This is a genomic window from Amycolatopsis sp. TRM77291, assembly GCF_054166285.1.
The window spans coordinates 3,125,818-3,174,177 of record NZ_JBSZHF010000001.1; the positions used below are offsets into that span (position 1 = coordinate 3,125,818).

Consider the following 48,360-nt stretch of genomic DNA (forward strand, 5'->3'; position numbering starts at 1 on the left):
GCGTCACCTCCGGTGGCTCCGGCAACTGCACCTCCGGCGGCACCATCTACTTCCAGCCGATCTCGGAGATCCTGAGCGTCTACAACCTGCGTCTGACGGTCAGCGGCAACCCGCCGTCCAGCACCACCACGACGCCGACCACGCCCACCACCCCGACCAGCCCGACGACGTCGAACCCGCCGGGCGGCACCTGGGCGCCGTACACGTACTACGGCTCCGGCGCGACCGCCAGCTACGGCGGCAGCAACTACCGGGTCATCCAGCCGCACACCTCCATGCCCGGCTGGGAACCGCCGAACGTGCCCGCGCTTTGGGAACTCGCCTGACCTGGACCGCCCCCGGCGACCTCACCTCGCCGGGGGCGGCTCCTCCTCCTGACGACGGCGCCCTGACGGCGGATCTCGAATCCCTCGTCCCGCGCGCCCGCCGCGGTGACCCCGCGGCGACGACCGAGTTGATGAACATCGTCCAGCCGGTGGTCGCGGACTACTGCCGGAGCCGGATGGACGGAAGGGACGCGCGGGAGATCGCCGCGGACGACGTCGCGCAGGAAACCTGCCTCGCCGTGCTCACCGCACTGCCCACCGCGCGGACGTCCGGCGGTTCCTTCCTCACCGCCGTCCTGGGGATCGCCGCCCGGAAGGTCGCCGCTGCCTTCCGGAGGCGGGCCCGGGACCGGTCGGAACCCACCCCCGATCCGCCCGACCACGCGACGCCCGAACCCAACGAACCCGAATGGCGGGCCCTGGCGGCCGACGGTCACGACCGGTTGACGCGGCTGATGAGCACCCTGCCCGATCTCCAGCAGGAGATACTCCGGCTGCGGATCACGGTCGGCATGACGGCACCCGAGGCGGGCGCGGTGCTGCGGGTGAGCCCCGGCCTTGTCCGGGTCGCCCAGCATCGTGCCCTGCACAGGCTCCGCACGATCATCAGCGAGGACGACCTGTGATCAGCCCCCTCATCGGTCCCGGGGACGGCCACACCTGGCCGGCGGAAGTCGATGTCCGGCATCTGCGCCTGCTCGACGCGATCGCGTCGGCGGGCAGCATCGCGAACGCCGCGACCGCGCTCGGGCTCTCCCAGCCCGCGTTGAGCGCGCAGCTCCACCGGGTCGAGCGGGCGCTGGAACGCACGGTGTTCGAACGCGACCGGCACGGCGTGCGGCCCACCGCGCTGGGCGAGGTGCTGCTCGACCACGCGCGCCGGGTACTGGCCGCGGCGGACGACCTCGAACTCGCGATCCGCCGGTTTCGCGGCGCGCCTTCCGAGGGACTGCTCCGGATAGGCGCGCTTCCGACCATCTTCGCCGAAACGCTGAGCGGCGTGGTCGCCGCGGCGGCCCCCGGCCGTCCGGTCGAACAAGTGGCGGTCACGAGCCGGGCGGAGGTGTTCTCGGCCCTTCTCGACGGCACGGTGGAATTGGCGCTGTACGTGGACCATCCGGGGCAGGAGATCGTCCCGCCCGAGGGCGTCCACCTGCTTCCCGTCGGCACGGAGCCGGTCTTCGTCGTCGTGTCCCCGGACCATCCCGCCACCGGACTCGGCGAAGTTTCCCTCGCCGAGCTCGACGGCTCGATCTGGCTGGTGCCGGCGGGCGAGGACGACGAGTTCCACGACCACTTGACCGACCAGTGCGCCCGCGCCGGTCTCGGCACGATCACCGTTCGGAAGCTGGACCCCACGGCGTTGCGCCAGACCGTCCGGCACGAACCCCGCGCGGTGTCACCCGCCCGCTCCCTCGATTCCGGTTCCACGATCCCGGGCACGCTGGTGGCACTGCGGGGCGTGCCGCTGCGGACGCGTCATCTCCTGCTGTGGCGCGACGGTTCGCCCGTCGACGTCCCCACTGTCCGAAGTGGACTGACACACTCGATCACCGAGTCGGCCGTGATCCGGCATCGGCTTCCCGAGTGGGCGGCGGCCAACCCCGGCTGGCTCGGTACGTGATCGGGATTCAGCGCTGGATGCAGTCGAGGCCCAGCCCGAAGGCCGTGAGCACGTACTGACAGATGTGTGTCGCGTGCTCCTTGTCGGTCTCGAGGCACGCCACCGGTACGCCCAGCAGATCGACCGCGCAGGACGCGTAGAACTGGTTCGGGCTGCCGGGCACCGGGTCCGCCATGGCGGACGAGGCCGTGACGGCTCCCAAGAACGTGACCGCGGCCGCCAATGCGGCGATTCGAGTCTTCATCGTGTTCTCCCTTCCGTCGATGCCCCCGGGTTCCCCGGATCCGGCCGGTTCACGGGGTGATCACCGGAAAGTGTCACGGTGACGTACACCGATGACGTCGTCCGACGGGCGCCGCGGCCCCTTCGGCCGTCCTAGCGTGAATTCATGCCCGCACTTGGGAAAGCCGCTCTCGCCGCCGTTCTGCTCACCGCCGCCTGTAGTGCTCCCCCGCCCGCGCCGCCGGCGCCCGCTCCCCCTGCCGCCGCGGCGGCCGCCGGCTGGTCGCCCGCTCCCGTGGTGCCGCTGCCGTCCCAGCCACCGCCGTCGCTGATCGTGGACGAGCCGCTGCCCGACCAGCTCGCGATGGGCCTGGTCGTGCTGCGGTACCGGGCGGAAAACCTCCCGGATCGTCCCGGTGTACGGCCCGGCGGCCCTGGACGTCTCGCCCCGGATCGGCCACATCCACGTGACCGTCGACGACGCGGCGTGGCACTGGGCGGACGGCAGCGGGGAACCGCTGATCATCCAGTCGCTGCCCGCGGGACCGCACAAGGTGTGGATCGGTCTCGCCGACCCGACGCACAAGATCCTCGACCAGAAGACGGTGAACTTCGTCGTTCCCGCCCACGCCGGCCACCACTGAAAAGGCGCTTCCATGACACTGGATCAGTACTACCTGCTCGGCCGCTCCGGCCTGCGCGTCAGCCGGATCGCGCTCGGCACGATGAACTTCGGTACCGGCGGGTTTCACGCCGCATATGGGAAATCCGAGGACGAGGTCCGCCCGATCTTCCGCAAGTACCTGGAGGCGGGCGGGAACTTCATCGACACCGCGGACTTCTACACCGCGGGCGAAAGCGAGACCATCCTCGGCCGCCTCATCGCCGAGGCGAAGGTGCGCGACCGGGTCGTGCTCACCACCAAGTACACCAACAGCGTCGCCCCTGGCGACCCGAACGCGGGCGGCAACGGGCGCAAGCATCTGATCCGGGCGCTGGAAGGGTCGCTGCGACGGCTGGGCACCGACCACGTCGACCTCTTCCTGCTGCACACCTGGGACCGCGTCACCCCGGTGGAAGAGGTGATGCGCACGTTCGACGACCTGGTGCGCGCGGGAAAGATCCGCTACGCCGGGCTCTCCGACGTACCCGCCTGGTACGCCGCACGGGCGCAGAGCTTCGCCGAGGCGAACGCGCTCACCCCGGCCGTCAATCTCCAGCTGCCCTACTCGCTCGTGGAACGGGCGATCGAGACCGAACACGTGCCGATGGGGCGGCATCTCGGGCTCGGCATCACCGCGTGGAGCCCGCTGGCGGGCGGGTTCCTCACCGGCAAGTACCGCCAGACCGGCGAGACACCATCCGGTGAGGGCAGGCTGAGCGATCCGGGCAACCCCGGGAAGTCGTGGACCGACCGCGACTGGGCGCTGCTGAAGCCTCTGGAGAAGGTCGCGACCGAACTCGGCGTCACGATGGCGCAGGTCGCGATCAACTGGGTCGCGACCCAGCCGGGCGTCGCGGCCGCGATCGTCGGGGCGAGCAGCGCGGACCAGCTGGGCAAGAGCATGGCCGCGCTGGACTTCGAACTGCCCCCGGACCTGCGGGCGCTCCTCGACGAGGCGAGCGCCGTGCCGCCGGAGTCGGTGTACCGGATGTTCACGCCGGAGTACCAGAACTGGGTGATCTCGCCGGGGGTGAAGGTCGGGGACAAGCCGGTGGGGTATGCGCCTGTGGTGCGGAACTGGTGAGCTGACCGGTGGTGGTCGCGGTCTGTTGCCGTTTTGTGGCGACGGGCCGTGGGCGTTGCCGCGGAGGGCCTCACGCCCGCCGCTCGGCGTCGCCGTTTCGCGGCAACTGGGCACCAGCGACCATGTCGTGTCGCCGAGCGATCCCGCCGCCATCCGTCGCCGTTTCGCGGCAACGGGGCGTAGGCGTTGCGAACCGACCCTTTACCGTCGGCCGCTCGGCGTCGCCGATTCCCGGCGACAGGCCATCCGTCACCATGCACCATGGCCGACCGATCCGACCCCCAATCCGTCGCCGTTTCGCGGCAACGGGGCGTAGGCGTTGCCGCAGAGCGCCTGATGCCGCCGCCCTGCGTCGCCGTTTCGCGACAACTGGCCACCCGTCACCATTCCGCACGGCAAGTCCGATCCCGCCACCATCCGTCGCCGATTCACGGCAACGGGCCGTAGGCGTTGCGAACCGACCCTTACCGTCGGCCGCTCGGCGTCGCCGATTCCCGGCGACAGGCCACCCGTCACCATGCCGCAGGGCAGCCAGCTCCCACCGCCATCCGCGTGCCGTCGCCGATTCACGGCACCGGACCGTGGGCCGCCCGGACCGCCGCCATTTCGCGGCCACCATCGAAGTGGCCCGCGGCATCCAACTGCTGCGGCCGTAGCCGTTTCGCGGCGACGACCCACGGCTGACCCCGGCACAACCCTGATCCCATGCGTCGACAACCCCAGATCGTTGCCGTTTTCCGGGAACAGACCACGGACGTAGCGAAGCGACCTCCCCGTCACCGCTCGGCGGCGCCGATGACCATGCCGCAGGGCCGACCGGCCCACCGCCATCCGTGGCCGTCGCCGTTTTGCGGCAACAGACCGCAGGCGTTGCGAAGGCGACCTTCACCTCGCCGCCGCTGAACGTTGCCCTCTCGTCCTCCGCTGTGTTCGTCGCCGTTTCGCGGCAACGTCCCACGCTCGCCCTGCCTGCCAGAGACACACGGTATAGGCCGTTATACGGCTCCTGTCCGCGAGATCACCGGCAGCGCTCCAAGCCAGGATCACGCCGGCCCGAGGAACTCCCCGCCACCGCCGCGAACTCCTCCGGCCACACGATGTCCCGCCTCCTCGATGGTCACCAGGCGGCAGCCCCAGAATCAGTCCGCGCATCCGCTCCAGAGACTCCCGGGTGACACCCAAGGCGTGCAGCCGCGCCACGGGCACACCGGTCCGCGGACCGTGAGCATCAAGCCCGCAAGTGAGCCCGATCCGGCGCAACAGCGTGCTTCAGCGGCTGCCCCAGCACGAACCGCCGCAGCTCAGCCGCCACCAGCTCACCCATCCGAGCGCGTTCGGCGCCCAGCGCGCCCGCCAGGTGCGGGGTGAGCACCACGTTCGGCAACGTGTACAGCGGCGAGTCCGGTTCGGGCGGTTCGGGCCAGGTGACGTCGAGGATCGCCGTGAGATCGGGACGCTCGCGCAGCACCGGGACGACCGACGGCTCGTCGACCACGGCGCCCCGTGCGGTGTTGATCAGGGTCGCGCCGATGCCCATCCTGGCCACCAGCGTCCCGTCGACCAGCCCTTCGGTCTCCGGGAGCAGCGGCGCGTGCAGGCTGACCACGGGGCACGTGGCGAACAGTTCGTCCAGGCCAACCAGCCGCACGCCGAGACTTTCCGCAGTCGCCGGGTCGACGACGGGGTCGCTCGCGAGCACCTCGACGTCGAAACCGCGCAAATGCGACGCGACGAGAGCACCGATCTCACCGAGGCCGAGCAGCCCGACCCGGGACCGGTAGGCGCCCGCGACCCGCGGATCCGGCGGATAGGCCCGCCGCTCCCGGATCTCGCGGGAGATCCGGTGCACCTGCTTCAGTCCTAAGAGGACCTGGGCAAGGGTGAACTCGGCGACCGGGACGGCGTTCGCGGCCGCGGCCGACACGATCGGCAGCTCGCGCGCCCAGAACTCGGGCGTGGTCAGGGGCCGCACCGAGCCGGCGGCGACGAGTACAGCCCGAAGGTCCCGCGCGTGTCCCAAAAGGACGGAGTCCAGCACCGGGGCGCCCCAGCCGGAAAGCAGGATCTCGACGCCTTCCAGTGCCGCCGGGTCCTCCGCCAGCCGCTCACGGGTGAGCGGCTCACGCAGGTCCACCAGCGTTTCGATCTCCTTCAGCACCGCCTCGGGATAAACGTCGTCGCGTCGGCGTTCCTCCATCACGAGAAGTGCCGTCGGCCGGTGTCGCAGCTCGGTCATTCCTACCTCCGCAGCGACCATACATCGGATGCCTGACCCGGTCCACGCACGACGAGTCCCGCACATGGGCAAACTGGCCCGATTGAAATTCGTAATCATCGGACCATTGACCGGACCCCGGGAAAGCGCTTACCGTCCCCCTGCGAAGTAGACAGCGTGGTCCACAGTGAACAGGAGATGCGATGCGGAAATCGCGGTGGATCGGCGTGGGACTCACTGTCTCAGCGCTGGTCCTTTCGGGCTGCTCGGCAGGCCCCGCCGGAACGAACGTCGCGCAGGACACCAAGGCGCCCTTGGAACTGTGGACCCGGACGACCCCCGGCGGCGCCGGTGAGCAGGCCACCAAGCGGCTCGCCGAAGCCTTCGAGAAGGCCACGGGGTTCAAGGTGCAGGTCACCGCGATCTTCGACGACTTCGAGACGAAGCTGGCCCAGCGCGCCGCCCAGCGCGACCTGCCGGACATCGTGATGAACGACGTCACGCAGCTGGGCACGCTGAAGAGCCAGGGTCTGGTCCGCGAGGTCGAACCGGGCAAGATCAAGCACACCTCCGACCTCACCGAGCAGGCGCTCAAGTCGAACCAGACCGCGGACGGCAAGCTGTACGGCCTGCCCTACAGCGCGCAGGCCTCGGCGCTGCTCATCCGCAAGGACTGGCGGGAGAAGCTCGGCAAGGGCGTCCCGCAGAGCTGGGCCGAGCTGGCGGACCTCGCCAAGGCCTTCACCACCGGCGACCCCGACGGCAACGGCAAGGCCGACACCGCGGGCCTGAACGCGACGCTCTCGACCAAGCGGGGCTACGCCTCCTGGTACTTCTCGAACTTCCTCTGGGCCGCGGGCGGCGACTTCATCTCGGAGACCGGTGGCGGCAAGTACAAGCCGGCGATGAGCACACCCGAATCCGTGGCCGCGGTGCAGTGGTTCCGCGACCTCGGCTGCAAGGACAACGTCATCCAGCCCGGTTCGGTCACCATGCCGACCCCGGCGACCAACGAGACCTTCGAAGCGGGCAAGGCCGGGATGTACGTCGTCGGCCCGTACCTGCTGCCGCGATTCGACAAGTCGCTCGGCAAGGACAAGTACGAGGTCGTCCCGATGCCGAAGGGCGCCAAGAACGCCGACGTCCTCGCCGAGGGCCTGTCGATCTACATGATGGCCGGTTCGCCGAACCAGGCCGGGCAGGACGCCTTCGGCGACTTCGCGATCTCGGTCGAGGGCCAGAAGATCGGCATGGAGGGCGAATCGGCCTTCATCGTCCAGCTTCCGGTGAACAAGAACGTCGACATCACCCAGGTCCGCTCCGACCCGCGCTGGAAGACCTACGCCGAGATCTACACCAAGTCCGGCCACTACGCGCCGACCATCCCGAACTGGACGCCGGTCCGCCAGGACACCGCCGACACGATCAGCGCGCTCGTCGCCGACTGCAAGCTCGACCTCAAGGCGGAACTGTCCAAACTCGACACCAAGCTCACCGCGACCTTGCAGCAACAGGGGATCAGCGCCTCATGACCGTAGATCACGCCAAGCCGGCGGCCGTCGGCGCTGGCCGTCCCGCCGTCGAGCGGACGCCCGCGCCGAAGGTCCGCAGGCGCAGCGACCGCGACGGGAAGTGGTGGACGCCGTGGCTGTTCCTGGCCCCCGCCCTGATCCTGTTCGTGTACTTCAAGTTCATCCCGATGTTCACCGCGGTGACGATGTCCTTCCAGGACGTCCAGCCGTACCTGGGCAACACGTGGGTCGGCGGGCAGAACTACAGCACCGTCCTCGGTGACGAGGCGTTCCACTCCGCGATCTGGCACACCGTCGTGATCGCGGTCGGGCAGACCGCGGGGTCGATGATCATCGGCCTCGCGCTCGCCCTGCTGATGGAGGGCCAGAGCAAGCGGCTGAAGTTCCTGCGGTCGGCGGCGTTCCTGCCGGTGGTCGTGCCGATCGCGGTGGTCGCCGAACTCTGGCGGATCATGTACCACCCGACCGAGGACGGGATGCTGAACTCCATCCTCGGCCTGGTCGGGCTGGGCCCGTCCGGCTTCATCAACGATCCCGACAGCTCGATGATCTCGGTCATCGTCACCGGGATCTGGCGCGGTGCCCCGTACGACATGATGATCTTCCTCGCCGGTCTGGCGGGTATCGACCGCGGGCTCTACGAAGCGGCCACTGTCGACGGTGCGTCCCGCTGGCGCAAGATCCTCCACGTGACGCTGCCGGGCCTGCGGTCGGTGTTCTCGATCCTGTTCGTCCTCGCGGCGATCCGCGGCCTGCGGGTGTTCACCGAGGTGTTCCTGCTGACCAACGGCGGGCCGAACGGCTCGACGGAAGTCGCGATGACCCTGATCTACAAACTCGGCCTGGAACAGAACCGGCTGGGCGTCGGCGCGGCGGGCGCGGTCCTGCTGTTCCTCGCGACGCTCGTGCTGACCTTGTTCGTCCAGGTGCTCCGACGGAGGCGAGACGCATGACCGCGGCAAACGATTCCGCACTCGGCCTCGACGCCGTCAAGTCACCGGCGGGGAGGATCCTGAAGTTCGTCCTGTACGCCCTGCTGCTCCTGGTGTTCGCCGGGCCGCTGCTGGCACTGCTGGTCAGCGCGTTCAACGACGTCTCCGATCCGACGGCGCTGAGCGTCGTGCCGTCCAGCCCGACCCTGGACAACTTCGGCATCGCCTTCGACCTGGGTGTGGGGATGTACCTCCTCAACTCGTTCCTGGTGGTCGGCTTCGGCCTGCTGCTGCAGGTCGTCATCTCGGTGCTGGCCGGCTACGCGCTGGCGCGCAAGAAGTTCCGGTTCATGACCTTCGTGCTGGTCGCGATCCTGGCGACGCTGATGCTGCCCGAGGAGATCCTCGCGATCCCGCTGTCGCTGATCCTGTCGGATCTGCCGGTGGTGCACCTGAACCTGATCGGCAGCCTCGCCGGGATGATCGTGCCGCTGGGCGCGTGGGCCTTCTCGATCCTGGTGATGACCGAGTTCATGAAGGACGTCCCCCGCGAACTCGAAGAGGCCGCGCGGATCGACGGGGCGGGCGACCTGCGGATCTTCGCGCAGATCATCCTCCCGATGTGCAAGCCCGCGCTCGGCGTGATCGGCGTCTTCGGCTTCACGATGATCTGGGACCAGTACCTGCTGCCGTTGCTGGTGTCGACCGACGCTTCGACCTACACCCTGCCGCTGGCCCTGCGGACGCTGCGGATCGACACGAACGTCACGCCCGGCGTGATCATGGCCGCGTCGCTGCTGGCGCTGCTCCCGTCGGTCGCCGCGTTCCTGTTCTTCCAGCGTTCGTTCGTCCGCGGCCTCGCCTCGGGCGCGCTCAAGGGCTGACCCACCATCACAGCACCCTGCCGAGGTTCGATCGCGGTCGCCGGTTCACCAACGACAAGCAAGGAGCGATCCTGCAGTGAGTTCCACCGCCTGGTTCACCCACGACCGGCTCGGGATGTTCGTCCACTGGGGACTGTATTCCCTCGCCGCCCGGCACGAATGGGTGCAGAACCGCGAAAAGCTGACCGACGAGCAGTACCGCGTGTACTTCGACCACTTCGAGCCGGACAGGTACGACCCGCGTTCCTGGGCGCGCGCCGCGAAGGCCGCGGGCATGACCTACGTCGTGCTCACCACCAAGCACCACGACGGTTTCTGCCTGTGGGACAGCGACCTCACCGACTTCAAGGTGACGAACACGCCCTACGGCAAGGATCTGCTCGGCCCGTTCGTCGACGCCTGCCGCGAAGAGGGCTTGAAGGTCGGCTTCTATCACTCGCTGATCGACTGGCATCATCCCGCGTTCCCCGTCGACGGTACCCATCCCCGCCGTGACGACGCCGAGTACATCGCGGCCCACCAGTACGCCGACATCGCCGAGTACCAGCTCTATCTCCACGGTCAGGTGCGCGAACTGCTCACCCGCTTCGGCACGATCGACTACTTGTTCTTCGACTTCTCCTACAAGGGCCGCAAGGAATGGTGGGGCGGCAAGGGACCGGACGACTGGGACTCCCCCGGCCTGCTCGCGCTGGTCCGCGAACTCCAGCCCGGCATCCTGGTCAACGACCGCACCGGGATCCCCGGCGACTTCATCACCCCGGAGCAGTACCAGCCGTCCGGCCCGATGACCCGCGACGGCGTCCCGGTGGTGTGGGAGGCGTGCCAGACGCTGAACGGCAGCTGGGGTTACGACCGCGACAACCTCGACTACAAGAGCCCGGAACTGCTGATCCGGATGCTGGTCGACGGCGTGTCCAAGGACGGAAACCTGCTGCTCAACGTCGGGCCGAACGGCCGGGGCGAGATCGACCCGCGGGCGCTCGATGTGCTCGCCGAGATCGGCCGCTGGATGGACCGGCACGAACGCTCCATCCGCGGCTGTGGTCCCGCCGAGTTCACCGCGCCCGCAGACGGCCGCTACACCCAGCGCGGCGACCGGCTGTACCTGCACCTGTTCAGCTGGCCGATGAACCACGTCCACCTGCCGGGGCTCGCCGGGCGGGTGCGCTACGCCCAGCTGCTCGACGACGCCTCGGAAATCCGGCAGGTGCACACGGATCCCGGTCAGACCGCGCAGAACACCCAGATGGGCGGGCAGCCGGAAGGCACGCTCACCCTCAAGCTCCCCATCCGGAAACCGGACACCCCGGTCCCGGTGATCGAACTGTTCCTGAACGAACAAAGCCCCGCCGCCGAAACCCTCCCCACCGATTGAGCACGGAGGCATCATGGATCGCAGAAGGTTCCTCAGCGGCGCCACCCTCGGCGCCGCGCTGGTCACCGTCCCCTGGGTCACCGCGGGCACGGCGTCGGCCAAACCGCAGGGGCTGTGCGCGCTGAACGTCAGTTCGCTGTCCGAACTGCAGAACGCGATCAACAAGGCGGGCCCCGGTGCCGTCATCACCGTGAACAACGGCACGTACACCGTGCCCACGGGCAAGCCGATCAGCATCAAGGGCAGGCGCGGCACGAAGGACCAGCCGATCACCATCGTCGCCCAGTCCCGTGGCGGGGTGACGTTCAACGGCGAGCAGAGCTTCGTCTTCGACGACTCCACCGGCGTCACGATCAGCGGGTTCAAGTTCCGCCAGAGCACCACGCTGGAGATCCCGGCGAACTGCTCGCGGATCCGGCTGACCCGCAACGATCTCCAGTTCGCCGACCTCCCCGACCTGCACTGGGTGATGGTCCGCGCCGACAACAGCAAGATCGACCGCAACCACTTCCACCACAAGACGACACTCGGCGTCATGCTCTGCATCGAGGGTGCGGACGAAGACAAGATGGCCGCGGACGTCGAAGTCTTCCGGAACTACTTCTCCGACCACACCTTCCCCGGTGACAACGGCGGCGAACCGATCCGGCTCGGCGTCAGCCCGCGTGCGCTGAGCACCGCCGGCGCCAAGATCGAGTTCAACCTCTTCGAACGCGCGAACGGCGACCCGGAGGCGATCTCGGTCAAGTCGTCGGGCAACTTCATCCGCAACAACACCATCCGGAACAGCCTCGGCGGCATCGTGCTGCGTCACGGGAACAAGTCCGTCGTCGAATCCAACTTCATCCTCGGCGGCAAGGAGGGCATCCGGATCTACGGCAACGACCACAAGATCGTCAACAACTACGTCGCCGGGGTGTCCGGCACCGCGCTGGTCGTCGGCAGCGGCTCCGTCCGGGACCACTTCCCGGGTGAATCGAAGGAATCACGGCGCGGCAACGACGCGGCAGACCGCGTGCTCATCGCGCACAACACGCTGCTGAACAACGGCGGCACGCTTTCCGGCGAGACCAAACGGACGATCGAACCGCGCGACTGCACGATCTCCGACAACATCCTGGTCGGCAGCAACGGCGACCTGGTCACGATGAGCACCACGGGCAACTTCACCTGGTCCGGCAACATCCTGTGGGGTTCGGGCGGGAATGGCAACATCCCGGCGGGCACCTTCCGCCGGGTCGACCCGAAGCTCGTGCAGGGCACCGACGGGGTCTCGCGGCTCGCCGCGGGCAGCCCGGCGATCGACGCGGCGACCCTGTCGACCGCACCGGTCACCCTGGACCTCGACGGTCAGGCGCGTGGCAGCCTGCGTGACGTCGGCGCCGACGAGTACTCGACGGCCGCCATCGCCAACCGGCCGCTCACCACCGCGGACGTCGGCCCCGGCGCTCCGTAACCGGGCGGCCGGCATCAGAGCCGGGGGGGGGGCCGGGGGGGGGGCCCNCGAGTACTCGACGGCCGCCATCGCCAACCGGCCGCTCACCACCGCGGACGTCGGCCCCGGCGCTCCGTAACCGGGCGGCCGGCATCAGAGCCGGGCTCACGCCGGTGTCAGCCCACACCGGCGTGAGCCCACCGCACCACCGAGGAGGAACCATGGCGCAGCGCGCCGCGGGTTCGGCCACCCTGGCCGACGTCGCCCGCGAGGCCGGAGTGTCGCTCGCGACGGCGTCGAGGGCGCTCAACGGCGGGACCAGACAGGTCAGCGTGACCCTGCGCGAATCGGTGCTTCGGGCCGCGGAACGGCTCCAGTACACGGCGAACGTGCCCGCGCAGGCGATGGCGCGCGGCCGCGGCAACGTCGTCGGGCTGCTGGTGCACGACATCGTCGACCCGTACTTCTCGTCGATCGCGTCGGGCGTGATGCGCGTGGCGGCGCGGCACGGGCTTACGGTGACCATCGCGAGCACCGAAAACCATCCGGAGAAGGAACTCGAGTACGTCACCACGTTGCGGGGACAACGGGCACGAGCGGTCATCCTCGCCGGTTCGCGTAACGAAGACAGTGCCCTGCAACGGAATCTGACCAAGGAACTCAAGGCGTTCGAGGCCGCCCATGGTCAGGTCGTGGTGATCGGGCAACGAAAACTACCGTTCGACACCGTCATGCTGGAGAACCGGGCCGGAGCGGCGGATCTGGCGGAGAACCTCGCCGCGCTCGGGTATCGCGACTTCCTCGTCCTCGCCGGGCCGCCCGGCCTGCTGACGTCACGGGATCGCGTCCTCGGCTTCCGTGACGGACTCGCCCGGCACGGTGTCCCGCTGCCCGAGAACCACGTGCTGCGCGCGGAATTCACCCGCGACGGCGGCTACGCGGCGATGGTGCGGGCGATCGAGAGCGGCTTCCGCGGCTGCGTTTTCGCGGTCAACGACGTGATGGCCGTCGGCGCGATGGCCGCCTGCCGCGACCACGGCCTGCAGGTCCCCGCGCAGATCGCGATCGCCGGGTTCGACGACATTATTACGTTGCGGGACATCAGGCCTTCGCTGTCGACTGTGCGTGTGCCGATCGAGCGCATGGGCGAACAGGCCCTCGACTTCATCCTCGACGCCCGCGCGGCCGCTCCCCGGGTCAAGCCGATCACCGGGAAGGTCGTGCTGCGCGAAAGTACCCGACCGTTGGAGGGAAAATGATCCGCCCGGGACTGTGTTCGGTGACGCTGCGGCGGCTGGACGCCGACGAAGTCGCCCGCCGCGCCGAGAAGGCGGGCCTGCAGGTGATCGAGTGGGGTGCCGACGTCCATGTGCGCCCCGGTGACGACTGGGCGGCCGAGCGCGCGTTCGAGGCCATGGCACGGCACGGGCTGACGTGCGACTCCTACGGTTCCTACTTCCGCGCCACCCCGGTCGAGGCCGGGAAGTTCGGCGAGATCGCCGCCACCGCGGTCCGGCTCGGTGCCTCGCGGATCCGGGTGTGGGCGGGCAAAGCGGGCTCCGCGGACGTCGACCCCGACGAACGCGAGCAGGTCGTCGCCGGTCTCCGCGAGGCCGCCGACGTCGCGAACGAACACGGTCTGGAGGTCGCGCTGGAGTTCCACGGCGGGACGCTGACCGACACCGCGGAATCGACCGTCCGGCTGCTCGAAGAGGTCGGCCGCGACAATCTCGGCACCTACTGGCAGCCGCCGCAGGACCTGCCGGACGAGCAGGCGCTGGCGGGCCTGGAACTGGTGCTCGACCAGGTGCGCGCGGTGCACGTCTTCTCGTGGTGGCCCAGCAACGAACGGCATCCGCTGACCTTCCGGGCGGAACTGTGGACGAGGGTGTTCACCCTCCTCGCGAAGGCCGGGCGGCCGCTCGACGCGTTGCTGGAGTTCGTCCCTGGCAACGATCCGGACCTGCTCCCCGGCGAGGCCGACTCGCTGCGGAAGCTGATCGAGGCGGGCGCGTGAGGTTCACCGAAGCCGACAGGCTGCTGTTCGCCGGCGACTCCATCACCGACTCCAGCCGTGACCGCACCGACCCCGCGTCACTGGGCAAGGGCTACGTCCGGCAGATCGCGGATCTCCTCGGCGACGGGCCGGAAGTGGTCAACCGGGGGATCAACGGCAACCGGATCTACGACCTCGAAGCCCGGTGGGCCACCGACGTCCTCGCGGCGCGGCCCACGGTGCTGACGGTGAAGATCGGCATCAACGACACCTGGCGGACCTTCGATCGCGGCCTGTCCAGCCCGACCGGGAAGTTCCGGGCCGCCTACTCCCGGCTGCTGGCCGGTGCGCGGGAGCACCTCCCGGCCGAGTTGTACGTGATCACGCCGTTCCTGCTGCCGGTGGAGCCGGAACAGCAGGAATGGCTCGGTGATCTGGCGCCCCGCGTCGAAGCGGCGATCGACGTGGCGACCGAGTTCGGCGCGCGGCTGGTGCGCGCGGACCTGTTCATGCCGCGCGCGGCGGCCGAGCACGGGGCGGCGACGCTGGCCCCGGACGGCGTCCACCCCAGCCCGCTGGGTCATCGGCTGCTGGCCGAAGCCTGGCTCGCGGCCGCCGGTGCGCCGGTCGAGGAGGCCAAGCTCCCGTAGCGGATACAGTTGTCCGTGTGACCCGGAACGCCATCATCGCCGGTCGTTACCGGCTGGAGCACAAGGTCGGCCGGGGCGCGATGGGCGTGGTGTGGCAGGCGCGGGACGAGCGGCTCGACCGCACGGTCGCGGTCAAGCAGTTGCTGCCGGACAAGTCGCCGGGCGACGCGCCGTTCCGGTCGATCGTGCGCGCGATGCGGGAGGCCCGGGTCGCCGCGCGGCTCAAGCATCCGCACGCCGTCACCGTCTACGACGTCGTGGAACAGGACGGAACCCCGTACCTGATCATGGAGTTCCTGTCGTCGCGGCCGCTGACGGAGCTCCTCGCCGACGACGGCCCGCTCCCCGCGGGCCGCGTCGCGGAACTCGGCGCGCAGATCGCCTCCGCGCTGGCCGCCGCCCACGAGGACGGCATCCTGCACCGGGACGTAACACCCAACAACATCCTGATCACCGAAGACGGCCAGGCGAAGATCGCCGACTTCGGCCTGTCCCACGTCACGGGCGAAGGGACGATGACCGGCGACGGTCTCGTCGTGGGTACCCCGGCGTACCTCTCCCCCGAGGTCGCCGACGGTGAGGAACCCGGCTACCCGTCGGACGTGTTCTCGCTCGGCTCCACGCTCTACACCGTGCTGGAAGGCGCGCCGCCGTTCGGCACCGACGGCAACCAGATCGCGCTTCTCAAACGGGTCGCCCGCGGCGAGATCACGGCGCCGAGGTCCACCGGCCCGCTCACCGACGTCCTGCTGCGGCTACTCCGGCGGGATCCACTGGAACGGCCGGACATGGCAGAGGCGGAGCGGATGCTCGCCACCGTCGCCGACGGCCGCCCGGTGATCCTGTCCGGCACCAAACGGCTTCCCGCGCCCACCCGCCGTTCGCGGTTGCCGTTCGCCATCGCGGGCGGGGTGGTCGTGGTGGGCGGTGCGCTGGCGGGGGTCCTACTGTTCGACGGCGACCCGCCCGACGCCGCCGCCCCGGCGCCTGCGCCGCCGCCGTCGGCCACGAAACCGGTGTGCGAAGCGCGGTACGAGGTCGCCAACCGCTGGCCCGGCGGCTCCGAGATCCGCGTGTCCGTCCGGAACGCCAAGGACACCCGGCTCACCGGCTGGGAGGTCAGCTGGACGCTGCCGCCCGGCACCCGCATCGCCAACCTGTGGAACGGTTCCCTGGCACAGGACGGCGACCGCGTGCGAGTGTCCGAACTGGACTGGAACGCGGTGCTGCCCGCCGGCGGGACGACCACCTTCGGGTTCATCGCGACCACCGAGGACGACGGCGGGGCCGTGCCGGTCGCGGCGTGCCGGAGTTCTTAGCGAGCGGACGATTCGCGCGCGTTCAGCCGGACGGGGACTTCGATCCGGCGCGGCTCGCCGCCGGGCGCCTTCCCCTCGACGAGGTCCATCAACGCCGTGGCCGCGCGGCCGCCGACCTCTCGCGGATGTACGAACATCCCGGTCACCCTCGGCGAAACGAGCTGGAGCGAACCGCTGTCCACCGCACTGCAGATCCCGAGCTCGCCGGGTACCGCGAGCCGCCGGCGGCGGGCCTCGTGGAGGACACCGAGGGCGAGGTTCTCCGATGTCGTGAACACGGCGTCCGGGCACACCCGCCGGTCCAGCAGCCTGTCCAGCGCTTCTGCCGTGCCTTCGGTGGTCGGCGGCTCGTCGATCTCGACCACCACCGGCTCCAGACCCCGCGCTTCCATCCAGCCGGTGTACCCGGCGACCAGATCGGCCGCGTAGGAGCGGGCGGTGTCGGTGGTGATCATCGACGGCCGCTCATAACCGTTGTCCGCCAGGTGATCCAGCATCTGCCCGGCGGCCGCGACCAGGTCGTTGTCGACGACGACCGGCACCGGGCACGGCGCCGCCATCGGACGTCCGACGGTCACCAGCGGCCGGTCCTGGCACCAGCCGGTCGCGAAGAAGGGCTCGTCCCCGCGGGGATCCACCAGGATCGCACCATCGACGGCGAAGGCGTTCAACCGGTCCAGGTCGGCGTCCATCGGGGTCAGGAGCAGGGCGTACGAACGTTTCGAAGCGGCTTCGGCCGCGCCGTTGAGGACTTCGAGGAAGTAGTCCGAATTGGGCACGAGCGCGCAGGCACTGCTCGCGTCGACCGAGTTCGCGAGCTGGATCGCCAAGGTGCGGCTGCGCCGGGTGACCAGCTGCTGCGCGTGCACGCTGGCCTGGTATCCGAGTTCGGCCGCCGCCCTCGCGACGCGCTGCCGGGTCTCCTCCGAGATCCGGCCTTGGCCGCTGAGCACATGGGAAACGGTGGTGATCGAAACCCCCGCGGCGGCGGCGACGTCACGGATGGTCGGCGACACTCAAGCCTCCACGGGCGGTCCCCAAACGCGGTTCGGCCGGTCGGTGTCCAGCCGATAGTCGGTGACGTGGGCGTCGCCCAGCCTACGGCCGAGGTCCGCCGCGGCCTCCAGCGGCCGTGCGGGATCGCGTTCCACCTCGCCCCGGCTGTTGCCGACGCCGACCACGATCCCGGCGAGGTCCTGCCGCAGGTATCGGGTGAGTTCCTGGAACTGGGCCTCGAGGCCGAGCGTCGCGCCGCGGTAGCTCTCCTCGCACGAGATCAGCACCGCGGCGCGTTTGTGCATCAGCCCCGGCACGACCTCCGCGGTATGCGGGGAACTGCCGGAGGTGTAACAGAACAACCGGTCGAAGAAGGACTTCAGCCGTCCGGTCATGCCGTACCAGTGCAGTGGTGTCGCGTAGACGATCGCGTCCGCCGGGAGCACGTGGTCGAACAGCAGGCGCTCGTAGCCGTCGCCGATGCCGCAGGACCGGTCGCTCAGCCGGCAGTCACGACAGTCCCCGAGCGGCGACTCGACGAAATCGGAGAGGCGGACGAAGCCGACCGTGTGGCCCGCTTCCTCCGCCCCCTTGGCCAAAGCCTGCGCGAGCGCCCAGGAGTTGCCTTCACGACGCGGGCTCGAATCGAGCACCAAGATCTTCACGTGGTTCTCCCCGGAGAGGCTGCCAAAACGTTTTGGCAGTCTCTCCGGGGAGGGTTTCACCTGTCAAGCGACCTTGGCCGCCGCGGCGAGGAGCACCTCCGCGACGACGTCCGGCCGCGAGACCGAGACAGCGTGCGAAGCGTCGACCCTGGTGATCTCCGAACCGGCACGCTCGGCCATGAACGCCTGCGCCGCGGCGGGGATCGCGTGGTCCTGCTCGGCGATCAGCGCCCACGAGGGCAGGGTCTTCCACGCCGGCTCGCCGTCGAACGGCGTGCCGAGCGCGCGCTCGGCGACCGGACGCTGGGTGACCGCCATGACGTCCGCGGTCTCCACGGGGACGTCGGCCGCGAACACGTCCGAGAAGTTCTCGGGCTTGATCGACAGCTCGCCTTGCGCGGCCAGGACGTTCGTGGTGTCCGGGCCGAGTTTGCCGCCTTCGAACCGGCCGGACAGCTCGAACACGCTCTCCCCCGCTTCCGGCTGGAAGGCGGCGATGTAGACGAGCGCCTTGACGTTCGGCGCGGCGGTGGCCGCGCGGCTGATCACCACGCCGCCGTAGGAGTGCCCGGCCAGCACCACGGGGCCGTCCACGCCGTTGACGACGTCGGCGACGTAGTCCGCGTCGGACTCGATGCCACGCAGCGGGTTCGCAGCGGCCAGCACGCGATAGCCCTGCTCACGCAGCTTCGGGACGACGCCGTTCCAGCTGGACGAGTCGGCGAAAGCGCCGTGGACCAGGACGATGGTGGGCTTCTGGTTGCTCATGGTGGCTCCTTCGAGGTCAGGAAGAACGATCGGTCTTTCTGCCTGAACAATGCTCTCCCGGCCGACCTTCCGCAACGTGACGAAGGCGACCTGGTGGAATGACCGTTCTTTCTCTAAAGTTGAGAGATGCCGACTGTCGACCGGGAAGTCCACCCGAAGATCCGGCTGCTCGAGACAGCGTCACGGCTTTTCTACGCCGAGGGCATCCATGCCGTCGGCGTGGAGCGCCTGGTCTCCGAAGCGGCCGTGACCAGGGCGACGTTCTACCGCCACTACCCCACCAAGGACGACCTCGTCGCCGCCTACCTGAGCACCACGAGCGAGCGGATCCGCGCGGGTGTCGACGCGGCGACGCAAGGGAAACCCGCTCGCGAAGCCCTGCTCGCCGCAGTGGGCATCGTCGGCGACCGGACACTCGACGACGACTTCCGCGGCTGCCAGTTTCTCAACGCCGCGGCCGAATACCCCGATCCCGCACACCACGTGCGCCAGGTCATCGACGACCACCGGGACTGGTTCTTCGGCGTGCTCCGCGACTTGGCGCGCGACGCCGGTCACGCCGATCCCGAGCACGCCGCCCGCACTCTCGTCCTCCTCCGCGACGGCGCGCTGCACGGCGGCAACCTCGACGACGCCGAGACCGTGCGCGCCACCTTGCTCCGCGCCGTGGCCGACCTCGTCCCCTGAACTTCATCGCGTCTTCTCGACGGTCGTAACAAGTGCTACCTTCGCGGAAGGGGGCACGGCCGGACCGAGGAGCGGCGACGATGAGGCTTTCTCCCAGCGCGCACGTCGACCCGTTCTGCCGTGACCGGCTGCCGCCCGCCGACCAGTGGCCGGAGTTCGTGTTCGATCTGCCGGAACTCCGGTATCCGGACCGGCTCAACGCCGCGACCGCGCTGCTCGACGACACCGCCGAGCGGCTCGGTCACGACAGGCCGTGCCTGCTCTCCCCCGCCGAAACGTGGACCTACGGCGAAGTCCTGGCCCGCGCGAACCGCGTCGCCCATGTCCTGGCCACCGATTTCGGCGTGGTTCCCGGCGATCGCGTGCTTCTACGGGGCACCAACACGCCCTGGCTCGCGACGGCGTGGCTGGCCGTGCTCAAGTCGGGCGCGGTGGCCGTCACGACCATGCCGATGCTGCGGCGTGCCGAACTCGACAAGATCGCCGGCCGCGCGAAACCGGCGGTCGCGATCTGCGACGAACGCCTGCTGGACGAACTCCCGCCCGATCTCCCCGTGGTGTCCTACGGACCCGAACTCGCCGCCCGCGCGGAACGGTATCCGGCGACGTTCGCCGACGTCCCGACCGCGGCCGACGACGTCGCCCTGCTGGCCTTCACCTCCGGCACGACGGGCTCCCCGAAGGCGACGATGCACTTCCATCGCGACCTGCTCGCGATCGCCGACACGTTCTCCCGGCACGTCGTGCGCCCGACGTCCGACGACCTCTTCTGCGGTACGCCGCCCCTGGCCTTCACCTTCGGGCTCGGTGGCCTGCTGGTCTTCCCCCTGCGCGCGGGCGCGGCGACGCTACTCGTCGAACGCGCCACTCCGGCGGAACTCGCCACCATCGTCGCCGAAAAGAGCGTCACCGTCCTCTTCACCGCCCCGACCGCGTACCGGGCGATCCTGAACGCCGGCGACGGACGACTGCTCGCCGGAGTACGCCGGGCCGTCTCGGCGGGCGAGTCGCTTCCCGCCCCCGTGGCCGAGCAGTACCGGGAGACCGTCGGGCGGCCGCTCATCGACGGGCTCGGCAGCACCGAAATGCTGCACGTGTTCATCTCCGCCGCCGACGGCGACGCGCGTCCCGGCGCGACCGGCAAGGTCGTGCCCGGCTACCAGGCGGCCGTTCTCGATGTCGACGGTTCGCCCGTTCCCGACGGCACTCCAGGTTTCCTGGCGGTGCGCGGGCCGACCGGCTGCCGCTACCTCGAAGACCCGCGTCAGCGGGACTACGTCCGCGGTGGCTGGAACTTCACCGGCGACACCTACGTCCGCGACGCCGACGGCTATTTCAGGTTCGTCGCGCGCAGCGACGACATGATCATCTCGTCGGGGTACAACATCGCCGCCCCCGAGGTCGAGGAGGTCCTGCTCACCCATCCGGATGTCGACGAATGCGCCGTGATCGGCACACCGGATCCCGATCGCGGCTCGGTCGTGACGGCGTTCGTCGTCCCCCGGCCCGGTATCGAGCCGGACGCGGATCTGGTGCGGGCGCTGCAGGACCACGCCAAGGCGACCGCGGCGCCGTACAAGTATCCGCGGCGCGTGCGATTCATCGAGGCGTTGCCGCGTAATGCGAGCGGGAAGCTGCAGCGGTATCTGCTACGGGAGCTGTGAGATCTGTCCACATCGGACTTGTCACAAGTTGTCGTGAGACTGGAAAGAGGCGGTCGACAAGGTAACGAAGGGCCCTCCTTACCGCAGAGCCAGACAAGGAATCCTTCGCCCCCACCCCACTCACCTTGTCTCCACAGACGTTGCGAAACAGACTTCGCCACCCACCCCTTTCCTTGCATCCCAACAATTCCCGACGCCCAGGTAACCAGAATGTGAAACCGCTTCTGGAGCGCCTTTCATATTCGCACACGTGTTCGATTCCTGGTATTCTTGCGGGGTGTCCAACCAACGAATCCTCGAACCGCCGCAGGAGCTGTGGCGCGCCGGTGCGCGCGAGCTCGCGCACGGCGTGATCGAGCGGTTGTCGGTGGCACGGCAGGCTTTGGCGGAGGTCGGACAGTACCTCGCCGAGATCGAATCCCGTGGCCCGATGGAGTTGTTCGGGCACGGCTCCACGGCGGGCTGGTTCGCCGAAGCCGCACGCATCAGCCCGAATGAAGCCAGCGACACCGTGACGCGGGCGTTGGCGGTGAACGAGAGCCGAAACCTCGACGGCACCCCCGCCCCGGCGTTCGCGCCGATCGCCGGAGCCGCCGCGGCCGATGGGGATCTCGGGCACCAGCAACTCGACCCCATCCTCGCCGTGCTGAAGAAAATCCCCGCCGAGGTGTCGGCCGAGGACCGGTCCGGAGCGGAACAGATCCTGGTCAACCTGGCCCGCCACGCCGGGCCCCGGGAGATCACCAACGTCGGCGCCGACCTGCTGGCGCACCTGGATCCCGACGGCAATGAACCGAAGGACGAGGACCTGAAACCACCCTCACGTGAGGTCCATCTCCGCAAGCGCGACGACGGCTGGTGGCGATTGAACGGCCTGCTGGACCCCGAATTCGGGGCCCGGGTCAACGTCCTGTTCGACACCTGGGGACAACGAAGACCCATCGACCAGGACGGCAACCGCGACCCCCGCACGCCGGGCGAGCGCAATGGCGACGCGTTGTTCGACGCCATCCACTACGCGATGACCAACGAGAAGGCGCCTACGTTGTCCGGGGACCGGACCACCATCGTCGTCACCATCCCCTTGGAAACCCTGACCTCCGGACTCGGAGCGGCCTGCGTAGACGGAGTCACCAGGATCACCGCACGGCACGCGCGGATGCTGGCCTGCGACGCGAGAATCATTCCCGCGGTGCTCGGCTCCGAGAGCGAACCGCTCGACATCGGCCGCGCCACCCGGTCCGTCAGTCCCGCCCAACGCCGCGCGCTGAACCTCCGCGACCACGGCTGTGCCTTCCCCGGCTGCCATCGACGCCCCAAACACTGCGAAGCCCACCACATATTGCCGTGGGGCCAACTCGGCGACACCGACCTGAACAACCTCTGCCTACTCTGCCGCTACCACCACATGGTCATCCACGGACAATCCGGCTGGAAAGTCCAGATCACCGACGGCCGACCCGAATTCATCCCGCCCCAATACCTCGACCCACTACAAACACCCCGCCGCAACCACCGCTGAACCCGAGGAGCCCGCCGACCACCACCGGCGACGGGCCCTTCGGCATGCCCACGTGTCAAGAGACCGACGACACTCATATCGCCTCGTCGCGGGCCGTCCGGACTGAGCCCCGAGGCGTGTCGCGAAAGCCACTTTCGGGACATCTAACGTCGCGAAAGTGGCTCGCGAAAGCCACTTTCGGGACATCTAACGTCGCGAAAGTGGCTTTCGCGACACGCCTCGCCACCCGACGGAGCACACCGCCCTCGCCGAACCCCCGAACAAGGTTCCGTCGTCCGTCCACTCTGGACTCAACGCCGACTTCAGTGAATCCCCCGCCGCCGATTCGCAGCGAGCAGCGCGACGATGCTCAACGAGGCCGTCGCCAAAAGATAGTAACCAGGCGAAACCGGGGATCCGGTGGCCGCGATCATCGCGGTCGCTATGGTCGGCGTGAATCCGCCGAAGATCCCGACGGTGGCGTTGTAGGCGAACGAAAGCCCTGTCGCCCTGGTGTGCGCCGGGAACACATCGGCCATCACCGACGGAAGCGCGCCGAAGTAGGTCGCCTTCAGCAGCCCCAAGATCGTCATCGTGATCGTGAGGGTCAGGAACGACGGCGAGGTGGTGACCCACAGGTACAGGGGCACCACGCCGGCCCCGATCACCGCCGCTGCCCCGATCATGATCCTGATGCGGCCGTGCCGGTCGGTGAGCAGCCCGACGATCGGCGTCACCACGGTCAGGATGGCGGCGGTGATCATCAGGGCGACGAACGACAGCGAGTCGTCCAAGCCGAGGTTCTTGATCGCGAAAGTCGGCAGCGACTGAAGGATGAAGTTCAGCGAGGTCGAGACGACCAGCGCACCCCCGGCGATCAGCAGGCCGCCCCACTGGAAGCGGAACAGCGACCGGACCGGCGTGGACGTCGGCTGTTCCTCCTTCGTGGTCTCGGGTTCGTCGACGTGGCGCCGGATGTAGTAACCGACCGGGCCGACGAGCAGCCCGAAAACGAACGGGATCCGCCAGCCCCAGGACGTCATCGCGTCGTCGCTGAGCGCGGCGGTCAGCCCGGCGGCGAACCCGGCGGACATCAGGGTCGCGAAACCCTGGCTGGCGAACTGGAAGCTGCCGAGGAAACCCTTGCGGCGATCGTCCTGTTCGATCAGGAACGACGTGGCCGCCCCGAATTCGCCGCCCGCCGCGAAGCCCTGGATCAGCCGCGCCACGATCACGCCGACCGGGGCGAGGAAACCGATCGTCGCGTAACTCGGCATCACCGCCAGCAGGAACGTCCCGGCGACCATCAGCCAGATGCTCAGCACCAGCGCCTTCTTGCGGCCGAACCGGTCGGCGTAGGCGCCGAGCACGAGACCGCCGAGCGGACGCACCAGGAACGTGATGCCGAAGACCGCGTACGCCTGCACGAGCTGGACGGCGGCGTTCCCGCCCGGAAAGAAGGTCTTGCCGATGTAGGCCGCCATGAGCGCGTACACGCCGAGGTCGAACCATTCGAGCGCGTTGCCGATCGTCGCGGCGGCGATCGCGCGCCGCGTGGACGACGGCGTGCGCGGCCTCGCCACCGTCCGCTCGCTCATCATTCCTCCCCGCCGCGCCGTCCGAGCGCGTGGAACAGTGCCGCGGCCAGGACGATCCCCTCGCGCGCGATCGGCGCGAGCAGGTGTTCGTCGGGCGCGTGCTGCAGGCATCCGGGATAGGAGTGCGGCAGCCACAGTGTCGGGAGGCCGAGGAGGTCGGTGAACACGTGGTTCGGCAGTCCTCCGCCGAAGCTCGGCAGGATCGCCACGCGCCGGTCGGAAACCTCGTCGAGGACGCTCTTCGCCCAGGCCACCCACGGGTCGTCGACCGGGGTGCGGCTGGCGCGGAAACTGCCTTCGGCGGTGACGTCGACCATGGAAAACCCTTGTGCGGCAAGGTGTTTCGTGATCGCCTCGCCCACCCCGTCGACGTCGGTGCCCGCGACGTAGCGCAGTTGCAGCATCGCCCGTGCGCGGCCGGGGATGGCGTTGACCGGCCGGTCGATGTCCGCGGCACCGAGCGAGAGGACTTCGAGGGTGTTCCAGCCGTACAGCCGCTCCGCCGCGGTCAGCCCGGTGTCACCCCAGATCGCGTCCAGCGCCGGATCGCCCGGTTTGTCGCCGATCTCGAGTTCGGCGAGCGCCGCGCGGACGCTGTCTGGGAGCCCGGGCGGCAGGAGTTCCGGCACCTGGACGCGGCCGTGCCCGTCGACGAGACAGGCGATCGCCCCGGCGAGGGTGGTGGCGGGGTTGCGCAGCACACCACCCCAGTTCCCCGAGTGGTAGGCGTCGGGGCGGAGATCGACGTCGAGGGCGATCCGGACACTGCCCCGCGCGCCGAGGAACAGCGTCGGCGTCGCCGCGTCCAGGCGTGGGCCGTCGGACGCGATGAGGACGTCGGCGCTCAGTGCCTCCCGGTGCGCCGAAACGAACTCGTCCAGGCCCGGCGAGCCGATTTCCTCCCCGGTCTCGAACAGGAACTTGAGGTTGAACCCGAGCGAACCCTTCTCGGCGAGGAGCAGCCTGAGCGCGGCCAGGTTGACCAGGTGCTGCCCCTTGTTGTCCGCCGAACCGCGGCCGTACCAGCGCTCGCCGTCTGCGGTCAGCGTCCACGGGTCCCGGCCGTCGTTCCACCGGCCTTCGTGCCCGTCGACGACGTCGGCGTGGCCGTAGCACAGGAGTGTCGGCAGGTTCGGGGACTCGACGCGGGTACCGATCAGGAACGGGCCGCCGTCCGGGCCGGGATTCGGGTACGTCTCCACGGAACAGCCGAGCGCGGTGAGCGCCGGGGCCAGCACCTCGTCGAGGTATGCCTTGATGGCAACGCGACCGCTCGGATGATCACTCACGGTCGGATACCGGACGAGCTCGGCGAGTTCGGCGAAGAACGCCCCCGAATCGACGTGCTCGTGGGCTTTCGCGACCAGTTCTGCAGGGATCACCGCGTTGTCTCCCGATTCGCTCGACGGGTGTCGCAGTGGAGCGTAAGTCGGTTTGCGCACCCTGACCATTGCCGTTTACCGTGCTCCGCGTTCTCATTGCGGCAAACCTGCGGAGATCTGATGCGACTTCTGCCGATAGCGTTGACGTACTTCCTCGAAGTCGCGCGCACCGGCTCGGTATCCGAAGCGGCGACGGAACTGACGGTGGCGCCCTCGGCGATCAGCCGCCAGATCGCCAAACTCGAAGCGGGTCTCGGGGTGCCGTTGTTCGTCCGGCATCCACGCGGCATGGTGCCGACCGAGGCCGGGACCCGGCTGCTCGACCATGTCCGGCGCAGCGAGGCGGAATCAGCCGTCCTCGTCGACGAACTCCGCACCGGCCGCGGCCTGCACGCCCGGTCCCTGACGGTCGCCTGCTCCGAGGGGTTCGCCCGCCGCGTGGTCCCGCAGGCGATCGCCGCCTTCCGGCGCGACCACGACGTCACCTTCCACATCGACGTCGTCACCAGGGACGAGGCGACCCGGCGGGTGCTCGAAGGCGCGGCCGACGTCGCCGTCACGTTCGCGACCGGGCCCCAGCACGGGGTGCGGGTCGAGAGCGCGGTCGTCGTCCCGGTGTACGCGATCGTCCCGCTCGATCATCCGCTGACCAGTCGCGAGTCCGTCGGACTCGCCGAACTGTGCCGGCATCCGCTCGCGCTCCCGGCGCCGGGCCAGAGCCTGCGGGACCTGTTCGACATCGCCGCCCGGATCGAGAATCTCGCCGCCCATCCGGTGCTGGAGTGCAACGAACTGAGCCCGAAGTACGAGTTCGTCCGCTGCGGCGGCGGGATCGCGCTCGTCGGCGGCCTGGGTGACGTCGAGCAGGACGCGGCCACCGAAGGCGTCGCCTACGTCCTGCTCGACAACGCCGTGTTCCGCAAACGCGAAGCCCAGGTGCAGACCATGGCGGGCCGGACGTTGTCGTTGGCGGCCATGCGGTTCACCGCGCTGCTGACGTCGTTCGTCCGCCCGCCGGTCAGCCGATCAGCACCCCGGGATTGAGGATCCCGGCCGGGTCGAGCGCGGATTTGGCGGCGGCGAGCGCCGCGGCGAACGGGCCGGGACGCTGCCGGTCGTACCAGGGCCGGTGATCGCGGCCGACGGCGTGGTGATGGGTGATCGTGCCGCCGTGGCCCTCGATCGCCTCGGAGACCGCGGCCTTGATCTCGTCCCACTGGGCGACCGTGCTCCCCCAGCGTCCGGCGGCGTAGATCCCGTAATAGGGCGCGGGACCGTCGGGGTACACGTGGCTGAACCGGCACGTGACGACACCGGCGCCGCCGCACACGTCGTCGATCGCGGCGCGTGCCGCCGAGATGATCGCGTCGTGGAATTCCGGGAAGTCGTCCCAGGTGCAGGCGGTCTCGAAGGTCTCCACGATCAGCGACCGGCGGGCGAGCGCGTCGCGTTGATAGGGCATCCGCAGGAACGACGACCGCCACGTCGAAGCGCTGTCCTTCCCCGTGGATTCCTTGCCGCGCCTGGCTTTCACGACACCACCGTGCCCGGCGGCCAGTTCCAGCGCACGATCTAGCCAGGTGTCGACCGGGTGATCGGCGGATTCGAACGCGACCAGCAGGAGGCCTCCGCCCACACTCGCGCCCGCGTTGATGAACGCCTCCGCCGGGTCGAGCAGCCGGCAGTTCGACGGATGGAGCCCGGACTGCGCGATCGCGCGGGTGGCGGCGACCGCGTCCTCCTGCCGTTCGAAGGCGACGGACGCGGTCACCTGCCACACCGGCCGGTCCTGCAGGCGCATCCAGGCTTCGGTGATCACGCCGAGCGTGCCCTCGGAACCGAGGAACATCCGGTCCGGCGAAGGTCCGGCGCCCGAGCCCGGCAGGCGTCGCGATTCGCTCATCCCGGCGGGCGTGACGACGCGCAGCGATTCGGTGAGATCGTCGATATGCGTCGCGAGCGTGGCGAAATGCCCGCCCGCGCGGGTGGCGAGCCAGCCGCCGAGTGTCGAATGGGCGAACGACTGCGGGAAATGCCGCAGGGTGAGCCCCAGCGGGCGAAGGCGGTCTTCCAGCGCCGGCCCGAAGATCCCGGCCTGGATCCGCGCCGCGCGGCTGACCGTGTCCACTTCGAGCACGTCGCCGAGGCCCGCCAGATCCATCGAGACCGCCGGGGCGTCGAACCGCGGCTCGACCCCGCCGACCACGGAACTGCCGCCACCGTAGGGAATCAGCGGCGTACCGGAAGCGGTGCACCAGTCGAGGAGGTCGACGACGTCCTGCTCCGTGCGCGGACGGGCGACCAGATCCGGGACGTGGTCGACCTGCCCGAGCAGATTGCGGACGACGTCGCGGAACGCCTTGCCGCGGGCGTGGGACAGCCGGTCGGCCGGTACTTCACTGCACAACGCGGCGAGCGTCGCGGGCGGGCGGATCCGCGATGCCGGGACGCCGAGGTCCGCCGGGTCGGGCGGGGCGTGGTCGGTGAAGTCGTGACCGGGCAGCACACCGGAGGTGCGGGCCACCAGCGCGTCGGACTCCTCGCGGGACAGTGCGCCGTCGAGGGTGCCCCAGCCCCACCATGACCGCTCTTCGGTCGGCATCGTCGCCTCCGGTTGATCTGACTCCCCAGTAAGTTACTTATCGGTCAGTTACCGTGTCAACGAATACCGCTAACGTGTGCCGTCGTGGCACCAGGCCCGCTGATCTACCTCGACGTCGATGGCCCCCTCATTCCGTTCGGGCTGGAACCTTCCCGCTACCCGTTGTTCGACCCTTCGCCGCGGGATGACGAGAATCCGCTTCTCGGCAGGCTCGACCCCTCGCACGGTGCGCACCTGAAGGCACTCCCCGGAGAACTCGTCTGGGCCACGACCTGGCTGCACGACGCCAACGACTCCCTCGCCCCGAGACTCGGCCTGCCGCGCTTGCCGGTGCTGGACTGGCCCGAGCCGTCCGACACCGACGAGGCCGACGCCCGCATCGGCCTGCACTGGAAGATCCGGCCCCTGCTGGAGCACGCCCGGGGCCGTCCGTTCGCCTGGGTCGACGACGAGATCTCCGAGATCGATCGCGAGTGGGTGGCCTGCCACCACGCCGGGCCCGCCCTGCTGCTCCGCGTCGATCCCCGGCGCGGCCTGACCGGCGCCGACTACCGCGAACTCGGCGAGTGGCTGCGGGAATCCCGCCACTCCTGACACACAGGACAGCTCTCCCGCCCAGGACCGATTCGAGGCCTTCGACGCTTTACAACGTTGTATCAACGATGTAAAAACATCCTGACGGCCAGCCGTGGCCCGGCTCACACCGGTTCCCCCCGGCCACGGGGTCGTGGTTTCACGCCTGCACAAGTCCAGTGGGAGGCGCACCTCCGCCGAGGCGGCCGCCCCCGGAGAAGGGTGTCGAGCAGATGTTGCCAACGTTGTCACAACGTCCCCGGAGGCCGAGACGCTTCCGGAAGCCCCTGACCGCCGCGGTGGTCGCCATAACCGCCCTGGCCTTGACGTCGGGGGCCGCGACGGCCGCGGAGAGCGGCTGGAAGATGGGCAAGCCACGCCTGACCACCCCGTGGACGAACCAGGTGTCGCCCACCAACGCGTTGCCCGAGTACCCCCGCCCGCAACTGGTGCGCGAGAACTGGCAGAACCTCAACGGGGTCTGGGAGTTCGCCGGCGCCGCGCCCGGCGAGGTCCCGCCCTTCGGGGAGAAGCTCGCCGAGAAGATCCTAGTCCCCTACCCCACCGAATCGGCGCTTTCCGGGATCCAGCGGCACGAGGACTTCATGTGGTACCGGCGCACGTTCACCGTGCCCCGGCACTGGAACGTCGGCAGGGACAACACGCTCCGGATCAACTTCGGCGCCGTCGACTACAAGGCGAAGGTCTACGTCAACGGCAAGGAGGTCGCCGCGCACCAAGGCGGCTACGGCGCGTTCTCCGCGGACGTGACTTCGGCGCTGAAACCCCATGGCGAACAAGAGATCATCGTCGGCGTCGAGGATCGTGCCGACGCGACCTGGCAGCCCGTCGGCAAGCAGCGGCTGGTTCCCGACCGGGGGATCTTCTACGAGGGTGCCTCGGGCATCTGGCAGACGGTCTGGATGGAACCGGTCGCGGCGAAGCACATCGGCACGCTCGGCATGGTCCCCGATCTCAAATCCTCGACGCTCAAGCTCACCGTCGACACCGGTGGGAACTCCGGGCTCACCGTCGAGGCCGTGGTGCGCGACGGCAGGAAGGTGGTGAGCCGCACCAAGGCGTCCGCTGGCGGAACGATTTCCCTGCCCGTGCCCACGGCGAAGCTCTGGTCGCCGGATTCGCCGTTCCTCTACGACCTCGACGTCGAACTGAAGGACGGCCGCCGCACCGTGGACAAGGTGTCGTCCTACTTCGGCATGCGCGAATTCGGCACCGCCAAGGGCGCCGACGGCAAGCTCCGGTTCACCCTGAACGGAAAGATCCTCTTCCTCCAGTCCACTTTGGACCAGGGCTACTGGCCGGACGGCATCTACACCGCGCCGACCGATCAGGCGCTCCGCTTCGACCTCGAACAGCACAAGGTCCTCGGCTTCAACACCGTCCGCAAGCACATCAAGACCGAACCCGACCGCTGGTACCACCACGCCGACAAACTCGGCCTGCTCGTCTGGCAGGACATGCCGTCGATGCGCACCGGCGGACGGCCGCCCGCCGACGCCCAGCAGCAGTTCCAGGTCGAGCTGAAGGAACTGGTGGAGCAGAAGAAGAACTGGACCTCGATCGTCGGCTATGTGCCGTTCAACGAGGGCTGGGGCGAGTGGTCGCGCGAGACCACCGGCAAGATCGCCGACGACGTCAAGGCCCAGGATCCGACCCGGCTGGTCAACGCGCACAGCGGCGTCAACTGCTGCGACTCGCTCGGCGACTCCGGCAAGGGTGACGTCATCGACTGGCACGCCTACCCCGGCCCCGCCAAGCCGATGCCCGACGCCAAGCGGATTTCGATCGACGGCGAACACGGCGGCTACGGCCTCGAAGTCGAGAACCACATGTGGTTCGGCGAAGGCCACGCCTACGAGATGGTGAAGGACCAGGCGACGCTGAACAGCCGCTACGTCCAGAACCAGCGCGATGTACTCGCGTCGGCGCAGAGCTGCGGTATCAGCGGCTCGATCTACACGCAGATCACCGACGTCGAGCACGAGGTCAACGGCTTCTTCACCTACGACAGGCAGGTGAAGAAGATGGACTTCGCGCAGGTGCGCGCGGTCAACCAGGCGATCATCCGCAACGCCGACGGCAGCGGCTCCGGCGCTCCGGACCCGGGCCCCGGCACCCCGGGGATCGACGGCGTGCACGCCTACAAGTTCGACGAGGGCACCGGATCCAGCGCCAAGGACTCGGTCGGCACCGCGCACGCCACGCTGACCAACGCGCAGTGGGCAGGCGGCGTCCAGGGTGGCGCGCTGGCCTTCGCGGGCAACGGGCAGGCCGACACCGGGACGAACCTCGTGAACACGGCCGGCAGTTACTCGGTTTCGGCGTGGGCCAAGCTGGATGAGGCCGGCGGCGCGTTCCAGACCGTCGTCAGCCAGGACACCGGCCGCGACAGCGCGTTCTTCCTGCAGTACTCCGGACAGGACCAGCGGTGGGCGATGAGCTTCATCGGCCTCCGTGCCCTGTCCCCGGAGAAGCCGGAGGTCGGCCGCTGGTACCACCTGACCGGTGTCCGCGACGCCAAGGCGGGCACGTTGTCGCTCTACGTCGACGGCAAGAAGGTCGCCGCGCAGAACGCCTGCTCCGCCGCACCGAGCACCGGGCACACGGTGATCGGCCGCGGCCAGTACGGCGGTCAGCAGGTCGACTTCCTGCGCGGCGCGGTGGACGACGTCCGGCTCTACGACCGGCCGCTGACCGACGCCGAAGTCGCGACGCTCGCGAAGCGCGACTGAGCCCGGACACGCGGCGCCGGGGTCACTCCCGGCGCCGCGTGCCGTCCACCCACTCCCGCACGATGTCGCCGAGCACGGGCAGCGGCACCTGTCCGTTCTTCAAGACGACGTCGTGGAAATCCCGGATGTCGAAGGCTTCGCCCAGCCGCCCCTCGGCGAAGGCGCGTAACCGCTGGATTTCCAGCCTGCCCGTCATGTACGACAGGGCCTGCCCGGGCCATTCGATGTACCGGTCGGTCTCGGATTGCACCTCCACGTCGCTGAGCACACAGTGTTCGGCGAGGTAGTCCACGCACTGCTGCCGGGTCCAGCCCAGCGCGTGCAGTCCGGTGTCCACCACGAGCCGCGCCGCGCGCAAGGAGTCCTCGGCGACCATGCCCAGCCGCATGACGTCGTCGGAGTAGAGACCCATTTCGTCGGCGAGCCGCTCGGTGTAGAGCGCCCAGCCTTCGTCGAAGGCCGAGAGCGGGACGAGTCTGCGCAGCCGGGGCACGTCCTCCAGCTCGTAGGACACACAAGCCTGGAAATGGTGCCCTGGAACGGCTTCGTGGAAGGCGACCGACTCGGCGATGAACCGGAACCGTTCGGTCACCCGGTAGGTGTTGGTGGAGTAGACGCCGGGCCGGGCACCGTCGGCCGACGGCGGCATGTAGTACGCCTGCGCGGCCGAGGGCCCGTCGGCTTCCGGCACGGCGCGGACCACGCATTCGGCCGAGGGCACCCGGCGGAACCAGGCGGGCGCGGCGGCGGTGGCCCGCGCGACCGCTTCCGTCGCGGTCGTGATCATCTCGTCCGCGTCCCGCCAGCACAGCGAAGGATCGGTGCGCATCCGTCGCCGGACCGCGACGGGGTCGTCCTCGCCGAACACGGCCGCACCGAGCCGCCGGTACTCGTCGTCCAGCGCCCGGCCGAGCGCGAGACCGGTCTCGTGCAGTTCCTCCGGCGAGATCCCGGTGGTGGTGTGCGTCTTGACCAGGCCCGCGTAGCTCTCCTTGCCGCCGTCCAGCCAGCAGAGACCCGGCCGATCGTCGGGACGGCCGTGTCCGGCGATCTCGCGGGCGAGCACCTCGCGATAGGCGATGAGTGCCGGCCGCGCATTCTCGGCGAACAGCCGCTGTCGTCGCTCCGCGCGGTCGCCGGTCAGCGGCGGGACGAGCAGCGGGTTGGGCTCGGCGGCCAGGAACCGGTCGACGTGGCCGATCGCGCCGCGCACCGCCCGTTCCACCGGGGTCCGGCCCGCCGCGACCCCGGCGCGGTGGCGGTCGGCCAATGCCGCGAAGAACTCCGGGAACGCCGCCAGCCTGGCCAGATAATCCTCTTCCGCCTGCTCCCCCGAGGGCGCGAGCTGCGGAAGCCAGGACAGCACCCCGGTCCCTTCAGCAGTCATCTGGTCGGCGAGGACGAACTCGGTCAGCCGTGAGTCCAGCCTGGTCAGCAACGATTCGGCGTGGTGGGCGATCACCGCGAGGGTGATCCGGTCCGGATCCGCGGACCGGGCGGCCTGCCCGGCGATGCGGACGGCTTGCTCCCTCAGCCGGTCGTCACCCGCCTCCGAGACGTCCCGCAGCTCGTGATCGTGTCCCGGGACATTGTCGAAGGTCGCCATCAAGGGCATCTCGGCCGCGAGGACGTCGAGGAGTTCGTCGGCAAGCTCCGCCGCTGTGGGCTGTTCGCTCATATCCGACGACTACCAGAATCAGCGCGGCGTCCGCCCGCAGTTGTTCGCACTCGCAAAAACGAATCGGCGTCGAGAACGTCACGACCTCTCATCGGTCACGTATCCGGGTAACCCCATCTCCGGATACGCCGACCTCTTCGCAGGGAGGCACCGATGACCACCACGAATTCTTCCGCCCGTCCGCGCGATCTCCGCCTGGCCCTCTGTATGCGTGGCGGTGTCAGCCTCGCCGTATGGATGGGCGGCGCCTGCCGGGAAATAACGGCACTCCGTTCCGCCGACAGTTCCCAGGCGGCGCCGGACGCGGTGACCGCACGGGATATCACCCAGCGCGCCATTTACCGGAAAATCCTCGCGGTCGCCGATTACGACCACGTCGATGTCGACGTCATCGCCGGGACCAGCGCGGGCGGTCTCAACGGCGCCCTGCTCGCCAGTCATCTCGTCTACGGAATGCGCTTCGACGACGGGATTCGCGACATCTGGCTCAAGCTGGGCGATCTCGAGTTGCTCACCCGGCATCCAGGGCACGGGATACCGCCGTCCTTGCTCGACGGCGACGACGGTTTCTACGCCAGGCTCTCGGAACAACTGAAACAATTGCTCGACACCTCCACGTGCCGCCGCTTGCGCACCGACGACTCTCCCCGTCTCGTCCGCCTGATCCTCACGGCCACGAGATTGTTTCCCCGCAACGAATACCTGCGTCCTTCCGTCGGACAGGCCCTGCTGGCGAGCTGGTCACAGGCACACCTCGCCTTCCGCCATTACCGGACCGAATGCGGCGTCGCACACCCGATCTTCAGCGATTTCCCCGCCGGTTCGACGGCACATCTCGACCGGCTCGCCTATGCCGCGCGGACGACGTCGTCGTTCCCCGGTGCCTTCGAACCGGCGAGGCTGACGGTGACCGGACCCGAGATCGTCGACGGCGAGCCGTGGCTCGACGCCGTCGGCACGTGCAGCGAGACCGGCGTCCCGGACGCGAGCGGTACGCAGGCCCAGCTGATGGACGGCGGAGTCCTCGACAACATCCCGCTCTCCTGGGCCATCCGCGCCGTCGCCGGCGCGCCCGCGCAAGCGCCGGTCGACCGCTGGCTGCTCTATCTGCAGCCGGTTCCCCCGACACCGGCCAAACTTCCCGCGAACAGCAAGGAACAGGGTTCGCTCGCCCGGCTGGCACGAGTGGTCAAAGCCTTGATCCGCACCAAGATGAACAGCGAGACCTTGCTGGACGACGCGGCCGAACTGAGCGACGCCTGGACGTCCGCGCAACGGCTGCACGGCACCGCCGGAGGCCTTCCGGGTGACCCGGGCCTGGCGAACCTTCCCGGCAAGAGGGCACGCCGGAAGCTGATGCCCCGCTACGCCGAGGCCGTGGCGTCCGTGGAGGCCGACCGTCTGGCGAGACTGGTCGACGACCCGATCTCCCTGACCGGCCCCGATCCCCTGCCGATCCCCGACAGCCGCACGTTCACCTCCGGGCAGGCCGCGGCCCCGATCCTCGAACTCCTGCGGGGTCCCGCCGTCCCCGACCTCGTCTGCGTGCCCGGCGCGAACAGGCTCACCGTCTCATGGTTCCGTTCCCTGCTGGCGCCCGCCCGCGCCGTCGCGCTGGTCCTGGACTGGGTCCAGGCCATCGAAGCAGGGCAAAACCTGGACCCGGTCCAGAAGAACGCTCTCAGTTCGATCCGCGACAAACTCTATGAGACCCGCTTCGCCTGCGAAGTCCTCCTCGCCTGCCGGGACCGGCTGCTCCTGCGAGGTGGTTCGCCGGATTTCGAGGTCCTGCCCTGGGTCATGGCCGCCTGCCGCCGGCTCTCCGGTTTCATCGCCGCCGCGGGTGGGCTCCCCGCAGGCGGAAACTGGTGCTGTGTCATCGCCGATGTCGCCGAACACGCCGTCCAGGCGGACCTGCTGCCCGTCGAACCGGGCTTCCCGGAGCCGTTCCTCACCCCGGTCTGGAACCGGGTGGGGGAACTGGCCGGTGACCTGGTCGCCGAACTGGGCGAACGCGCGAAGGTCCCCGGGTTCACCGCGCTCTACGAGGCGGCGTGCATCGACCTGGCGAGGACACTCGATGTCTTCGCCGTGGCCGAGATCCTGATCGGCCCGCTCCGCCCCGATCCGCTCTCCGAACCGAGCCGGATCCGGGTGCACGCCATGTCGGCGATCGCCAAGAGCCCGTTGGAGCCGATCCTGCTGGCCGAGGAGCCGGTCGACGACGTCCAACGCGTCGAGCGCAAACTCAGCGGCAACCAGTTGATGAACTTCGCGAGCTTCCTGTCTTCGCGCTGGCGGCTCAACGACTGGACCTGGGGCCGTCTCGACGCGGCGTGCTCGCTGGTCGACGTCGTCGCCAGAAGCGAGCGTCTCCAGGCGAAAGACGAAACCCAACTCGTCGAGTGGCTCCGAGCGCTCTACGCCGAGCACTACGTCCATGTCTTCGGCAAGACCTCGGACGATCTCGACGCGCGCCCTGAACTGGCGGGTCTCATCGGCCCCTGGGAAGCACTCGGCGTGACCCCGGCGAACGTCCGGCACAAGCTCCCGATCCTGCTCACCACCTGGCTGCACTGGAACATCCTGCAGCAGGAGATCCCGCTGCTCACCGGACTGGCCGAACTGCGGAACAACGGCGACGTCCCGCCGACCGCCGAGCAGCTCAAGGAAGCGACCGGGACGTCGGTCGCCCGGCTCTCGGACAAAGCCCAGGTGCTGGGGAAGGTCGGCGCGGAGACGGTGCGCGTGCTCTTCAAACGCCCCCATCTCCGGCGGGCGGGGCTCCGCCTCGGCCTGGTCACCTGGCGCGCGATCCAGCCCGCGGGCACGAGCAAGGGCGCCAAACTGGGGCGGACGCTGTTCGCGCTGGCCAAGCCCATGGTCGTGCCCCCGCTGCTGATCGGCTTTCTCGCTCCTTTGCTGAGCGTCGCCGCCGGGTTGCTGGCCTGGGGTGCGGTGTCCGTCGCCACGGACGAGTGGTTCAGCATGCCCGGTCACCTCTTCCTGGCGATCGGGATCGGCTTCGCGGGCGGGTACTGCTGCTGGCACTACCTGACCGACAAAGGCGGCGCGACCCCGCTCCGCAGAGTGGCCACGTTCGCGCTGGGCTCGCTCCTGTACCTGCTCGGCCTCGGCCTGCTCCTGCGGGGCGCCGATCTGCCGTGGGAGTTCGGGCCCTGGGCACGTGCCGTCTGGGTCGGCGTGCTGAGTGCTTCGAGCGTCCTGGTCTCGTTGTGGGGTGTCACCGCCATCAGCATCCGGAGCGGACGCGGACGGCGGCTCACCTTCGTCGGGCTCACCGTGCTCATCCCGGCGCTCCTCGCCTCGACCTTGACCGCGCTGGCGTCCGTGCTGTTCTGGCCCGGAGATCCGCTCACCGGCTGGGCGGCGGCGGGGATCCTCTACGCCACGATCGCTTGGGAGACGATCATGCTGACCAGGTACTTCCCGGATCCGCCGTCCGCGCAGTCGTCCGAGGCCCGACGCGAACGCTGAGGCGTGCGCCACAAGCTCCACATGGTCGGACTTCCGACTTTTAGGGTGGCTTCGTGAACGACGTCCAATTCCTCGTCGAGAGCGGAATCGGCCGGATCACGCTGAACCGGCCGCGTGCGCTGAACTCGCTGAACCACGGCATGGTCCTCGCCATGCTCGACCACCTCGAAGCGTGGCGCACCGACCCGGGTGTCCGCGCCGTGCTGATCGACGGCGCCGGTGATCGCGGGCTCTGCGCGGGCGGCGACATCCGCGCCATCTACGAGGACGCCCGAGGTGGAGGTACCGCGTCCCTGCGGTTCTGGGCCGACGAATATCGCCTCAACACCGTGATCTCGCGCTATCCGAAGCCCTACATCGCGCTGATGGACGGGCTCGTCATGGGCGGCGGGGTCGGCGTCTCCGCGCACGGCAGCCACCGGATCGTCACCGAACGCTCCCGGGTCGGCATGCCCGAGACCGGGATCGGTTTCGTCCCGGACGTCGGCGGCACGTACCTGTTGTCCCGCACGCCCGGCGAACTCGGGACGCATATGGCGCTCACGGCCGGGGCGATCTCCGGGCCCGACGCGATCCACTGTGGACTCGCCGACCATTTCGTGCCCAGCGAACGGATCCCGGACCTGCTCGACGCGCTGGCGGCCCGCACACCGGACGATGTGCTGAAGCTGATCGCCGAACCAGCACCGCCGAGCACGCTGGCCGTGGACGCCGGCTGGATCGATCGGTGCTATGCGGCGGACACCGTCGAGGAGATCCTGGCCAGGCTCCACGCCGAAGGTGACGCCGCGGCCACCGCGGCCAAGGAGATCGAGGCGAAGTCGCCGACCGCGCTGAAGGTGACCCTGCGGGCACTGCGGTCGGCCGCCGCGATGCCCGATCTGGAAACCGCGCTGGCGCAGGAACTCCGGATCTCGACCCACGCGCTCTCGACCGCCGAGTTCGCGGAGGGGATCCGAGCGCAGATCATCGACAAGGACCGCTCCCCGAAGTGGTCCCCCGCCACGCTGTCCGAAGTGGACGACGAGCTCGTCGGCGGCTACTTCGCCCGACCGGTGATCGCCCGGTAGAGCGGTCGCAGCAGGGCGGTGACCGAGGTTCCGTCCACTGTGGCCTGAAGCGGCGGGACCTCGTCGAGCAGTCCCGATGGGTCCCCGGCCCGCGGCCGTCGCGTGTTCGTGACGTCGCCGGCCGGGCCCCAGGCGAAGAAGTCGTCCATCACCTCGTCGAGCGCTGGGGTCTCGGCCTCCGCCGGCGGGGCGGTCACCCGGGCGCCCGCCTGCCGCCCGATCTCTTCAAGCAAGGCCGTGCGGTCGCGTCCGCGGAGCGCGAAGATCGCGAACGGGTCCGCCTCCTCTTCGAGTGCGATCAGTCCGGCGACGAGGTGATCGCAGGGCACGCGGGTGCCGGGACAGGTGCAGTCCAGCGACAGTTCCCACGCCGCCTCGGGGAACAGCGGCACCTGCTCGGCGGCGAAGAAGCGATCGATGTCGTCCGGGATCCGGCCGTCGAGCAAGGCCGTCCTCGCGGTCTCGTCCGCGACGATGGCGGCGGCGACCGCCGTCCACACCTGCTTGCCGAACGTCGGCAGCCCGATGCGGACCTCGTAGAAGCGTTGCCGGGTCACCCGGACGACGGCGACCGCGGCGCCGGGACCGATCGTGAGCGTGTCGACCCGACAGGGCGGTACGAGTCCTTTGTGGACACCCAGTTCGCCGAGCGCACGGCGGAATCCGTCAGTCATCGGCCGCCTCCCGCCCGAGCGCGAAGACCTCGCGCAGCGAATCGGTGGACAGCTCCGTGAGCCAGTCCTCCCCGTCGGTGACGACGAGGCCTGCCAGCGCCTCCTTCTTCGTGATGACGGCGTCGATCCGTTCCTCGATGGTGCCGGGGCAGACGAACTTCCGCACCTGGACGCTGTGCCGCTGGCCGATCCGGAAGGCGCGGTCGGTGGCCTGCTCCTCGACCGCCGGATTCCACCACCGGTCGAGATGCAGGACATGGGTGGCCGCGGTGAGCGTCAGCCCCGCTCCCCCGGTCTTCAGTGACGCGAGCAGGATCGACGGGCCCTCGCCCGACTGGAAGTGCTCGACGATGGAGTCGCGGCGCCGCTGCGAAAGCCCGCCGTGCAGGAAGGCGATCTTCGCGTTCAGCCGATGCGAAAGATGCGGTACGAGCAAGTGCCCGAATTCCGCGAACTGGGTGAAGCACAACGCGCGATCACCGGCCTCCAGGATCTCCGCCAGCAGCTCTTCGAGCCGGTTGACCTTGCCAGAGCGGTGCCCGATCGGCGAGCCGTCGTGCAGCAGATGCGCGGGATGGTTGCAGATCTGCTTGAGCTTGGTGATCGCCGCGAGGATGTTGCCGCGCCGTTTGACCCCGGCGCTGTCGGCGATCTTGGTCATCATCTCGTCCACGGTGGCGCGGTACAGCGTCACCTGTTCGCGGGTGAGGCGGTACTCCTGGAGTATCTCGATCTTCTCGGGAAGATCGGCGAGCACGGTGGGATCGGTTTTGAGGCGCCGCAACAGGAAGGGCCGGGTCAGCCGGCGCAGCTCGGTGGCCGCGGAGAGATCGCCCCGGCGCTCGATGGGCACCTCGAACCGCTCGCGGAACTCCTGCCTGCCCCCGAGCACGCCGGGGTTGAGCAGATCCGAAAGCGACCACAGATCCGCGAGCCGGTTCTCCACCGGGGTCCCGGTCAGCGCGATCCGGTGCCCGGCGGGGATCCGGCGCAGGGCCTGCGCGGGCCCGGTGTTCTGGTTCTTGACCGCCTGCGCCTCGTCGAGCACCATCCGGTGCCACCGGATGGCCGCGAGTTCGTCGGCGTCGCGGGCGGCGGTGGAGTAGGTGGTGACGACCAGGTCCGCGCCGTCGGTCCGGACGCGTCCGCGATCCGCGCCGTGATGGAGGTGGACACGCAGTTCAGGCGCGAATTTGGCGGCTTCCCGCTGCCACGTCCCGAGCAGCGACATCGGGCAGACCAGCAGGGTCGGCCGCCGGTCGGCCTGCGCCCGCTCGATCGCTTCGAGTGCGAGCAGCTGGACGGTCTTGCCGAGCCCCATGTCGTCGGCGAGGCAGGCCCCGAGCCCGATCGACGTCATGAACGAAAGCCATGCCACGCCGCGGCTCTGGTACGGCCGCAGGGTCGCCAGGAACGTCGGCGGCGGCTCCACCGGCTCGATCGTGCGCTGGACTCGGCCGGCGAGGAAGTCGTCGATCCAGCCGTCGGTGGTGACCTCGGTGACCGGCAGCGGTGTTTCGAAGCCGCCGCGGAGCAACGCCAGCAGGTCCGCCGGGGTGGGCAGCGGCGGCTTCTCGCGGTCCGGGTCGCGGCGGAGGTATTCGAGACCGGCGCGCAGCAGTTCGGGGTCCACGCTCACCCAGCGGCCGCGCAACCGGACCAGTGACGACTTCGCGGCCGCGAGCCCGGCGAGTTCTTCGTCGGTCAGCGCGTCCTCCCCGACCGCGAGCGCCCAGCGGTAGGAGGCGAGCTGGTGACGGCCGAGCCGGTGCACTGCGGCCTGGTCGACCGGCGCGCCGCGGACCGAGAGCTTGAGCGCGAGCTTGCGCCTGCCGCCCCAGCTCGCCGGGAGCTGGACGTCGAATCCGGCCGCCACCAGGCGGTCCGCGCCGCCGTCGAGGAACTCCACGGTTTCGGCGACGGTGAGGTCGTAGATGCCCGGCTTCTCCACCTCGACCGCGGGGCCGAGCAGCGGCAGCACGCCGGCGGCGCGCTCCAGCTCGGCGCTGAACAGGCCCTCGGGATCGGTGAACCTGGCACCGACCTTGCCGGACCAGACGTCTTCCGCCGGGAGCAGGAGGCTCGGATCGGCGGTGGAGCGCAGGAGGAAGCGCAGCTGCCACTTGGTCCCGTCGCCGGTCTGGTCGTCGGGGTCGTCGGCCGGGCCGTGCAGGGTGGGAACCTCGTCGAGCCGGAAGCAGACGGTGCCCTCGGTCAGATCGGTGTCGCCGACGGCGTCCCAAGCGGCGATGCCCTCGGCGACGATGCCCATACGTCCCGGAGCCTGGCCGATCCGGTCGTCCGCGCTCTTCAGCGCGTGGAGCCACGACCCGAACGGGCCCTCGCGGCCATCGCTTTCCGTGACGTGTCCGGCGGCGGCGAGGCGATCGCGGACCGCGGCGTCGACCAGGGTGTGGAGCGCGTCGGTGACGAGCGCCGCCGGATCGGGCCCGGGATGCTCGGCCCGGCCGACCGGCGGCGTGGCCGCGATCAGCGCCCGGACCGCGACCGCGTCCCCGCCCCTGGCCACCGGCCGCCAGCGCGCCCGCGCCACGATCTCGTCGCGCACGAGCGTGGGCAGCACACGGCCGCGGCGCACCAGATCGTCCGCCAGCCGGACGACGGCGCGCAGATGGCGGACCGAGGTGCCGTAGCCGACCATCTCGGCCAGGTCCTCCAGCTCCGAAGGATCTACCAGGAGCGCGGGCACCGACCAGGGTTCCAGCGTCAGTTCCTGCTGCGGACGACCGCGGACGCCCAATTCGGGCGAGGCGACCGGGCCGCCGCGCCGCGACGGAAGCAGCAGGACGGCCGACGCCGGTTTGCCGGGGTGCAAGGCGGTCAGATCCGCGACCGACGCGGCGAACGGATGCGGCCGGGCCGCGCTCGACGGCCGCATCGACGTCGTCGCCGGGCGGTCGCCGTGCTCGCCCCAGAGCACGATCCCGCGGCCACGGGACCACAGGCCGTGCACGACGAGTGGCGACATGGTCCTCCTTCCGCGGTCTGGTCCCTCCAGCATGCCCGGGACCGATCAGCGTCCGGTCAGCGAGGCGCTTTAGGGTTCGCGGGTGACCGTTCTGACCGCGATCGAGCCGAGCGAGAGCCTGATCGTCCTCGGCCCCTCGAAGGCGAAGAACCGAGGCGGCGACGCGCCCGCGGGATCCGACGCGCTTTGGCCCGAGCCGATGCTCCGCGCGCGGGCCGAAGTCCTGACGCGGTCCAAGGTCGACGACGGCGGCCTGCGGCCCGCGTGGCTCCGCTACACCGGGAACTTCTACCGGAACGTCGGTGGCGCCCTCGGCGAGGCCGCCGCGTCCGGGCGGCTGCTGATTCTCAGCGGCGGCTACGGAATCCTGCGCGCCGACGAACCGATCTCCTCCTACGACCGGAGACTCAAGCTCGGCGACTGGCCGCCGGGAGTGCTCGAAGACGCCGTGCTCGGGGAGGCACGGCGCATCGGGGCGGCGAACGTGGTCACGTTCGTGTCCGCCAGCGCCGACTACGCGAAGCTGGTCCGGCGAATCCCTTGGCACACCACGGAAATCGGCGGCGTGCTGGTCACGATCGACTTCCACGGCGGCGGCGCGCAGGTCGAGGTGCCGCGGCGGCTGGCTCAAGCCTTCGGCGCGTGGTGGCGGCGTTCGCCGTCGGACTACCCTCCGGGGATGGTCACCGAAGTCCTCGGGTGAACCCGGTCACGGCCACTCGGCTTCGGACAGCACACGCGCGGCGCGAAGGAAGTTTTCGCGATCGGCGGCGGGAAGCTGTCCGAGCAGCCGCTCCTCCTGCTCCTGGATCTTCGACTGGGCCGACCTTCGCGCGGCGCGGCCGGCTTCGGTGATCCCCAGCAGCCGGACCCGGCGGTCCTCCGGGTCCGGCTCGCGCGTGATCAGCCCGTCCTCTTGGAGTTTGTCGAGCGTGCCGATGATCCGGGTCTTGTCCGCCCCGATCGCCTTCGCGAGGGCGGCCTGTGTACGGACGGGTCCGTCGTCGAGCGCGCTCAGCACCACGTAACCCCACATGGTCAACCCGTGCCCGGCCAGCACCGGCGTCTCGGCGTTCATCAGCCGTCGCATCAGCCCGCCGAGCATCGCCGCGAGATCCGGCCTCCCCTGCTCCGCCATGCGCAGACCATACCGACCTCGTTCGCGAAACCTGTTGACGAACTCGTATGCACATGTAGATGATACGCGCATGCCTATCGATGAACTTCGCATCCTCGACGCCCTGGTGACCCGGACCAGCCTCGACCTCGTCGGCAAGATCACCCCCGCGGATCTGGTCAAGCCGACCCCGTGCAGCGCCTGGACCCTGCACGGCCTGCTGGCGCATATGACCACCCAGCACCACGGCTTCGCCGCCGCGGCCGAGGGCGAGAGCCACCTCGACCATTGGCGCCTGCTCCCGCTGGGCGACGACCCCGTCGCCACCTACCGCGCCTCGGTGAACCGGGTCCTGAACGCCTTCGTCCCCCACGACCTCGCCGACCGGAGGTTCGCCCTTCCCGAGTTCTCCACCGAAATCACCTTCACCGCGGAGCAGGCGCTGGGCTTCCATTTCGTCGACTACCTGGTGCACTCGTGGGACGTGGCCAAAACCCTCGGCCTGCCGCTCGAGTTCCAGCAAGAGGTACTCGACGCCGGGCTGGGCTTCGCCAAGGCGATCCCGGACGGGAAGAACCGGACGGCTCCGGGCGCCGCCTTCGGCCCGGCCGTCGACGCGACCGGACAGTCCGATTTGGACACGATCGTCGCGCTGCTCGGCCGGTCGCCGTCATGGCCGGATCAGGTGGCCGCGGCCTGAACACATCCCGGGTGCGACGGCCGAACACCGGTCGTCGCACCTCAGGCCCCAATACTCATAGGCACCGGAAAAGCCTTCGCCCGGCCGGACACCGCCGGTGACGGGCCTCCGCGCCCGCCCCGCCGATCCACCCACAGGAACCTCAATTCTCGCCTTGGGTGAGTGGTTCTTGCTCTGTCAGTGCGACAGGGACAGGCATCGGTGTGATGACCGGTGACACGTTGGCCGAGGTACCTCACCGTGAAAGGATGGATCATTCGCTGGACGCGCTTCGCGGACTCCTGTTGATCCAATGCAGGTCGACCAAGGTGGATTCGATTCTCGATATCGCCGAGAAGGCCCGCGCGGGCATCGTCCTCACCGGCGCCTCTCCCGAGGCCACCGTCCTGCGCCTCCGTGATCAAGGATTCCGCGGCCCGATTCTGTGCGACGCGGATCGATACTCCGGCAAACGAAGGTTCACAGCACGGCGTGGAACCCATCCTGCCTGGATCCGCCGCCAGCGAGAACTCGGATTGATACCGCTCACCGACTCCGGATACCTCGCACCAGGTGATTGGCCTGGATTGAGAACGATCCTCAAGGCCGCAGCGAGGGAATCCGCGCCGGTCGTCGCCGTGCTTCCCCTCGCCACGAAATGGTTCTCCAGTCCAGCGGTCCACGTGGCGATCACAAGGGAGATCAACAAATACGGAGTGCCGGTCGCGTTCGTCTTCGAACACGACAAAGATCCCTTCGGGGTCCAGTACCTTCTGACGGGGTTCCTCCAAGTATTGGCCACTGCGAGCGTTCCCGTTTTCCTGTTGCGGTGCGACGTTTCCGCCATCGGCGCGCTCTGCCATGGCGCACACACCGCTGCCGTGGGCACGAGTAGTTCACTTCGCCATCTCTACCCGGCAACGGCCCGCCGCTCCCCACGACCGCCTGGCGTGTCCGCCTTCGTGACTCGACTACTCAGCTACCACCGGCTCGAGACCTGTGAACGTATCTTCGCCGGGACACCGGACATCCACCATTTCTGGTCCTGCGAGTGCACCGTCTGCGAAGGCGCCACCCCGGCCCGACTCGACGCGGCCGGACAACCATGGCTCGCGGCATCCCGGCATTCACTCTCTTGCCTGCTCAGGCTCTACGCGGAGATCTTCCGCGGCCTGCGAACGCCTGACCAACTCGTCAGTTCCTGGCATGAGACGGTCAGTCACGCCCTCTACGTCCACGATCAGGTCGCCGAGACCGCCGAGCACTGGCGGAAACCGGCCAACCTCCGCGCCTGGTACGCGATCACCGAGGATCCCTTGCCGCATCGCGGCGAAATCCCCCGCCAGCCGGCAGATCACCAGCCGAGAGTCACGATGCCGCGTCGGCGTGGCGCGCGGCCTCGAGGAGCCGGGCGGTGACCAGTTCCGGTTTCTCCAGGGACAGCCCATGAGTCGCTTTTGGCACGACCTCGACCTCGATATGCGGGTTCAGTGAGCCGAGCCGGGCCGCCACCTCGCGGGCGCGGAGGATGACACTGCGTTCGGCGACGATGATCCGGGTGGGCACGTCGATCCTGGACAGCTCGTCGTCGCCGAACAGGTGCATCTCGGGTAGCCGCTGTTTGTACTTGAGCGCGGCGAACAGCAGGGGCCGCACGGTGTGCCGCACGTCCGGATCACCGGACGCCACCAGCCGCAGAACCCACTTGGGCAGGAACCAGAGGAAGATCTCCCGGAAGCTCCACCAGATGAAGCTCCGGTCGATCACGCCGAACCCCGCGGCTTCGATGGTGACGACACCGGCGATCCGGTCGGTCGTCCGGGTGGCGAGGTTCAGGGCGAGCCAGCCACCTCGCGAAACCCCGGCGAGGTGGACCTTTTCGTGACCGGTTCCCGCAAGGACCCCCTCGACGACCTCGGCGAGCCAGTCCGCGCAGTCCTCCGTGGACTCGATGGGCGCGGTCTGGACCGATCGCCCCGGCTCGCCGATGCTGTCCACCGCGTGGATCCGGTGCCGGGCGGCGAGTTCTGCGATATGCGGATACCAGGACAGCGACGTGCCCATTCCTCCGGAAAGCAGCACGATCGGCGGACCGTCTTCCGGCCCGCAACTCCGGACGCGGGTCGGGCCGAATCTCGTCGCGATGTCCAGTTCCTCGGCGGGGACCGGCCACTTCCGCAGGATCGCGTCATAGGTCGCGTGGAACCGCTCTTCGGCCTTCTTGTCGATGAATTCCCCCAGCATCGGACCTCCTCGAAGTTTTTATGGTGCACTTGCACCATAACAGCGGGTGGTCGTTCCGGCCACCCCTTATCGACATGGCAGAGTGATCGCGTGCCGAAACGTGTCGACCACCAAGAGCGCAGGCGCGAGATCGCGGAGGCCCTGTTCCGGATCGCCGCCACCCAAGGCCTGCAGGCGGTCACCCTGCGTGCGGTGGCCGCGGAGGCGGGCATCTCGATGAACCTGGTCCAGTACTACTTCCCGACCAAGGAGGAGATGCTGCGGTTCGCCTGGCAGCGGGTCGTCGAACTGACCGCCGAGATCGCCGGGAAGAGCATCGGCGAGGCGATGACGACGGGGGACGAACGCACCATCGTGCGCGCCTACCTGACCGCCGTCCTGCCGGACGGCGAGCGCCGCCGCATGCTGGCCGCGGTCCAGATCGCGTACTTCGCCGTGGACGTCACGCGCGGGAGCCAGGATCCGGATCAGGAACCACTGCTGCCCCACCTGGTCCGCGCGATCGCCGGCCTGCTCCAGGCCGCCCAGGAGAAAGGTGACGTCCCAGCCCGCCTCGACGCCGGGCTCGAGGCGGACGCGCTCGCGACGATGTCCGCCGGACTCGTCACGGGGATCATGGTCGACGCCTACACCGCCGAGCGCGCGGCGGAGATCGTCGACTACCGGCTCGACGGGCTGTTCACCGGCGTTCGATGAGCGCCTCGATGCCGTCCAGGATCCGGCCGAGGCCGAACTCGACGTCGGCTTCCTCCATGCCCTCTTCGCCGTACGCCTCGCCGGAGACCACGGCGGCGACGCGCGCGTAGCCCCGCCCTTCGAGGCGTGGGCCGAGGAACGCGCTCAGCGCACGGACCTGATCAGGCGGGCTCGCGTTCACGTCCCGGAGCAAGGAAGCGGTACTGCGGACCCAGCCGTCGACCAGGACGGCACAGCCGGTCGCATCCTGGACCCCCAGGCCCGAGCCGGCCATCCCCTCCAGGAAGTTCTCCAGCCACCCCAGCAGATTCGGCGTACTCGGCACGCTCCGGACCGGCAGGTCGATCAGCCACGGATGACGACGGCAGCGCTCGAGGAGCGCACGCGCCCAGGCGGTGACCGACGCGCGCCAATCGCCGGAGGCCGGCTCCGGCGGCGGCCCCCAAGCCGCTTCGGCCACCAGGACGAGTAACTCCTCTTTGGAGTTCAGGTATCGGTAGAGCGCGTTCGCGGTGATGCCGAGACGTTTGGCGATCGACGGCATGGACAGCGCCGCGTAGCCCTCCGCGTCCGCCTGCGCGATGGCCGCGTCGACGATCTGTTCGAGGCTGTATCCCGGTTTCGGCCCGCGCCGGGGCGCCGGGGTGTGCCCCCACGCCAGCGCGGTGCCCGGCGGCAGCAACTCGATCTCGACGTCGTCCATGGCCGCATTGTTGCACCCGAAACAGGTAAAGGCATACACTGTTCATGGCATACACAGTTAATTGACTCTCCGGGGGAACGACCATGACCGAACCGACCAGGCGGAACGTGCTCCGCGGGGCGGCCGCGCTGGCCATCGGCGGAGCCGCCGCGACCTTCGCGAGCAGCGAATCCGCCTTCGCCGCGCCGAATCCGCGCTACCCGTTCGTCGAAGGCGCCTTCGCGCCCGTAAAGGAGGAGGTGACCGCGTTCGGCCTGCCGGTCACCGGCCGGATTCCCCGGGATCTCTGCGGGCGATATCTGCGCACCGGGCCGAACGTGCTCGGGCTCGAAGACCCGCGCGCCCACCACTGGATGCTGGGCGAGGGGATGGTGCACGGCGTCCGGCTGCGCGACGGGAAGGCCGAGTGGTACCGCAACCGCTGGGTGCGTTCGTCCGGCGTCGCGGCGAAACTGGGCGAGCGGTACCCGTGGCCGGTGCCCGCCGAGGACTTCGCGCCGAACACGCACGTGATCGGTCATCATGGCCGCATCCTCACCCTCCAGGAGTCCGGCGCACCGCCGTACGAGCTCGACGGCGAGCTGAACACGTTGGGGCCGTTCGACTTCGGCGGTTCGCTGGAGGGTTCCTACACCGCGCACACCAAGTTCGACGCCCGCGCCGACGAGCTGCACGCGGTGACGTATCACCCGACGTGGGATCACGTACGGCATCTGATGGTCGACCGGACCGGCCGCGTCGTGCGGACCACCCGGATCCCGGTCAGCGACAGCCCGATGATGCACGACTTCGGGCTCACCGAGAACTACGTGGTCGTCTTCGACGTGCCGGTCACCTTCGATCCGCGGCCGGGAAAGGTCGTGCCGTACAAGTGGAACCCGGCCCATCCGGCCAGGGTCGGGGTGATGAACCGCGACGGCGGCCCGGTCCGCTGGTTCGGGGTGGATCCGGTCTTCTACTCGCACACGCTCAACGCCTACGAGCAGGGCTCGACGGTGGTGGTCGACCTGACCACGATGCCTGCGCCGTTCGAGGTGGCCGGCAAGCAGGGCTTCGGCGGCCCGTCGGCTTCGGGCCCGCCGGTGCTGGAGCGCTGGACGATCGACCTTGCTCAAGGACGGGTCCGGCGCCGTGTCCTCGATGACCGGCCGCAGGAGTTCCCGCGGGTCAACGAAAGCCTGGTGTCGCGGCGTCACAGGTACGGCTACTCGGCCTCACCCGGCGAATTGTTCGACGTCTACCTGGACAAGCCCTCCGGTTCCTTCGGCAACGCGCTGATCAAGCACGATCTGCGGAACGGGCGTTCGGAGGTGCACCGCTTCGGCCGGGACGCCGACGCGAGCGAAGCGGTGTTCGTGCCGTCGTCCCGCAGCAAGTCCGAAGACGACGGTTACGCCCTCGCCTACGTGAACAACCCCGACCGCAACGCCTCGGACCTGGTGATCCTCGCGGCACAGGACTTCACCGCCAAGCCACTCGCCCGCATCCACCTGCCGAGGCCGGTACCGCTGGGCTTCCACGGCAGCTGGGTCGCCGACTGACGGATCGGGCGGTCGCCGGGC

40 protein-coding genes and 2 pseudogenes (1 of these 42 only partly in view) are annotated in these 48,360 nt (G+C 69.3%); 28 read left to right on the forward strand and 14 right to left on the reverse strand.

The window, feature by feature from the left end; genetic code table 11:
- The 3 genes in view from ACXIZN_RS14750 to ACXIZN_RS14760 are tightly spaced (each overlapping or abutting the next) and all read left to right on the forward strand, a layout consistent with a single transcriptional unit that may run on beyond the window.
- Nucleotides 1–326, forward strand: the final stretch of a protein-coding gene (locus ACXIZN_RS14750; protein WP_457955034.1) for an alpha-lytic protease prodomain-containing protein. 1,021 nt of this gene lie to the left of the window's left edge; only the last 326 of its 1,347 coding nucleotides appear in the window; its start codon lies beyond the left edge, outside the window; the stop codon is at nt 324–326.
- Nucleotides 311–952, forward strand: a complete 642-nt coding sequence (locus ACXIZN_RS14755) for a sigma-70 family RNA polymerase sigma factor (protein WP_457955036.1) — start codon at nt 311–313, stop codon at nt 950–952. The genes ACXIZN_RS14750 and ACXIZN_RS14755 overlap by 16 nt, the downstream gene beginning before the upstream one ends.
- Nucleotides 949–1,950 carry a LysR family transcriptional regulator gene (locus tag ACXIZN_RS14760; protein WP_457955037.1) on the forward strand — a complete coding sequence of 334 codons (1,002 nt, stop codon included), beginning with the start codon at nt 949–951 and terminating at the stop codon, nt 1,948–1,950. The genes ACXIZN_RS14755 and ACXIZN_RS14760 overlap by 4 nt, the downstream gene beginning before the upstream one ends.
- Nucleotides 1,951–1,957: 7 nt before the next feature.
- Here ACXIZN_RS14760 and ACXIZN_RS14765 read toward each other — a convergent pair whose 3' ends face one another.
- A complete protein-coding gene (locus tag ACXIZN_RS14765) occupies nt 1,958–2,194 on the reverse strand; it encodes a hypothetical protein (protein WP_457955039.1) in 237 nt (78 codons plus the stop codon).
- A gap of 144 nt (nt 2,195–2,338) precedes the next feature.
- Between ACXIZN_RS14765 and ACXIZN_RS14770 the strand changes: the two are divergent.
- The 3 genes and pseudogenes from ACXIZN_RS14770 to ACXIZN_RS14780 form a co-directional block, all read left to right on the forward strand.
- Nucleotides 2,339–2,512, forward strand: a pseudogene (locus tag ACXIZN_RS14770) (hypothetical protein); the annotation flags it as partial.
- A 76-nt stretch (nt 2,513–2,588) separates the two neighbouring features.
- Entirely contained in the window at nt 2,589–2,816 is a 228-nt protein-coding gene (locus tag ACXIZN_RS14775; protein WP_457955041.1) for a DUF6130 family protein, read from the forward strand.
- A gap of 12 nt (nt 2,817–2,828) precedes the next feature.
- Nucleotides 2,829–3,920: an aldo/keto reductase gene (locus tag ACXIZN_RS14780; RefSeq protein ID WP_457955042.1), complete on the forward strand. Its 1,092-nt coding sequence runs from the start codon at nt 2,829–2,831 to the stop codon at nt 3,918–3,920.
- Between the two features lie 1,228 nt (nt 3,921–5,148).
- Here ACXIZN_RS14780 and ACXIZN_RS14785 read toward each other — a convergent pair.
- Nucleotides 5,149–6,156: a hydroxyacid dehydrogenase gene (locus tag ACXIZN_RS14785; RefSeq protein ID WP_457955043.1), complete on the reverse strand. Its 1,008-nt coding sequence runs from the start codon at nt 6,154–6,156 to the stop codon at nt 5,149–5,151.
- 182 nt (nt 6,157–6,338) lie between these two features.
- Here ACXIZN_RS14785 and ACXIZN_RS14790 point away from each other — a divergent pair, with 182 nt between their 5' ends.
- The 9 genes and pseudogenes from ACXIZN_RS14790 to ACXIZN_RS14830 all read left to right on the forward strand — a co-directional run bounded on the left by ACXIZN_RS14790 (nt 6,339) and on the right by ACXIZN_RS14830 (nt 16,261).
- The gene (locus tag ACXIZN_RS14790; RefSeq protein ID WP_457955044.1) at nt 6,339–7,667 is read left to right on the forward strand and encodes a sugar ABC transporter substrate-binding protein; all 1,329 of its coding nucleotides are present in this window, start codon (nt 6,339–6,341) and stop codon (nt 7,665–7,667) included.
- Entirely contained in the window at nt 7,664–8,620 is a 957-nt protein-coding gene (locus ACXIZN_RS14795; RefSeq protein WP_457955045.1) for a carbohydrate ABC transporter permease, read from the forward strand. The genes ACXIZN_RS14790 and ACXIZN_RS14795 overlap by 4 nt, the downstream gene beginning before the upstream one ends.
- Entirely contained in the window at nt 8,617–9,483 is an 867-nt protein-coding gene (locus ACXIZN_RS14800; protein WP_125690702.1) for a carbohydrate ABC transporter permease, read from the forward strand. The genes ACXIZN_RS14795 and ACXIZN_RS14800 overlap by 4 nt, the downstream gene beginning before the upstream one ends.
- 64 nt (nt 9,484–9,547) lie before the next feature.
- Nucleotides 9,548–10,861, forward strand: a pseudogene (locus ACXIZN_RS14805) (alpha-L-fucosidase); the annotation flags it as partial.
- 13 nt (nt 10,862–10,874) lie between these two features.
- Complete coding sequence (locus ACXIZN_RS14810; protein ID WP_457955047.1) at nt 10,875–12,317, forward strand: chondroitinase-B domain-containing protein; 1,443 nt, start codon at nt 10,875–10,877, stop codon at nt 12,315–12,317.
- 200 nt (nt 12,318–12,517) lie between these two features.
- Complete coding sequence (locus ACXIZN_RS14815; protein WP_457955049.1) at nt 12,518–13,555, forward strand: LacI family DNA-binding transcriptional regulator; 1,038 nt, start codon at nt 12,518–12,520, stop codon at nt 13,553–13,555.
- A complete protein-coding gene (locus ACXIZN_RS14820; protein WP_185927438.1) occupies nt 13,552–14,313 on the forward strand; it encodes a TIM barrel protein in 762 nt (253 codons plus the stop codon). Before ACXIZN_RS14815 ends, ACXIZN_RS14820 begins: the two co-directional genes overlap by 4 nt.
- Nucleotides 14,310–14,942, forward strand: a complete 633-nt coding sequence (locus ACXIZN_RS14825) for an SGNH/GDSL hydrolase family protein (RefSeq protein ID WP_457955051.1) — start codon at nt 14,310–14,312, stop codon at nt 14,940–14,942. The genes ACXIZN_RS14820 and ACXIZN_RS14825 overlap by 4 nt, the downstream gene beginning before the upstream one ends.
- Nucleotides 14,943–14,959: 17 nt before the next feature.
- Nucleotides 14,960–16,261 carry a serine/threonine-protein kinase gene (locus ACXIZN_RS14830; protein WP_457955052.1) on the forward strand — a complete coding sequence of 434 codons (1,302 nt, stop codon included), beginning with the start codon at nt 14,960–14,962 and terminating at the stop codon, nt 16,259–16,261.
- Here the strand turns inward: ACXIZN_RS14830 and ACXIZN_RS14835 are convergent.
- The 3 genes from ACXIZN_RS14835 to ACXIZN_RS14845 form a co-directional block, all read right to left on the reverse strand.
- Nucleotides 16,258–17,277, reverse strand: a complete 1,020-nt coding sequence (locus ACXIZN_RS14835) for a LacI family DNA-binding transcriptional regulator (protein ID WP_457955054.1) — start codon at nt 17,275–17,277, stop codon at nt 16,258–16,260. The genes ACXIZN_RS14830 and ACXIZN_RS14835 overlap by 4 nt on opposite strands.
- A complete protein-coding gene (locus tag ACXIZN_RS14840; RefSeq protein WP_457955055.1) occupies nt 17,278–17,922 on the reverse strand; it encodes a flavodoxin family protein in 645 nt (214 codons plus the stop codon).
- Nucleotides 17,923–17,985: 63 nt separating this feature from the next.
- Nucleotides 17,986–18,690, reverse strand: coding sequence for an alpha/beta fold hydrolase (locus tag ACXIZN_RS14845; RefSeq protein WP_457955057.1), 705 nt, complete (start codon nt 18,688–18,690; stop codon nt 17,986–17,988).
- 126 nt (nt 18,691–18,816) lie between these two features.
- Between ACXIZN_RS14845 and ACXIZN_RS14850 the strand changes: the two genes are divergently transcribed.
- The 3 genes from ACXIZN_RS14850 to ACXIZN_RS14860 all read left to right on the forward strand — a co-directional run bounded on the left by ACXIZN_RS14850 (nt 18,817) and on the right by ACXIZN_RS14860 (nt 22,563).
- A complete protein-coding gene (locus ACXIZN_RS14850; RefSeq protein WP_457955059.1) occupies nt 18,817–19,377 on the forward strand; it encodes a TetR/AcrR family transcriptional regulator in 561 nt (186 codons plus the stop codon).
- Between the two features lie 80 nt (nt 19,378–19,457).
- Nucleotides 19,458–21,041 (forward strand): AMP-binding protein, encoded by a 1,584-nt coding sequence (locus ACXIZN_RS14855; protein ID WP_457955061.1) that lies wholly within the window; start codon nt 19,458–19,460, stop codon nt 21,039–21,041.
- Nucleotides 21,042–21,318: 277 nt separating this feature from the next.
- Nucleotides 21,319–22,563 (forward strand): DUF222 domain-containing protein, encoded by a 1,245-nt coding sequence (locus ACXIZN_RS14860; protein ID WP_457955062.1) that lies wholly within the window; start codon nt 21,319–21,321, stop codon nt 22,561–22,563.
- Nucleotides 22,564–22,865: 302 nt separating this feature from the next.
- On the opposite strand, the gene ACXIZN_RS14865 is transcribed toward ACXIZN_RS14860, so the two are convergent.
- Both ACXIZN_RS14865 and ACXIZN_RS14870 read right to left on the reverse strand, forming a co-directional pair.
- Complete coding sequence (locus ACXIZN_RS14865) at nt 22,866–24,140, reverse strand: MFS transporter (RefSeq protein WP_457955064.1); 1,275 nt, start codon at nt 24,138–24,140, stop codon at nt 22,866–22,868.
- The gene (locus ACXIZN_RS14870) at nt 24,140–25,522 is read right to left on the reverse strand and encodes a M20 family metallopeptidase (protein WP_457955066.1); all 1,383 of its coding nucleotides are present in this window, start codon (nt 25,520–25,522) and stop codon (nt 24,140–24,142) included. Before ACXIZN_RS14870 ends, ACXIZN_RS14865 begins: the two co-directional genes overlap by 1 nt.
- A 120-nt stretch (nt 25,523–25,642) precedes the next feature.
- Here ACXIZN_RS14870 and ACXIZN_RS14875 point away from each other — a divergent pair, with 120 nt between their 5' ends.
- Nucleotides 25,643–26,566 carry a LysR family transcriptional regulator gene (locus tag ACXIZN_RS14875; RefSeq protein ID WP_457955068.1) on the forward strand — a complete coding sequence of 308 codons (924 nt, stop codon included), beginning with the start codon at nt 25,643–25,645 and terminating at the stop codon, nt 26,564–26,566.
- On the opposite strand, the gene ACXIZN_RS14880 is transcribed toward ACXIZN_RS14875, so the two are convergent.
- Nucleotides 26,541–28,124 (reverse strand): FAD-binding oxidoreductase, encoded by a 1,584-nt coding sequence (locus ACXIZN_RS14880; RefSeq protein ID WP_457955070.1) that lies wholly within the window; start codon nt 28,122–28,124, stop codon nt 26,541–26,543. The genes ACXIZN_RS14875 and ACXIZN_RS14880 overlap by 26 nt on opposite strands.
- A gap of 84 nt (nt 28,125–28,208) precedes the next feature.
- Between ACXIZN_RS14880 and ACXIZN_RS14885 the strand changes: the two genes are divergently transcribed.
- A complete protein-coding gene (locus tag ACXIZN_RS14885; protein WP_457955072.1) occupies nt 28,209–28,718 on the forward strand; it encodes an HAD domain-containing protein in 510 nt (169 codons plus the stop codon).
- Nucleotides 28,719–28,996: 278 nt separating this feature from the next.
- The gene (locus ACXIZN_RS14890; protein WP_457960520.1) at nt 28,997–31,450 is read left to right on the forward strand and encodes a LamG-like jellyroll fold domain-containing protein; all 2,454 of its coding nucleotides are present in this window, start codon (nt 28,997–28,999) and stop codon (nt 31,448–31,450) included.
- 22 nt (nt 31,451–31,472) lie between these two features.
- Here ACXIZN_RS14890 and ACXIZN_RS14895 read toward each other — a convergent pair whose 3' ends face one another.
- Nucleotides 31,473–33,128, reverse strand: coding sequence for a DUF885 domain-containing protein (locus ACXIZN_RS14895; RefSeq protein WP_457955073.1), 1,656 nt, complete (start codon nt 33,126–33,128; stop codon nt 31,473–31,475).
- Nucleotides 33,129–33,281: 153 nt separating this feature from the next.
- On the opposite strand from ACXIZN_RS14895, the gene ACXIZN_RS14900 reads away from it, so the two are divergent.
- Nucleotides 33,282–36,626, forward strand: coding sequence for a DUF3376 domain-containing protein (locus tag ACXIZN_RS14900; protein ID WP_457955074.1), 3,345 nt, complete (start codon nt 33,282–33,284; stop codon nt 36,624–36,626).
- A gap of 53 nt (nt 36,627–36,679) precedes the next feature.
- On the forward strand, nt 36,680–37,696 hold the full coding sequence (locus tag ACXIZN_RS14905; protein WP_457955075.1) for an enoyl-CoA hydratase/isomerase family protein: 1,017 nt from the start codon (nt 36,680–36,682) through the stop codon (nt 37,694–37,696).
- On the opposite strand, the gene ACXIZN_RS14910 is transcribed toward ACXIZN_RS14905, so the two are convergent.
- Both ACXIZN_RS14910 and ACXIZN_RS14915 read right to left on the reverse strand, forming a co-directional pair.
- Nucleotides 37,666–38,370 (reverse strand): SWIM zinc finger family protein, encoded by a 705-nt coding sequence (locus ACXIZN_RS14910; protein ID WP_457955077.1) that lies wholly within the window; start codon nt 38,368–38,370, stop codon nt 37,666–37,668. The two genes, ACXIZN_RS14905 and ACXIZN_RS14910, sit on opposite strands and share 31 nt — an antisense overlap.
- Nucleotides 38,363–41,359 carry a DEAD/DEAH box helicase gene (locus tag ACXIZN_RS14915; RefSeq protein ID WP_457955079.1) on the reverse strand — a complete coding sequence of 999 codons (2,997 nt, stop codon included), beginning with the start codon at nt 41,357–41,359 and terminating at the stop codon, nt 38,363–38,365. Before ACXIZN_RS14915 ends, ACXIZN_RS14910 begins: the two co-directional genes overlap by 8 nt.
- Nucleotides 41,360–41,441: 82 nt before the next feature.
- Between ACXIZN_RS14915 and ACXIZN_RS14920 the strand changes: the two genes are divergently transcribed.
- On the forward strand, nt 41,442–42,062 hold the full coding sequence (locus tag ACXIZN_RS14920) for a hypothetical protein (RefSeq protein ID WP_457955080.1): 621 nt from the start codon (nt 41,442–41,444) through the stop codon (nt 42,060–42,062).
- Between the two features lie 6 nt (nt 42,063–42,068).
- Here the strand turns inward: ACXIZN_RS14920 and ACXIZN_RS14925 are convergent, their stop codons facing one another.
- Complete coding sequence (locus tag ACXIZN_RS14925; protein WP_457955082.1) at nt 42,069–42,497, reverse strand: MarR family winged helix-turn-helix transcriptional regulator; 429 nt, start codon at nt 42,495–42,497, stop codon at nt 42,069–42,071.
- 70 nt (nt 42,498–42,567) lie between these two features.
- Here ACXIZN_RS14925 and ACXIZN_RS14930 point away from each other — a divergent pair, with 70 nt between their 5' ends.
- Together ACXIZN_RS14930 and ACXIZN_RS14935 are read left to right on the forward strand one after the other, a co-directional pair.
- Complete coding sequence (locus ACXIZN_RS14930) at nt 42,568–43,176, forward strand: TIGR03086 family metal-binding protein (RefSeq protein WP_457955084.1); 609 nt, start codon at nt 42,568–42,570, stop codon at nt 43,174–43,176.
- 248 nt (nt 43,177–43,424) lie between these two features.
- A complete protein-coding gene (locus ACXIZN_RS14935) occupies nt 43,425–44,573 on the forward strand; it encodes a hypothetical protein (protein ID WP_457955085.1) in 1,149 nt (382 codons plus the stop codon).
- Here ACXIZN_RS14935 and ACXIZN_RS14940 read toward each other — a convergent pair.
- Entirely contained in the window at nt 44,524–45,399 is an 876-nt protein-coding gene (locus ACXIZN_RS14940; protein ID WP_457955087.1) for an alpha/beta fold hydrolase, read from the reverse strand. The genes ACXIZN_RS14935 and ACXIZN_RS14940 overlap by 50 nt on opposite strands.
- Nucleotides 45,400–45,489: 90 nt before the next feature.
- On the opposite strand from ACXIZN_RS14940, the gene ACXIZN_RS14945 reads away from it, so the two are divergent.
- Entirely contained in the window at nt 45,490–46,095 is a 606-nt protein-coding gene (locus tag ACXIZN_RS14945; RefSeq protein WP_457955088.1) for a TetR/AcrR family transcriptional regulator, read from the forward strand.
- Here ACXIZN_RS14945 and ACXIZN_RS14950 read toward each other — a convergent pair.
- A complete protein-coding gene (locus tag ACXIZN_RS14950) occupies nt 46,079–46,798 on the reverse strand; it encodes a TetR/AcrR family transcriptional regulator (RefSeq protein ID WP_457955089.1) in 720 nt (239 codons plus the stop codon). The two genes, ACXIZN_RS14945 and ACXIZN_RS14950, sit on opposite strands and share 17 nt — an antisense overlap.
- Nucleotides 46,799–46,881: 83 nt before the next feature.
- On the opposite strand from ACXIZN_RS14950, the gene ACXIZN_RS14955 reads away from it, so the two are divergent.
- A complete protein-coding gene (locus ACXIZN_RS14955) occupies nt 46,882–48,339 on the forward strand; it encodes a carotenoid oxygenase family protein (protein ID WP_457955090.1) in 1,458 nt (485 codons plus the stop codon).
- The last annotated feature ends 21 nt before the right edge of the window (nt 48,340–48,360 follow it).

Bases quoted from the DNA above. Each gene is read 5' to 3' on its own strand.
- ACXIZN_RS14765 (WP_457955039.1), bottom strand. From the start codon at position 2,194: ATGAAGACTCGAATCGCCGCATTGGCGGCCGCGGTCACGTTCTTGGGA.
- ACXIZN_RS14780 (WP_457955042.1), top strand. From the start codon at position 2,829: ATGACACTGGATCAGTACTACCTGCTCGGCCGCTCCGGCCTGCGCGTC.
- ACXIZN_RS14785 (WP_457955043.1), bottom strand. From the start codon at position 6,156: ATGACCGAGCTGCGACACCGGCCGACGGCACTTCTCGTGATGGAGGAA.
- ACXIZN_RS14790 (WP_457955044.1), top strand. From the start codon at position 6,339: ATGCGGAAATCGCGGTGGATCGGCGTGGGACTCACTGTCTCAGCGCTG.
- ACXIZN_RS14795 (WP_457955045.1), top strand. From the start codon at position 7,664: ATGACCGTAGATCACGCCAAGCCGGCGGCCGTCGGCGCTGGCCGTCCC.
- ACXIZN_RS14800 (WP_125690702.1), top strand. From the start codon at position 8,617: ATGACCGCGGCAAACGATTCCGCACTCGGCCTCGACGCCGTCAAGTCA.
- ACXIZN_RS14810 (WP_457955047.1), top strand. From the start codon at position 10,875: ATGGATCGCAGAAGGTTCCTCAGCGGCGCCACCCTCGGCGCCGCGCTG.
- ACXIZN_RS14815 (WP_457955049.1), top strand. From the start codon at position 12,518: ATGGCGCAGCGCGCCGCGGGTTCGGCCACCCTGGCCGACGTCGCCCGC.
- ACXIZN_RS14820 (WP_185927438.1), top strand. From the start codon at position 13,552: ATGATCCGCCCGGGACTGTGTTCGGTGACGCTGCGGCGGCTGGACGCC.
- ACXIZN_RS14845 (WP_457955057.1), bottom strand. From the start codon at position 18,690: ATGAGCAACCAGAAGCCCACCATCGTCCTGGTCCACGGCGCTTTCGCC.
- ACXIZN_RS14850 (WP_457955059.1), top strand. From the start codon at position 18,817: ATGCCGACTGTCGACCGGGAAGTCCACCCGAAGATCCGGCTGCTCGAG.
- ACXIZN_RS14855 (WP_457955061.1), top strand. From the start codon at position 19,458: ATGAGGCTTTCTCCCAGCGCGCACGTCGACCCGTTCTGCCGTGACCGG.
- ACXIZN_RS14865 (WP_457955064.1), bottom strand. From the start codon at position 24,140: ATGAGCGAGCGGACGGTGGCGAGGCCGCGCACGCCGTCGTCCACGCGG.
- ACXIZN_RS14875 (WP_457955068.1), top strand. From the start codon at position 25,643: ATGCGACTTCTGCCGATAGCGTTGACGTACTTCCTCGAAGTCGCGCGC.
- ACXIZN_RS14880 (WP_457955070.1), bottom strand. From the start codon at position 28,124: ATGCCGACCGAAGAGCGGTCATGGTGGGGCTGGGGCACCCTCGACGGC.
- ACXIZN_RS14895 (WP_457955073.1), bottom strand. From the start codon at position 33,128: ATGAGCGAACAGCCCACAGCGGCGGAGCTTGCCGACGAACTCCTCGAC.
- ACXIZN_RS14900 (WP_457955074.1), top strand. From the start codon at position 33,282: ATGACCACCACGAATTCTTCCGCCCGTCCGCGCGATCTCCGCCTGGCC.
- ACXIZN_RS14910 (WP_457955077.1), bottom strand. From the start codon at position 38,370: ATGACTGACGGATTCCGCCGTGCGCTCGGCGAACTGGGTGTCCACAAA.
- ACXIZN_RS14915 (WP_457955079.1), bottom strand. From the start codon at position 41,359: ATGTCGCCACTCGTCGTGCACGGCCTGTGGTCCCGTGGCCGCGGGATC.
- ACXIZN_RS14925 (WP_457955082.1), bottom strand. From the start codon at position 42,497: ATGGCGGAGCAGGGGAGGCCGGATCTCGCGGCGATGCTCGGCGGGCTG.
- ACXIZN_RS14930 (WP_457955084.1), top strand. From the start codon at position 42,568: ATGCCTATCGATGAACTTCGCATCCTCGACGCCCTGGTGACCCGGACC.
- ACXIZN_RS14935 (WP_457955085.1), top strand. From the start codon at position 43,425: ATGGATCATTCGCTGGACGCGCTTCGCGGACTCCTGTTGATCCAATGC.
- ACXIZN_RS14940 (WP_457955087.1), bottom strand. From the start codon at position 45,399: ATGCTGGGGGAATTCATCGACAAGAAGGCCGAAGAGCGGTTCCACGCG.
- ACXIZN_RS14950 (WP_457955089.1), bottom strand. From the start codon at position 46,798: ATGGACGACGTCGAGATCGAGTTGCTGCCGCCGGGCACCGCGCTGGCG.
- ACXIZN_RS14955 (WP_457955090.1), top strand. From the start codon at position 46,882: ATGACCGAACCGACCAGGCGGAACGTGCTCCGCGGGGCGGCCGCGCTG.